Origin of the sequence: Maribacter vaceletii (assembly GCF_003634105.1) — a bacterium.
In the GTDB taxonomy this organism is placed as follows: Bacteria; Bacteroidota; Bacteroidia; order Flavobacteriales; family Flavobacteriaceae; genus Maribacter_B; species Maribacter_B vaceletii.
Genome location: NZ_RBIQ01000007.1, coordinates 403,701 through 461,371, shown reverse-complemented (window position 1 = coordinate 461,371; position 57,671 = coordinate 403,701). Strand labels below are relative to the sequence as shown.

The following is a 57,671-nucleotide window of genomic DNA, read 5'->3' as shown; positions in this document are numbered from 1 at the left end:
GTTGCCGTTCCTTTTCTAAAGGCGTTAAATTCAATATAACTAGAGCTGTTTTTTTGTATTTTAAAAATCCCTAAACTTAGCCAAACACTTGGTCTTGTTTTCTGATTAAAATCTTTAATATAAATGCCATTGGCATGCTTTACATTTACATGTGTTGCCATATGGCTCCCAGCAGGATAATAAATGAAATGCTCGTAATACCCAGTTTTTGGAACATTGGTTTTAAATTTTACTGAAGCAGGGTCGTTGTTTTTGCGGTAGTCATAACTTAAATAATCTTCTTTCCAAAATGAGGTTTCTCTATCAGCAACTGTTTTAGTAACCCATTTACCTTTAATTATAATATGTTGAGTTTGGCTATTATCTATAACTATATCATTTTCCTCTGGTTGAATGTCTAAATAGTTAGACCCATCCCCTAAAAAAGTATTGAATTTCCAAATTCCAGAAAGTGATATTTGTTCTTCACCATCATTTGTTACATTCGTTGTTTGTGAAGAGCAACTTGCTGTAATTATAAGTATAAAAACAAAGCTAAAATAGCTTCTGTTTTTAGACCAAAACCATGATATATATTTAGCCATTTGCATAACTATTCTATTTTAAATTTTGCCTCTTTTTTAAAATATCCCAAACCATAACTAGCGGTAATAGTTTCTCCTTTTTTTAATTTGATAGTCTGATTTTGGAAAATCATTTTGTTTCGTTTTAAAACAATATCAGCCACTAGATACTTAGAGAAAGGGCCTTGTTCTGTACATTTTATGTAAAATGTTTGCCCTTTGGATGTTTGTAACTTTATACGAACACTATCTTGCTCTTCTTCACTAAAATTGATTGGAGCTTGTAGTTGTAATTTTACTTTGTTCAATGCTGTTTTGATAAATTTTATATTGGTATTATCATTAGCTAAATATGCCAAACTAGCATTAAAAGCTGTGTTGAATTGTACCCAGCCTTCTGTCCATCCTATATTTCCAAGTTCTGGATGGTTAGGGTAGTGCTCTGCTTTAGGAGAACCATCAAAAACAAAAGGTACAGGAGCTAATAATCCTATTCCGCCTTCAATATCATTATACCATCCTAAATCTACTCCTTCAATCTCTCTAGGGCCATCAAAAGAAAAATGCCTCCCTGTTGGATTTCTTCCAAAGGAGTTATCTAAATGAGACCAAGCTATTCTATTTAACTCTTTTTTTAATAGAGTATCTTTCATAACACTTTTAGCGGCTAAAGCAGCTGCAGGAAACCCTAAAACATTCCCAGTTTCATTCCAACCAATTGGAGCCCACTCTTTATTATCTGTGTATTTTCTAAAGTCCCACATATTATTAGAACGAGCAACCATTACTTTTATCCATTGGGTTACTTTTTTCTGAAGTCCTTTTGGAGCTTTATTTGGATATTGGTTGTAGAAATATGCAAAAGCACGCATGGTAATATGTTCGGACATACGCTGCCCTTTTGTAGTAATTGGGTCTTTCCAATCTAAATTTTCAATCATCCACTGCATCTGTGTAAATGCTGCATCGAAATATTTTTGAGCGTCTTTAGGAGATTTTCTTTTTACCACCTCATACATCATTAAATTTGGGATAACGGAATGTCCTGGTGGTAATTCTCCTTTGTTAGTTCCCATCTTAGTTTTTAAAGCGAAAAGGTTATGTCCTTCACTTTTGTCATATTTAGTTGTTGAGGTTTCTCTAACATCTTCTTTGTCCCATACGTTTGTAAGGTACTCGTAAACAACATCGTAATTTTGTTGTGGTAACCATTCTTTTAAATAGGGATAGGCATATAGAAAATGAGCCAATTCTGCTTTTTGATGCTCGTGTTCTAGCTTTTGAGAAATTTTCACATCGACATCCCAATGTATTATTTTTACAATATCAGGAGCACTATCCTTGTATTTTTCTAAAGCTCCCCAAAGACCATTATATTCCTTGCTGAATGAAGAGTTATCTACATAGTTAATCTTTTTTTCTAACCTTTTATATGCTTCTGGGTTAGATAAGTATTGCGCTATTAATCCCTGTAAAGCCCAATTAAAAAAATCTCCATCGCGATATGCCCAAGATAGTTTACTTATTTTTTTGGTAGTACCTACATAATGTCTTGCACCAGCCATAAAATCAACTGCATTCTGATAGGACACACGTTCTAGCCAATATGGGCCAATACGAAATGGGTAAGATTCAAATTTGTTGACAATAATTATGTATTCATCTTTAGAATTAGGATTAAAAGAAGTGAAATCTCCAACATGGTTTTTAATTTTTCCTTTGTAAGCATCTTTCTGTGTTGTTGTATTTTTAATAACAAAAGAAGTATTGTCTTTTACATTTGGAGCAGTAAAGCGTTTTGGTTGCCCTAAATTATATCCACTTTGATTTATTAAAATCTCTTTGAGTTTAGTTAAGTCTGCTTTGTAAGCAATACCATAAATTTCAAATTCTTTAACTACAATTTTATCCGAAGAATTTACAGAAAAACGAATATGGTCTGTAAGCATAGGCTTTTTAAGTATAATACTTATGGACTCATTGCTCTTAAAATCTTTTTTAACAAACTCTCGCCAACGTCCATTCATATAAGTTTGTAAAGCATAAGAAGTAGGGGGAGTGTTAGGGCTATAATCTAACTGAATATCAATTTTTGTTACTTCAGTGTTTCCTGGAAGTTCAACACTTACCCATTTTTCAATATTTTGGGAATCACTTACCCAAGCAGTTTCTAAATTACCATCATTTACAAATTTTTCATTTGTTTTATCAATGGTGTTGTTAGATGTAGCGGTACCAGTAGTAGATAGATTATTTTGAGCATAAGCTGTAGAAATACACCCCAGGGAAAATATACCTAAAACTATATTTAGGAAGTTAGTTGCTGTTTTTTTTCTACTTTTTGCGAACATAATTTTTTAATAATGTTTTTTTACAAATGGATGATCTATCTTTTCTGTAGGTGTTCTAAAAACCCAAGGTTTCCATAATTCATATCTTTTTTGCCATTCTTCTAAAGTGCGAGTTGGATATTTAGAAGAAGCTCCTCCAGCTCTAAATTCAGAAGAAACGCCTTTGTCTTTTATTACAGTTCTCCATTCATTTAAAGAGGCAAGCATTTTCTCTTTTACAGGAGCGTATTCTTTATCGTTTGCTAGATTGTTTATCTCATGCGGATCATTTTCAATATCAAACAGTTCAAATTCTGGTTTCGATGGTGCAAAAAATTGAGCTTGTACATCATTTAATTTTCCTTGTATATTTAGGATGTTCATTTCTGCTAGCATAGGATACATATCTTCTTTGTAGCCGCTGTATTGCAACCAAGCACGTTCCGGCATTAAGTTATGAATGAGTTTGTATTTTTTAGATCTAACTGTACGCATTGCATCATGGGTAGAGCCCATACGACTACGAGCAGCGAAAATGTATTCTCTATTGTTTGCCGCATCTTCAAAAAGGTTTTCACCTTGCAATCTATGAGGTGATTTTGCGCCTGCTATATCAAGAATAGTTTTTGTAATATCTATAGTTTGAACTAAGTTTTTATTAATTTGATTTGATTTTACTTTTCCTGGCCATTTGATAATAAGAGGTACCTGTAACCCTGGGTCGTACAAGAATTGTTTTCCCCTTATGTGGCATCTTCCATTATCGCCTATTAGAAATATCAAAGTGTTGTCTGATAACCCCTCTTTTTCTATTCTAGAAAGGATGTCACCAATTTCTCTATCACAAATTTGCATTTGTTCTAAACCATTAGCCCAATCGCGTCTGGCCATTGGAGTATCTGCATAATAAGGAGGTAATTCAATATCTTTTGGGTCTATAGGGTTAATAGAATCTCTTTCCCATTTTCTATGCGTTCCCTGTAAAGTAATTTGAGCAAAAAATGGTTGGTCTTTTTTTCTTTTTTTCCAGTCATTTCCCATAAAACCAAGGTCAGCTTTAAAGTTGCAATCTGTTTTATTAGATGCCATTAATGCGGTATAATATCCTGCTTCTTTTAATAATAGAGGCATAGGTTTTATACCGTATGGTAATGGTTTTTTGTCTTCTTTAAAGGTTCTATGTTCTTCGCCACCTATATAATCTTGATGAAAGCCTGTCATCATTGCAGATCTAGAAGCAGAGCATACTGGAGCGGTACAAAATGCGTTGGTATACATTACACCTTCAGATGCTAGTCTATCTGTTACAGGAGTTTCTATACCTTTTGTTCCATAGCAGCCTAAGTCTGGACTCCAGTCTTCTAACATTATCCAAACAATATTAGGACGTTCTTTGGGTGTGTTTTCTTTTTTAGTTTCCGAACAACTAAAAGCGAATACTAAACTAATTCCAAGGAATGTTTTTTTGAGTATATCCATTATATTACTTTACTATTTTTATTGACTTTGATATTCCATTTACATTGATAACAGCAATGCTGATACAATTTTTTGGTACTATTAATAATCCTGGGTTTACACAGGATAATTCCATTTTGTTGCCGTTACTTAGAGTAAGTTCATATCCTGTTGTTTTTTCTTGTACTTTTAAGCGAACAGCTTTATGTTTATTGCCATTAATTACACCTAGTATTTTGGGTGGTTCTGGTAAAAGACCTCCATCTGGAGTAATTTCAAATTCTGATGACCAAGGACTATAGTCTTGAGCTAAAATTCTTCGAATTTTTGCATAGTATTTTTTTCCATTTTTTAGGTTCCTTACTCTGATTGCACCCATAACTGGAGCAGAAATTGTTTTTGTATACTTACCAGAACTTGTTCCGTATTTAATTTCTAGACCTTTATCACCTTCTTTACTAGTTACACCAACCATAAAGCTGTTAGGAAGTGGTAACACTTTACGAACTTCAGGATTTTTTGCTTTAGGATAGGAGGGAAGCGGTAATTCTTTGCCAGTTGTAGTATCAAATTTGTTTTCGGCTACCGTATACCCATTATTAGAAAGTAGTGAAATAACCAATATTTTTCCTGAGTCGGAATTAAATGTGATATCTTTTATAATGGCGGAATCCCCTGGAACAATAGTGTCTAAGTCATAAATGTTACCCTCTATAGTTTCTCCTTTGTCGTTTTGTAATTCATAACTCCAATGATACCCACGTAAGGTAAAAGAAGGTATTTCTTCTTTACTTCTAGGTTCAAGAGTAATGGTTGCTTTTTTATTTTTTATAGTTGCATTAATGGCATGTACTGGCCAATGCATTTTAGACATTTGAAAATAGAATGTTTTAGGATTACGCCAAACATCTACCAATCCCCAATCTCTATTCTGACTAGCAGGATTACTCTTGTGCCAGTAACTACGATAGTCGTTAAAAGTCCAATGAGAACCACCAATAACATAAGGTTCTTTGCCTAAACGTTCCCATAGTGCAGAATAATCTTGCGTATGGTTTAATGATTCGCTTCTTGTCTCGCCATATTCGCTATAAAAAATTGGGAGATTCGGAATAGATTTATGTTGTGCTAATACAGCTTTTATTTTGGTACTATCATCTCTATATTTATTCATAAAAATGATATCTACACTATTAGATTCTACTCCTTTAAAACCTCCTTGAGAGGTCTTCTGAAAACCTTGATCATGAATATTAGCATAAAAACGTGTTGGGTCTATTTCTTTTACAAAAGGACGCATAGCAGTAACATAACTACTTGCTTCGCCTCTCAACTCGTTTCCTGGAGACCAACCAACTATGGAAGGATGGTTCCAATCGCGTTCCATCATTTCTCTAATGGTTGTTCCTGGGAAGTTTTTTGGAGCATTTTTAGCATCATTTTCAGAATTCATTGGAGTTCTGTACACTGTTTGCCACATAGGTATTTCTGCCCATAGTAATAAACCACGTTCATCTGCATAGTCTAACAATTCGGGAGAACTAGGAGCATGCATTAGTCTAGAGAAATTGGCGCCGGAGCGTTTCATCATGTCAATATCAGAACGCACTAAATGTTTAGGTTCTGTGTTGCCATATGCTCTATGGTCATGTACTCTATTATAGCCCATCATACGAACCTTTTCGCCGTTTAGGTAAAAACCGTCTGGCTTTATATCTATTTTTCGAATCCCAAAACGATTATGAATAGTATCCATAGGTTTTTCGGAGATGCTTAAAACAGTTTTTAAATTGTATAGTTGTGGGTCATCAAAATGCCAAGGTCTTGTTTGTTTAGAATTTAAAGTAATAATTTCGCTGAAATTTGTAGTTTCTTTTCCTTTTAACCATCCTGTTAAAACAAACCCTGTATCCTTTAATTCTTTTAGAATACCATTGATTTTAATTTCTTTATTGGAGTCTGATTTATTCTCAATAGTAACTATCAATTTTATTTGAGAAGTTCCTGTAACAACATCTAATACAGGTTCTATTTTCTGTCTAATTATACGAACTTCTTCTTTAGTAAAAAGATGAACGTCTCGATTAATTCCTCCCCATTGAAACCAAGCGCCAACTACATGTTCGTTATTTGCTTTTACTTTAAGTTCTCCTTTTTCTCCTGGTTTTGCATGCTTTGTTATATCAAATTCAAAAGGTGTATATCCGCCAGTATGTTGCCCTAGATAAGTATCGTTATACCAAACATCTGCAATGTCATAAACAGCATCAAACTTTAAATAAATTCGTTTGTTGCTCCAATCTTTAGGAATAGAAATAGTCTTTTTATACCAAGCATCGCCTATATAATCTGCGTATTCTGTAAAGGTGTTCCAACTTGCAGGAACAGGAAGCGTATTCCAACGGTTATTTTTATATTCCGTAGAATCCGCGAAAGACCAATTCCCATTTAATAAGAGATGATTCTCATTATTGATTTTTTGCCCTGTTACAGAAAGGACTGTAAATAAGAATATGTATATAGAAATTATTCTCATTTTTTTAGTTTTGTTTTACCTCCATATGGGTAATATTGATTTTCCGTACGGTCGTTTTTAAAAATGGAATCTATTTTTTGAATTAGTTCAGGGTATTTAGCTGCTATGTTTTTGGTTTCAGAAATGTCAGTATTCATATCATATAATTCTATAGTAGAATTTACACCGTAACGAACCCCTTTTAAATGGTTAATACGTATAGATTGTCGAAATCCTTTTTCACTTGTTTCCCAGTTTAAGTATTTTCGATTAACTTTTTTCGTAGTATTTAATAATACGGGAAGGATAGAAATTCCGTTCGATTGTTTGGGAGTTTCAATATTTGCTATTTCTGCCAGTGTTGGCATAAAATCTTGAAAACCTGCTACCAGATTATTTGTAGAATTACTATTAATTTTTCCTTTCCAATAAGCAATCATAGGTACGCGGATACCTCCTTCATATAAATCTCTTTTATACCCTTTAAGCGCACCATTACTATTGAAAAATTCGTGGTCGTGGCCTTCTCCTTCATGATGAGGCCCATTATCGCTTGTGAAGATTACTAGGGTGTTTTCTAATTGACCCATAGCATCCAATTTTTTAAGTAAACGACCAACCTGCTTATCTAATAAATTAATTTTTGCAGCGTGTAAGCGTTCTGCAGCTGGCCAGCCTTTATCCATATAAAGGGTGTTGTTTCCTATGACTTTTTCATGCCCATGAGGAGCTCTAAAAGACATGAATAAAAATAAGGGCTTGTCTTTATTATATTGTTTGTCTAAATAATCTAGCGCTAGGTTTGTCCTGTAATCATCGTGACTATCCCATTTTGTATAATCGAAGTTTATAGAATCTTGCATGCCATTTATATATTCCATAGGGCCATCAAAATTACTTTGGTCGTATTTGTGGCTCCATTGTTCTTGTACCGCATATTGAAATCCTCTTCCATGCGCCCAAGAACTAACATCATCTGGTAATCCTAAATGCCATTTTCCTATAAAAGCAGTTTGGTAGCCGTTATCTCCTAACATCTCTGCAAGCGTAAGGTCTTCTTTTTGTAAAGAAACCCTCCTAGAAGAACCATCTGGGTAATACCCTTTATTGGCTCTTATAGTATTTGTAGACGATTTTTTTCCGGTCATTAATACAGCTCTTGAAGGAGAGCATACCGCGCTGCCAGCATAAAAATTAGTAAATCGCATTCCTTCTCTAGCCAGACTATCTAAAACAGGCGTCTCTAGTATTTTTTGCCCATAAGAACCTAATTCTCCATAACCCAAATCATCAGCAAGTAAGAAAAGAATATTTGGTTTTTTAATTATTTCAGTAACGGTTGTTTCTTTTGATTTATGTACTTTTTTAGACTTCTCTCCGCAAGATTGCAAAGAAATTACCATTAAGCATAGAATATAGATGTATGTTTTTTGCATAATCTAGTTTCTTTTAAATTGAATTGCGGCTCCTCCTTTAGGAGCTAAGGTTATCTCTATTTTAGAATTTTTATGTACTACTTGTGTTTCTTTTTTAAATGGTACGGCAGTATTCCATTGTCTTAAGTTTGCCTCTTTGTTTAATCCTTCTAGATTAATTCTTTTAGCACCTATATCATCTGTAAAAATGGTTGCTGTATAATCTCCTTCTTCTAGAAAACTACAATCTATAATAAGTTTTTCTTGCTCTCTTGCATGTAATACACCAACATACCAATCTTGCTTATCTCTTCTTGCGATGGCCGCCAATTCTCCTATTTTACTTTCTGGTAGTACCAAAGTTTCATCCCAAACGGAAGGAACTTCTTTAATAAAGTTTATAGCTGGTTGTACAGATTCGTTTTTTAGTAGAAATTGCGTATTCTCTGCAATACAATTAAATGGAGAATAAAATGCTACTAAGGTTCCTAATTGGTGCGCCCATGTTGTTTCCCCTGGCTCTGTAAACCCAATAGGAGTGTAATCTGCATGACCAGTTACATATCTTGTAAATGGTAAGGCAGCGTTGTGTGATGCTGGTAAAGGCCCTTCTTTCATATGGTTTACTTCTAAACCTCTAATACCTTCCCTAGTTACTTCATTAGGGTAGGTTCTGTATTCTCCTGAGCTTTGTTGGCAGCCATGAAAGTTAACCATTAACTGTCGTTTAGCAGTATTTTTTAAAAGGGCTTCATCAAAAGCAATTAAGGATTTACTCTGGCCATTCATAAAATCTACTTTTACACCAACAGCTCCTACTTGCTTTACACTATCTAAAAAATGACGCATAACAGCATAATCATTTTCTGGAAAGTTTATTTCTTTGGAATGCTTCCAAAGAAAAATACCAACGTCTTTTGTTTTAGCAAAATCGCATAATTCTTTTACGCTTTTCCACTTGTTATCCCATCTTTCCCAGCCTTCATCGACCATGGAATACTCAAAATTGAGAGCTTCGGCATCTTCTACCATTTCTCTTTCTTCTTTGTAATTAACGTATTTTCCAGACCACCAATGCCAAACCGATTTTCCTGGTTTAATCCAGCTTGTATTTGTAAATATACTTGGGTCTGGTGCAGGGTTTAAAGCGGCAACCATAGTATTGTTTGCTAATGCATTTAAATCATCTGCTAACAAAATACAACGCCATGCAGAGGTTACTTGGTTTTCTACAACAAAACCAGTTTCTTCTTCTGTAAAGTTTGCTTTAAAAGTATTATTTCCGATAGCTTTTAAGCGTAAACCGCTATAATTAAACAAGGCAGATTCTGCTATAAGGGCATAACCCCCATTTGGTAATTCGCAAGTTAAAGTTAGACCTTGTATAGGGCCCATTTTAGAAACTGTTGGCATAGCAGAAATGTCTGTTGATAACCATTCTCCTGCATGCGATTTTAGCTTCCAGTCACTATCTCTTTCAAAGTACCAAACTTTTGTTTTATTAGGTAGTTTAAAAGATGTTATTTCTGTATTTACTGTTTGATGTCCTTCTCCTGGAACTATATAACGATATGCTACACCTTCAGAAGAAACGTTAAACTCTATATTCCAAGTAAAACCATCTTCTTCTTTTAATGTAAAATTGGTCTGATTAGCATTATAAATTGCCTTTTCCTTTATTCCTAATAAAGGAAAACTAGTAGAGATAGTAGAAGCTTCCTTCTTTATTATTTCAGAATTACTCCCTAAAGAACGATTATTTACTACAATGCCCAATAAAGAAGTATCTAGTACTATTTGATTTTCTTTAGTAATTGTATACGCAAGTTGGTTATTGTCAAGGGTAATTATATCAACTTTAACAGCGCCGTTAGTTATTATGAGTTGCTCTTTTTTAGTGGAACAAGAAACAACAGAAATTAGAATACAAACAATAGAAAGTATATTGGCTATTTGTTTAAATGTTATAGTGTTAAAGTTGATTTTAGATAGCTTCATTTTTCTTTAATTTGGTTAACTACATAATATTTCAAAAATGGCTGCAGGAACTTCCTTAGAAGGATGCGCTACTTCTATTGTAAAACCTTTAGTGGTAATACTATCTTTAAATTTAATGGTGTTTATAGTTTGATGGTTATCTTCTGTAGAAGCCAAAACAGTACCGTCTAAATCTTTGATTATATACTTTTGAATACAAAAAGGAATAACAGATTCTGGATGTCCGTACAAAGTAGATTCCATTGGATGGTCATAATCGGTATCTAAAAATAGTTTAATCTCTGAAATGGTTTGTTCTGTGTCCCATTCCACTTTTATACTAGGTTTAGAATCATTAATGTCAGCAACCCATGCATTGGCTCCTATTCCTGGTCTAACATATCCATTACCAAGGTTTGTTATATTAAAAGAGGATAATGCAGGAATAATTTCCATTGCTATGTTTTTTCCTTCTGGTCTACGATGAGGAATCCAGAATTCAAAAGTATCTACTCCAATTCCGTCTGGTGGGGTTTGTTTTCCGTTATTAGAAACTGCTTTGTTAACACCATTAAATACAGATAAGACACCAGAATATCTTTCTTCGCTGGTTAGTATACTAACCTTATCGTTAACTAAAAAGGTTATAAAAGCATATTGTTCCTTAGGAAGTACAACATCAAAAGAAATAGTAATGTATTGCTCTCCTTCAGATAATGTAATTTCTTGAGTTTCTAAAATTACTTCAGGGGTATAGTTATTTGTTTTTTCAGAAGTACGCAATTGTGCGGTAATTGCTGTATTTTCTTCGGCTTTTACGTTAACTTTAAAAGTATATTTTTTATTCGCAGATAAAGGTAAGAGTTGCGCAGAAGCAGTGCTAAGAGGCATCCATTCTCCATTAAACGGAATTTTTGATAATTGTAATTCTGAAGAGGAACTTATAGTTGCTTTATTAAGTAGATTACTTGTTTTCTCTATAGGAATATTTGGAATACTCTGACCAATTTTATTTAATTCGTTTTGCAAATAGTTAATTCTATTCTCTTCAAGAATTTGTGCTGGCAAAATGTTTTTTTCATTACAAACGGCAGCAGCCATACCAACAGCTTGGCCGCATAAACCAGTAGTAGCCATTACTCTTGTAGAACCAAAAGCTACATGCGTAGCACTAATGATTCTACCGGCTAGTAGAAGGTTATCAATGTCTTTACTTACAAAAGAACGATATGGGATTTGATAAATACCTTTAGAATGCCATTGTGTGCAACCTGAAAGTTCACTGTATATGCCATCTGCAGGGTGTAAATCTATGGCCCAACCTCCGTGTGCAATTGCATCATCAAATTGGCACTGATTCAAAACATCTTGCTGTTTCATCATATACAAACCTTCAAAACGACGACTTTCTCTCTTTCCAGGAATTGTACCCACCCATTCTAAAGTATGGTTTTCTACATCATCAAATTCCCCGGAGTTTTTAATATAATCCCAAACACCATAAATTACTTTCCATAGTTCCTGTTTTATTTCTTCGGTGTCATAAATAGTATCGCCTCTTCCTCCATATTCAAACCACCAAAAGCGACATCCTTTATCATCCTTATCAATCGCTTTATACCTTGGAATTTCTGTAATGTCTTTTAAAGCAAAAGCAGGAGGAGTATATTTTACAGGAGTATTTTCTCTTTTACTGTAAAAGTACATAGAGTGCCCTAAAAGCTCTCCGTATGCTTTGTCTGGAGCAAATAATTCTCCAAACTCTTCTCTGGTTTCAGCACCCATTCTAAAAGAAGCACCAGCTTTAAAAGCAACAATTCCATCTCCAGAGGCATCACAAAAAATAGGGGCTTTTATTTTATATTCGGTAGAATTCTGAGAACAAAAAGCTTTAACTGATTCTATTTTTGTATCACTCGTTTTTGTTATATCATAAACACTAGTATTTAGCAAGAGCGTAATGTTTTTTTCTAGCATTACTTTTTCAAGAAGGATAGTATCAAAAATAACAGCATTTCCTTCTTTATTACGATACATGTTTTCTACAAGTATCTCATCCATAACTCCACCTTCACGAGCCCAACGGTTATTGTTTCCCATGTGAGAGGTAGCTCCTAAAATCCATAAACGAACTTCTGAGGAGGCATTACCACCCAATACTGGTCTGTCTTGAATAAGTACTGTTTTTGTTCCTTTTCTAGCTGCTGTAATAGCAGCACATACACCAGCTGTTCCTCCACCAACAATTACAAAATCAGTATTTGTAATAATGGTTTTGTTATCGCGTATCTTTTCTTGGAAATTTTGTATTAACATGTAATAATCTATTATTTTATATTCTATTTAATGGCAGTTGTATTTGCTTTATATTCTCGATTTTTTAATGATGAAGATTCCAAGGAAAAGAACCAAAACGCCCATTCCGCCTACTAATAACGCTCCGTTTTCTGCTATAAAAGAAAGTAATAATATTAGTAATCCTGTTGCAGCAACCCCAATCCCAATTACTTTTGTTCCTTTTTTATTTCCTTCGTTAGACTCTTCTTCCTCTTGCGCTTCTTCTAATTTTGTAATTACAAGTTTTGCATGGTTGTCATGTTGTACTGTACTTGTTTTTTTATTGTATAAATAAAACTCTATAATTGCTAAAGAGAGAATAGGAACTGCAGCTCCTAGTCCCATTTCTTGAGCTCTATCTAAAGTGATGTTTAATATAGTTGGACTTAAAAATTTAAAGAAAGCATTAATTACTAAAGATATTATGGTAACTAATAGCACTGTTTTTCCAGTTTGTCTTTTAGAAAATAATGCCCATAATGGAGGTAAGAACATAGCACCACCTGTTAATGCAGCTAAACTCATTACTACTTCCACAATTCCTCCTAAAAAGGGAACTAGTAATGCAATTCCTATAGTTAATACCCCTAAAATTATAGTAGCTATACGACCCACTTTTACTAGTTGGTCATTACTGGCTTTAGGCTTTAAATGTTTATATATGTCATTTGCTAAAACTCCAGCAGAAATATTTAATGTAGTATTTACAGAGCTAGAAGTGGCAAAAACCATTCCTCCGAGCATTAAACCTAACATTCCAACAGGTAATACTTCTTTACACATTAATAAATAAGCCCCTTCTTCGGCAAGATTCCCTAATTCTGGATTTAATATTCTGTAAATCATTGGAGGTAGCATCCATATTAATGGACTAATAGTATAAAGGCCACCAAAAAGAAGTCCTACTTTTTTTGCGTCTTTAGGTGTTGCTACACTTGTATAGCGTTGTACGTATGCCCAATTACCAGCAATAAAGAATAGATTATACAATCCAAAAGCAATCATAAATAAAGGGGAGTACTCTGTATTTACAAAATCGAAAAAATGTTCTGGCGCTTTAGTTATAAAATTATCTAAGCCTCCTATTTTATCAAAAGATAATGGAACCACAATTAATACAGCAGCTGTTAATACAACAAATTGCAAAACATCGGTAACAATTACAGCCCATAAGCCACCAACTGCGGTGTAAATTAGGATAAGAATTCCTAAAAAGATGATACTTGTGTATATTGGAATCCCTGTTGATACTTCTACAATTTTAGCAACTGGATATAGAAAGGCGCCGGTGCTAAAAATTGAAATTACAAGAAATAGATAGGTGTAAATTTTTTGGGTGCTTTTACCTAATCTATCGGTTATAAATTCGGCAGTGGTTAGGGCTTTGGTTTTTTGCCATTTTGGTGCAATCCAAAAGGCAATAATTATACCTGCAATACACATGGTCCATTGAATAGCAATAGCAACCATACCACTTTTGTATGCAATAGAACCCCATACCACAAAAGTACCAGCAGAAAAGAAACTCATGAATAAAGATAATCCACTCATCCACCAAGGAAGTGCACCACCGGCAGCAAAAAAAGATTTCATGTTTTTGCCAGATTTAGAGAAACTCATTCCGCATACAAAAACTAGTAAGGTGAAAATTATAATTACTCCAATATCAATTTTAGTCATAGTTTTGAGTGGTTTGTAGTTACAATAAAGTGTTATTTTTTTTAGTTTTTAATTAATTCAAAAATTTTATTTCCGAAAACCTTTCCGAAAGGGGGGTTAATTTTCGAAAACGTTTCCGAACATTCGATAAAACAATTAAAATCACCTATTATTTACTTTAATTAATTGTAGGTTGTCGTTGTTTTTTACAATCAATATTCCTTTTTCATTATTTGTTAATGAAATATTTTTTGCATTAGTAATCTCACCAGAAATGTATAATCCAGTTTTAGATGGTTCTATTACTTTATAAAAATTGTTTTTGTCTTTTTGTAAATAGGTGCCAAAACTAGCATCTTGTCTTGGAGTTTCTACTTCAAAACCGTAAGTGTTTCCAAATAAAAGAAAATCTGTAGTTTCATTTTTTTTATTTGCTAATGCACATATACTTTTTACACTACTTTGTTGGGCTCCAAGGGGCATTTTTTTGATATTAAAAGTCCCATTCCCATTATTTTCTATGTAGCTTGTTGCAAAAGTATTTGCCTTATATGTCAAGGCTTCTTTCATTTTTTCTGGCGGATACACTTCTTCTAATCTGGCGGAAGCATACGTATGATAGTTTGGGAATTTTTTTTGAATGAAAGGCATTTGTTGCGAACTGCACTGTCTTCCTCTTAAAGGAAATTTCTCTCCATTTTGATGATAACTTAAGACAATGTCTAAAGAGCCAGAATCATCAAAATCATTACTGAATATTTCAAAAGGAGCTTCTGTAGATGCTTTGTATTTAGAATTTAGTCCCAAATTACCTGCAATAAAATCCATGTCGCCATCTTTGTCAATATCAAGAGATTTTATTGTGTTCCACCAACCAGAACTCTTTGCTAAACCAGTTTTTTCTGTATAATTAATAAATTTTCCATCTACTTGTTTAAATATGGTTATGGGCATCCATTCTCCAACAATTACTAGTTCTTTTTTCTCATCAGAATCTATATTAACCCAATTAGCATCGGTGACCATTCCAATTTGGTTAAGCTCTTTATTTGTAATTAGAGAGAATTTTATTTGGTCTTTTTTTGATTCATTTTTTAAAAGAAAACTACTTCCTGGAAACGGGTATTTATTAGGTGTTTGCCTGCTACCAACAAAAAGGTCTAAATCGCCATCACTATCAAAATCGTAAGGTTTTACAATGCTTCCGCTATGACAAAATGTAGTGTTAAATGGGATGTTTGTTTTATGAAAAACACCATTTTGGTTAAAATAAATACGATCACTGTAATATTTAGACCCTACTTTATGTTCATTACCACCACTAACAACGTACAAGTCTAAATCGCCATCTTTATCTAAGTCTGAAAAAGTAGCATTAACATCTTCATATTCTTTATCATTTATAAAAAGATTGGTTTTTACTATTTTAAATCTGCCTTTTTCATTTTGTGTATATAATGCTCCAGGGAAACCTAAAGCTCCACCTACAAAAAAATCATCTAAACCATCGTTATTAATATCGCCAACAGCTAAGGCAATACTTTCTTCAGACATTTTATGAGGTAATAGACTTTCGCGTTTAAAATCGTCAAAAGTGTTTTGCGGAATGTAATGATTAAGATTTATTTGGCTTGTAATGTCTTGAAATTTAGTTTTTTTTGTTGATTTTGTTTCAATACTATTTATAGCATCTTTATAATTTAATATTATAGTTTGGTTGCTTTTAGTATTTGTTAATAACTGTGATTTACCATTAGGCCAATTAATTTTTAGAGTATCAATAATTGTTTCTTTCCCTACTCCAAAATGTAGTGAATAATCTTTGGAAGATTGAAACCCTCTTGAAGCATATTGCTCTAGAATTTGAGTTCCTTGAGTTGTAATAATACTAACTCTTACACCAATACCATTTATGTTTTTAGAGGAACCTTTTAATTTTATTTTTAAATAGCTTCCAAGTCCTAATTCTCTGCTATTATTTTTGTAAATAAAAGCTTTATCATTCATATTATTAGTGATTAAGTCTAAATCACCATCATTATCTAAGTCGGCATAAGAAGCGCCATTGGTTGCAGTTAATTTTTCTACTGTCCAGTCTCCATTCTTTTTGAGGAATTGCGCATCTCCAAGGTTTTCATAGAAGTAATTATCTTTTTTTCTTGGCGGCATGTTTTTTATAATGTCGGCATCATGCTGTTCTTGAAAAAGGGGGCGTAGTTTTTTGGATATTTTTTTTATTTTCTCTTCAAATTCAATCTCTTTACGTTCTCTGTAATGTATATAATCTACATTTCTAAAGTCTCTTTTTATTCCGTTGGATACAAATAGGTCTTTGTCACCATCATTATCCATATCAAAAAAGAGAGGACCCCAACTCCAATCCGTACTCGCAACGCCTGCCATGGCAGCAACATCTGAAAAGACAGGAATTTTCTTCTTCGTAGAAATGCCGTTATTTATTTGAAGGGTATTATACATATATTGATGGTGAAACCCTTGATCTATTAAGGAATTAAATCGTTCCGGGTTCATGCCACTCATACTAGCTTTTATGCCATAGTTGTCTTCAGAAACCATATCAAGAGAAACGAAATCCAACCAGCCGTCATTATTAAAATCGGCAATATCATTACCCATGGAAAAGTTAGAAATGTGTCCTGTAGCGGTGCTAATAATTTCTTTAAAAGTGCCATTTTTCTGATTGAGGTACATGCGGTCTTTAGATGTGAAATCTTGACTTACTATTACGTCTGGCCATGTATCATTATTTAAGTCACCTATGGCAATTCCTAATCCATATCCGATGCCATCATTTAATAAACCAGCTTCTTTGGAGATATCTTTAAAAATATTATTATTGTTTTGGTATAATCTATCGCTAGTGAGGTCGGATTTTATTTTTTTATAGTGATTAAAATTGTAGTGTACATTAGAATCGACATTATGATTGATTAAAAACATATCTAAATCTCCATCTTTGTCATAGTCGAAAAAAGATGCTTGAGTAGAATAATGTTCTAAATCTAATTTGTATTTATGGGCTTCTTCTATAAAAGTGGGGATTCCGTTTTGGTTATTTCCTTGATTTATATAGAGCTCATTTTTTCTTTTTTCGGAATCTTTGTATAACCCAGATTTACATATGTAAATATCTAGTAAACCGTCATTATTTATATCTATAAAAGTACTTCCGGTTTTAAAGCCAGATACTCCTGTAATACCTGCAATTTTAGAAACATTTTTAAATTCTAATGCACCATTGTTTAAATATAATTCGTTTTTATTTTGGTTAGATACAAAGAAAATATCTGGTAAAGAGTCGCCATTTACATCTCCTACAGATACACCTGCGCCATTGTACATGTAATCATAATTTAAAGCACTCATAAAAGCATTTTCTTTTGGATTGTTAGAAAAAGTTATGTTGCTAATGGAGTCTGGGACTATTTCAAATAGTTTGGAGTTTATTGTTTTGTTATTTTCAGGTTTAGAACATGAAAATAACAAGGTGATAATAACAAATACTAAATATGTTGTTTTTTGATAGTTTATCATTGTATTAAAAATTAGAAAAAGGGAGCTATTCAGCTCCCTTTTAAACTAAAAAACTAACTCGAACTTATAAACTCAATTTTTTTAGTAACCAGGGTTTTGTTCTACAATACCTTCGCTAGCATCTATTTCTGATTGAGGAATAGGCCATAAGTAATGTTTATTTGGATCAAAAACTCTCACCTCTAATTCTCTATAGTCTAAATTTCCAAGTTCAACTCTGGGTTGTGATGGTGCTCCAGGGTAAGTTACAAAACCGTCATCATCGATACTAGGTATGTAGTTAAGAGATCCTATTTTGCTAAACCCATTGGCAGGACTACCAAACACTTCGGTATTCATGACTTTTTCTGCAATTCGCCATCTTTTAATATCAAAAAGTCGTAATCCTTCATCTGCAAATTCTATTTTTCGTTCTCTCCTAATAATTTTTCTTAGCTCTTCTTGATCGGTTGTTGTAATTGCTGGATAAGGAATGCCACTGTTGTTGTAGGCTCTTTCTCTAACTAAATTAATTGCATTTAATACAGAGTTATCTATATTTCCGGCTTCAATTTTAGCTTCTGCATAAGTTAATAAAACTTCTGCATAACGTAATAAATAAACAGGTTGTTCTGATCTTCTTTGAGAGCCATCATTGGCGATTAAGGCAGGTTCATCTGAGAATTTTTTCCAGAAATAGCCTGTAAAAGATGTAAAACGATTTGCTCCACCTGTAGTATATTCTGTGCCATCATATGGGTCTATTATTTTTCTTCCTCCTGGATTAGCGGCATTTGGGTTAAAAACTCGTTCTATATTTACTCCATTTTCTACTTTCCAAACAGCAATACTATCACTATGCTGTTGTATTTCATGATTTGCCCATACCTCACCAGGAATTGCAATTGTAGCTTTTAATCTTGGGTCTCTATTATTAAATGGGTTTTCTGGGTCATAGGTTGGGTCTTCGTCTATTGGTAATCCATTAATAGTCTCATAACTATCTACTATTTGTTGTGCAGGTACTAATTGGCACCATCCACCAAAACGACTTCCTTGTCTTTGCGATATTTCATGAACCCTTGTACCATCAGTATATGATAAATCAAGGATTACTTCGGGAGAGCCAATACCCGATGCAGTAAATAATTCTTCATAGTTAGTATGTAAAGTTGGCGTTGCTTCTGAGTTCATTACTTTTAAAGCAGCACTTTCTGCAAGTAACATGTCTCCATTATATAATGCAATTCTAGCAATCAATGCATTTGCTGCATTTGCAGATGCTCTACCTCTTTCGCCACTAGATTGTACCGCAGGAAGTATACTAGCAGCTTCTTCTAAATTAGTAAGAATATTTGCTACAATTTCTGTTTTAGAAGTTTTTGGAATTGTTAAATCATCTAAAGAAGTAACTATTTCTGTTCTAAAAGGGATATCACCATAAAGTTCTGTTAAGTAACTATAAAACATAGCTCTTAAAAATAAAGCTTCTGCTTTAATTTGTTCAAACCTTTCTGGGTCTGTAACATCTTTAGCTTTATGCATATTAGATAATAGATTGTTGGCACGTTGAACACCAGTATAAAATCTATCCCAAAAGGCATTAACAATTGCTTCTGTTGAGGTTAAACCGCCAGTAGTAGTAGCAACGGTGCCTCCTACATTACCACGATTAAAAGCATAATCGGTAGTATGGTCTAATAATTGAGGAAAGGGTACTGTCCTTACATAGTTTAAACTTTCATAAGTACCAGCAAGTGCAACCTCTAAATGATCTTGTGTTTGAAAAAAAGTAGCATCTGTTGGTGCTCCAGGATCCTCTAGATTTAATACAGTGTCTTCACAGGCTCCTAAAATAAGAGCGCTAAGACATATTGTTATTATATATTTTATTTTTTTCATTTTGTTTATAATTATGGTTCTAAAAAGTTACGTTAAGGCCTAATGAAAACACCTTAGTCACAGGGTAGAATGCACCAGATGAAAATTGAGGGGTTAATGGGTCTATCCCTTCTGGCATATTATCCCATGTAGCTAAATTTTGTCCTGACAAATATATTCTTGCTCTGGAAAGACTTATTTTATCTAAAAAGTCTCTAGATAAATTATAACCTAGTGTAATATTTCTTAATCTTACATATGATGCATCATGCATCCAAGTTTCATTTGTCCTCCAGTTTGGATGCGAACTTGCAGGATGTAAACGAGGATAAGCAGCATTAGTATTTGTTGGTGTCCAATAATCTGCTTGCCATTCCTGGATTTTACCAGCATTAAAGAATGCATAACCAGCATCACCTTGTAATACAATATCTCTTCCTCCAGAGCCTAATAAAGATATAGAAAGATCTATGTTTTTATATTCTGTAAATAGTTCTAATCCCCAATTTTTATTTGCGATATCACTTCCAATAATTGTACGATCATCATTTGTGATTTCTCCATCAGGAACTCCATCAGGGCCAGAAATATCGGCATACTTTATATCACCTGCTTGAATTGCTCCAAATCCTGGAGTAGGTAAGTCAGGGTTTAAAGCTCCACTAGAATCAAAATCACTCTCTTGGTATAATCCTTCTACTTTTAGACCATGAATTGCTCCAATTTCTTCTCCAACTCTATTAATTCTATTTCCTGGAGGTAATTGATCTAAACCACCTAAGTTTTTAATTTCGTTTTTAAAATCAGAATAATTAAAGTTAAATCCATATCTAAAGTTTTCGCCAATCATATCTTGCCAACCTATAGATAAATCGTAACCAGTGTTCCATACTTCTCCGGCATTTTGTGCTGGAGATAATAAGCCTGTAGAACTTGGGATAGTAACATCTAATAAAATATCTTTTGTTTTACGAACATAATACTCTCCCGTTAATGATAATTTACTTTGAAAAAGTTTGGCATCGAAACCAATATTTTGAGTTTCACCAGTTTCCCAACGTAACTCTGGATTTGATAAAGTTTCCTGTGCGCCTCCAGTAATTGGTACGCCACCAATAGTAGGGTTAGCGTTACCCAAACCAAACAATGAAGTATAAACAAAGTTGTTAAGAACGGATTCACCATCTGCATTAGTACCATAAACAAATTGATTTCCTAATTGACCCCATGAAGCTCTAAATTTTAAGAAATTTATAGTTTCACTATCCTGTAGAAAACCTTCTTGTGAAGCTACCCAACCTAAAGAAAAAGAAGGGAATGTTGCCGAACGGAAACCAGGAGCAAAACGAGAAGAAGCATCACGTCTTACATTTGCTTCTAAAAGGTATTTATCTTTATAGGAATAATTTATTCTTCCAAATAAAGATTCTAAACCATTTAAAGTAGAAGACCCGTAGTTTAATTGCGTATCTGCATCTCCATTATCCAATCCTCTAAAATCGTCTAACACATAATTTTTACGACTAGCTCCCCATGTTTCGGATTGAAATTTTAATATTTCGTACCCTGCTAAAGCAGAAACGCTATGATTTCCAAAATCTTTACTATAGTTCATGATAGCATTAAAATTATCTTGGAAAGATGTAAAGGTTTCTTTTTCTAAGCTAGGGGAACTTCTGTTAATAGCCGGTCCACCAGAGAATTCATAATACGTAAACCCTGTTTGAAAATTATCTTGGTCGCGATCTGTATACTGTGGTGCATAGGTTGCAGATATAGAAAAGTTATTAAAAGGTCTATACGTAGCTTTTACTAGCCCTCTAAAATAGTTAGTAATAGTTTGGTCTAAAGCTGTAGAATTTGCATATGCAACTGGGTTACCGCCAGAAAAGCCTTGCCCGTTTGTGCCGTCATCGTTAATCGCAACAAATAAGGGTTGTAACCTATATGCCGACCTAGTAATACTATTAAGTTCTCCTGGTTGTTTTCTATCTTCTCTTCTAAAATTTAAATCAAAAGCTAAATCTATTTTTTCACTTAATTTAAAATCTAAATTAAAACGACCATTATATCTTTTAAAGTTAAAGTTTGGAACATTACCATCTTGATCTGTATATGAAATAGAACTAGACATTTTTGCTTTTTCAGACCCTCCTCTTACAGAGATACTATGGTATTGTTGAATAGCAGCTGACGAGAATAGTAAATCTACCCAGTCTGTATTTGGTAATGCTTCTGTACCAACACCATCTCCATTTCTGTAGGCTTGCAATGTTTCTTCTGGAAAAGCTCCTGGTTGTGCAGAGTTAAATGCTTCCATATACCCCAAAGCATCAAGAAATTGAAGGTTTTGAGCAATACTTTGTACACCAATATAGGTATTATAGGAAGTAGATATTCTGCCTTCCTTACCTCTTTTTGTTGTTACAAGAATAACACCATTAGCAGCTCTTGAGCCATAAATTGCCGCAGCAGAAGCGTCTTTTAAGACCGATATAGACTCAATGTCACTTGGGTCTAAACCATTGATGTCATCTGGGATTCCGTCAATTAAAACTAGTGGATTGTTCTTAGCTCCATTACCTAAAGTACCAACACCTCTAATTCTTAAAGTTGCATTATCTCCTCCAGGTTGTCCACTAGATTGTGTGGCTGTTAAACCAGGAACTAAACCAGCTAATGCTTGAGAAGCCTGTGCTACAGGTTGTCTTGTGATTTCAGCAGCTTTAACTACTTCTACAGATCCTGTTAAATTTACAACCTTTTGTGTGCCGTAACCTACAACCACAACTTCATCTAACTGAGCGGCGTCTTCCTGTAATGCAACATTAAGATTCTCTTGATTAGAAACTACAATAGTTTGACTAACCATACCAATGTAAGAAAAGGATAATGAAGCCCCTTGATTTACGGTAATTTGGTAATTACCATCAAAATCGGATTGGGTTCCATTGGTTGTACCTACTTCTACAACATTAGCTCCAGGAAGTGGTACTCCATCTGAATCTGTAATAGACCCATTTACTATTTTCTCTTGAGACCATAGCATAGCACTACAGCAAAAGAAGAAAATTAAATAGACATGTTTTCTTTTCATAATTTGTCTGTTAATTAATAATGATTTAAGTTAATTTTAAGTTAATTCTTGGGGTAATTTAGTATTAGAAGATGTTAGAAAAGTGTAAGCGAAGATTTTATTTTACCGGAAACGATACCGGAAACGGTTTAAATATTCGGAAACGGTTTCGGAAACAAACTATTTTTAGTATTTAGTGTATTCTTATTAATGTTCATTATATTGTTTATTATTGTAATTTTAAAAGCTATTTTATTGCTTATTATATAATTTGAAAAAGATTTTTTGTTATTGGAAAAGATTGTTTTTTTAAGAAGGTATATTTATTTCCGAAAATTTATTTAAAAACTTAATACTTTAATTATGAAGCACGTTACTATAAAAGATGTAGCAAAAAGATTAAATGTTTCTATCTCATCTGTATCTAGGGCTTTTAATGATAAGTATGATATTAAAAAAGAAACTAAAGAACTTATACTAAAAACGGCAGAGGAAATGGGTTATTTTCCTAATCCTATTGCAAAAAAATTAAGTCAAAATAAAACCTTTAATATTGGTGTTGTTGTACCAGAATTTATAAATGAATATTATTCTGAGATTATAATAGGAATACAAGAAGTGTTTATGGCACATGGTTATCAGGTACTAATTGCTCAATCTGATGAAAAACCTGAAATTGAATTAAAAAATGTAAAAACTTTAATTCATAGTATGGTTGATGGTTTAATAATTGCTCCCACCATGGACAGTGGAAATATGGAGTACTATCTAAAAGAATTAAATGCTGGATATCCCATTGTTTTTATGAGTAGAGTTAAAGAAACATTAGAGGCTTCTAAAGTATATTTTAACAATAAAAAATGGGCTTTTTTTGCTGCAGAACACCTAATAAGACAACGGTATAAAAATATTTATTACCTAGCTGGGTATAAAAGTTTAAATGTTTCTATAGATAGAATAGAGGGGTTTAAAAGAGCTATGAATAAGCATAAAATACCTAAAGAAAATTACAAGGTTATAGAAACAGGATTACTAGCAGAAGAAGGTATGCAGGTTATAGAAGATCTAATTTATAATCATGATTTGCCAGATGCTATTTTTTGTTTTAATGATCGTGTGGCAATGGGTGCAATTGCAAAACTAAAAAGTAATGGTATTAAAGTGCCTGAAGATATAGCTGTAATGGGTTTTACAGAGACTCGTATGGTAGATTTAATAACTCCAAAATTAAGTAGCGTAAAACAACCAACTTTTGATATGGGTAAAAATGCGGCAGAACTTTTATTTAAACAAATAAACAATTCTCTAATGGAACCTCAAACCATTGTTTTAAATGGAGAGCTAACCATTAGAGAATCATCAGTTAGAAATTAATTAAGGTATTAAATATTCAATTCGCCTAAGTACTTGTGCATCTTTTAGTACAGTTGGTTTTAATTTTGAGGTATCTATTTGTATTGAATATCCAAAATCTTTAGAACTTAAAAGCGTTATAGAATTGAGTATAAGTAAAGCTTCAACAGGATTATTTGTGCTATATAAAGCCTCTAAACATATTTGTTCTGGATTATCATTTTTAGTAAGTCCTAAAAACTCTGCAGCTCTAACTTTATTTAAAGCTTGTGGGTCTGTTTTAGCTATGTTTTTAATGGTAGTTTTTAATGCATTTGCTTCTTTACCAAAACTACTGCAAACTATCAGTGCCCAATAACGTTCCCAAGGGTCTTTAGAAGCTAAACTTACTTTTACTTTCTCCTTAATAGAACTAAAATCTTGTAACATTAAATTTGCCGTTGTAATATATTTTTTAATGTCTTTTTTATGCTCTTGCCCCCATTTTACTGGATTTTTTAAAGCATTGTCAATAATATAGTGTTCTGGGTAAAAAGAAAGGTCAGGCATTCCTTCTATCCATGTATTTAAAGAGCTTCTTAGATCTAAAAGGGTGTTTTTGTGTGCTGCATCGTTTGCTAAATTCTTAGTTTCATAAGGGTCATTTTCTACATCAAAAAGCATTTCAGGTGCTTTTGATTTAAAAAATGTGGATTGTACATCGTTTAATTTACCTTCGTTATAAAGTGTTTCCCATTCTTTATATGCTAACTGTTTGTAACGATAGTTATTCATTAATCCATCAAAATTGAAAGGTTGAAAATTACGGATGTATTTATATTTCCCTTTACGCACTGATCGTACTAAATCGTACTTTTCATCAAATCTATCTGCGTATCCAAATGTTGTATGGTCTTGTTTTGTTTCTTCTGGAGTAAGAAAAGGTTTACCGTCTATTTGTTCGGGAATAGACACGTTAGCTAGTTTTAAAACCGTTGGAGCCAAATCTATGAAACTCACAAAGTTTTCAGTAGTGCTTCCAGGTTTTAAATGTGTTAAATGTTTATAGTTTTCAGGAACGCGAACTATCATAGGAACGTGAAGTCCGGTTTCGTATAAATATCCTTTACTTCCTGGTAAAACTCCTCCGTGGTCACCATAGTAAAAAATGAAGGTGTCTTCTAATAATCCATCTTCTTTTAATTCTTTAATCACAGCACCAACTTCTTGGTCCATCTCCTGAATTTTATTTCGATAATGAACATTAGTGTATTGAAATAATTCTGTTTGTGGGTGATTAGGTTGAATGTTAAAACTATCTAATTCACCTTTTGCTAAAGCGGCATCCATATCTTCCTTGGTAAAATGAATTCTAGATTCATGACTTGTACCTATATTAAAAACATGGAAGAATGGTTGGTTTTCACTTCTATTTCTGTAGCTAGCTTTTTTTGAAGAATCATCCCAAACCGTATCACTTTTTACAAAATTATAATCTTCTTTACTGTTGTTAGTTGTGTAATATCCGGCTTGTTTTAGGTACGCAGGAAACATATGTAGGCCATCTGGTAATGGTGCTAACTCGCTTTTTCGATGAAACTGTACTCCAGTTCTTGGAGCATAAGTTCCAGAAATTATTGTAGATCTAGCAACACTACATACTGGAGCATTAGAGAACGCTCTGGTAAACATAACTCCTTGATTGGTTAAAGAGGCAATATTGGGAGTCTCTATTCCATTTTCATCAAACAGTTTTAAATAATGCTTAGAGTTATCTTCAGAAACTATCCATACAATGTTAGGCTGTTTTTCAGGAGTTTTTTCTGCTGTTTTACAGGAAAAAAAAGTGATTACGCTAAGAAAAATAAGGATTGTTTTTTTTATAAATATATTTCTCATAATTATTTAAGATGATTTTTTAATACTTAATTATTTTATTTTCCGGGTAGATTTTTTTCTAGCATCTTGAAGTTTTTTCTCTTCCTTAATTACATTCTCGGGGTGGGGGTCTAACCACCCTGGAGCTATATTTTTACTATCCCAAGTTTTATATTCTTCTTCTAATTCTTTTATGATATTAGGGTTGTTTTCCGCAATATCATGACGCTCATAGGAATCATTTTTTAAATTAAAAAGCATAGTTTTATTCTTATAAGAACTTTTGTAAAGTTTAAAATCCCCTTTTCTAACAGCATATTCAAAACCACCAACAGAGCGCCAAAAAAGAGTGTTGTGTGGCACGGTAGATAGGTTTCCTTTTAAGTAAGGTAATAAACTTTTTCCATCTAATTGTTTTTTGGAAGTAACATTTACTCCTGCAGCTTCTAAAAATGTAGGATATAAATCTAAAGAAATAACATTTTGGTTATACGTCTGTTTTGGCTTTATTTTTTTAGGCCAAGTGATAAAAAAAGGAACTTTTATTCCGCCTTCAAAAAGCATTCCTTTATGACCTCTATTAGGTCTATTGTCTGCATGTTCTTTTCTTCCGCCATTATCACTAAGGAAAACAATTATAGTATTATCCTTTATTCCGTTAGCTATAAGAGCTTTATTTATTTTACCTACACCATTATCTACGGCATTTACCATAGCACCATATATACTTCTGTCACTATACTCAATATGTTTAGTTTGTTCTAAATATTTTTCAATAGCATGATCAGGAGAGTGTGGCGCATTATACGCTAGGTATATAAAAAATGGTTTATCAGATTTTTTGTTTATGTAGTTAATAGCTTCGTTTGTAAAGTCATCTGTTAAATAACTTAATTCTTTCTGCGGTACAGGTTTACCATTTCTAAGGATAGTTTTTAATGGACCATCTGGAATTCCCCAATAATTCATGTTTCCTCCAGAAAATCCAAACCAATAATCAAAACCTTGGTTGGTTGGGTGTAAATCAGGATGGTCACCTACATGCCATTTGCCTATAGCACAAGTTCTATAGCCTTCTTCTTTTAAGGCTTCAGATATCATAACTTCAGACAAAGGTGTTCCTATGCTATTATCATTGTCTGTATCATAGGTCATGTTGCAATCATGACCAAACCTTGCTTGGTACCTTCCCGTAAGTAAACCAGCTCTAGAAGGGCTACAGTAGGGGTGAGATACATAACCATTAGAGAAAATTACGCCACTTTCGGCTAGTTCGTCTAGGTTTGGTGTGGGGATATCTGTGCCGCCATTAAAACCAACATCTGCCCAGCCTTGGTCGTCTGTAAGAATTACGATAATATTAGGTTTCTTGGGTGCTTCTTGAGCACTTGTTTTTGCTCCTATAAATAGAAGAATAGTAATTACTAATGCTAATTTTTTCATTTTTTTAGTAGTTTGGTTTTTTACTCTAATTGTACCTTATCAGAACTTTCTAATTGACTGTCAATAGTATATCTATAAACTTTAGGAGCATCTGTTCCTCTTGCATTTGTAATTTGTTTTTTCCATTCTTTTCTAAGTTCTTCTAATATAGAATTATGCTGCTCCTTGCTTACTAAATTATGAAGTTCACTTGGGTCATTTTTTAGATTGTATAGTTCTTCGTAGACAGGCTTTTCTCCTTGTAAAGAAGACTCTATATAGTCTCTGTAAATAGCAATATCTGAATCATGAACAGCGTAAAGCATATGTTTTTCTTTAATACCTAAATCTTTAGCTACTTGTATTTTTTTATTAGCAGAGAAGGTATTGTTTTTGTAATATCTTATGTATTTCCATTCTTTGTTTTGAACCGATTCACATCTAGGGTTTCCAAATTGTGTAGACCATAGGTTTTCGGTATAAACATAATTTCTGACAGATGCTTTTTCTCCAGAAACTATTTTTGATATGTCTTTTCCTTGCATAGCTTTTGGTATGGAAGCTCCTGCAAAACTTAACATAGTTGGTGCAATGTCTATGCTTTGCACTAGGGCATCATTTTTAACACCTCTACTCTTCTTTTTTAATTTAGGGTTGTAAACAACAAGAGGAACATGCGTAGTAATTTCATAACACAATGCTTTTCCTCCTAAACCTTGTTGTCCCATATATAATCCATGATCAGAGGTAAATACTATAATAGTATTTTTTTCAATTTTTAGAGCTTTTAGGTTCTTTCTTAAGTTACCAACTAATCTATCTATACCAGTCATAGCTTGCATTTGCCTTATATATCTTTCTTTAGTGCCTTCTGGGGTGTCAGAGAAGCTATATCCAACCTGTCTGTCTTCTACTCTATGAATACTAGAAGGTAATTTTGGTGTTTTAATATCTGCTTTAGCAATGTAATTAGCTGGTAATGGTATGTCTAAATCTCTATATAGGGATTTATATATTTCATCATCTGTTTCTTTTTGTTCCATGGTGCGAGTACTAGCACTATGAGGTAAATTAAAGTTAATAGAAAGCATAAAAGGTTTATCTCTTGGGCGTTTTTCTAAAAATTGTACTGCACCTTCAAATTTTTGTTCATTTACATCTAAAAATTTAGTAACCCCTTCATCTATTATTTCTACTTGCGTGTCAAATTCTGCATTTTTAAAGATAGGGTGGTGTTTTTTAGGGTAAAAAGTTAAGTGCCCATGACCTGCATACCAAAAGTCAAAGCTTTTTTCCATTAATCCGCTTTGGTAACCTCCTTTGCCAACAGGGGCATGATTTTTACCAATCCATCCAGTATAATATCCTGCATTTTTAAATTGCATTGGGTAAGATTCTTTCCATGCTTCATTAGAAACACTAGTTCCAGAGTTGAAATTAACACCATGTTTTCTTTCATACTGACCAAGTAAAATAGACACCCTACTAGGAGTGCAAATGGCACTAGTAATATGAGCATTTGTAAATAGAACACCATCATTTGTTAATTTGTCTAAGTTGGGTGTTTTTACAATTGTATTTCCAGTTACTCCCATGTATCCATAAGGTTGATCGTCTGTAAGTATAAAAATAATATTTGGACGATCTTGTGCTTGTATAGAAAAAATAGATAAGCTGTATAGGATAAGTGGAAGTATGAATCTAAGTGATTTTTTCATGATATATGTTCTTATTTTTTTAGGGTTGTAATTCTTCTAATTGTATGTTTCTGTACGTTATTTCAGCTCCTTCTGCTTGTAGTGCTATTTGCCCTTTAGATAAAGGTTTTTTGTCTTTGTCAACAAAGTTTTTTATTTCATTAATTAAATTACCGTTTACATAAAAACGAGCAGATTTGGAACCTCTAACTTCTAGTCTTACTGTGTTCCAACCTTCTATTTCATGGTCTTCATATTTTATATTTTGAAGAAAAGCAGTGTCGCCACTAGAATCTAATTTTTTTTCGACACCATTTTTTTCTATTACAATAACTGCGGGGCCTTTAATCACCCATAAATCTCCCGTATCATGCTCTTGTATTTGACACTCTAAACTACTTGGCCAAACTACTTTTTCTCCTTGGATATGAAAAAGTATACCTGCATCTCTTTTGTCTTCTAATCTGGGTTTAAATTTACGCTCGCCCCACTTATATTGTAATTCTAAATTGTAATGGCTGTATTCTTTTCTAGTAGTAATTATCCCAAAAGGGGCTTTGTTTCCTTTCCAAGTATATAAAACTTCTATTCTGTTGTTCTTTACTGTAAAAAGTTTGTTGTTCTCAGGGTTTGGCTTTTCTGAAGTAGTATATGTTGTATTTATTTCTCCTTTTGGAAAAGGGTTAATACTATGTTGTGCAAATGTATTAGATACCGTTATACTCAAGAATACTATGAGAAAAACTATTTTCTTAACTATAGGAATGCTGTTTTTTAGTAACATATCTTGACTATTTATAATTGTTTCTATAAATATATAAGATAGTTAAGAAAGTAGACGGCTATAAAACCAAAGGAGCTATAATTAAAAACATTTGTTGTGTTTAAAACTTTAAAAGAAGAAAAAAAGGGTAAAGTTTATCATTTATAAGAGACGGTGTTTGTTATTTAGGTTTTTCTTCGGAATTAAAGAATTGCAAAGTATCTATTACATGTTCTGTCCAATAAGGCCATTCGTGTTTTCCGGGAAATTCTTCGTAAATATGTGCAATATTTTCTTCCTCTAATTGTTGGTGTAATTTACGATTGTGCTCTATTAATATATCTTCTTTTCCGCAATCGAATCTAAATTTTGGAAGTTTGTTTTTAGATTCTATAATAGTTTTAAAGACAGATGGAATTTCTTTTTTTAAAGCATCATATTCATGTAAAGGTTCTTCTACAAAAAGAGACATCTGCTCAAAAGATGTTATAGAAGAGTGCCCAGAAACGGCTTTAAATTTGGGTGCGTGTTTAATCCCAAGATTAAGAGCTCCAAAACCACCCATAGATAATCCTCCTATGTAGAGGTTAGAGTTTTTACTGGTTGCATCTATGTTTTCTAGTATAGCATTAGGAACATCTTCTACAATCCATTTTTCAAAATTTCTTTGGTTATGCGGTAAGTAAGCAGAGCCATCACCCCAAAGTCCGTCAGAGGGCATTGCAATTATCATAGGTTTTAATGTTCCTTTTTGCATCATTTCCCAAGCGGTAATATGTACTCCCGTTTTCTGAGACCATATCCAAGCACTGCCATACACTCCATGTAATAATAGGACTATTGGTAAATCTTTTGCGTTTTTAACAGGAGGAACAAAGAGGCAAATATCCCCGCGACCTTTTAAGTTTTTTGTTTTAACCGTAATGAACCTAAGGTTGTTACTTTCAAATTCTGGATCAGATATTTCAGTAGTTCTAAACATTTTCTAAATGATTATTAAAAAACAATTACTCCTTTTGCATTTTTTCCAGAAAGCATATCGTCAAAAGCTTGTTGTAAATCATCTATAGGATATGTTCTGGTAATCATTTCATCTAATTTAATCTCCTTATTCTTATAATGATTTAGTATTTTAGGAAAATCGGTTTGCGGATTACATTTCCCATATAAAGGATTAATGTATTTTTTATCCCATTCAAACAAAGACATATCAATTAAAACTTCTTCTTCTATTCCGCTAACTTGTATTGCAGTTCCTGCGTTTCTTACCATTGCTAAAGGGGCAGCGCCTAATGCAGGTATGGCTGTACACTCAAAAGCATAATCGGCACCTCTTCCATTAGTCATTTCTTTAACTTTCTCCGCTGCTTTTAAAAGACCTTTGTCATCTTTGTCTGCTAAAATAGTATGCGTTGCGCCAAACTCAACCGCCATATCTAATCTAGTTTGGTTAATATCTATCGCAATAATTTTGTCTGCATTACAAACTTTTATTCCTTGAATTACATTGAGCCCAACGCCACCTGTACCTAAAACAACCGCAGAAGAGTTAGGTTCTACTTTGGCTGTATTCACGGCAGAACCAAAACCAGTCATTACGCCACAGCTAACTATACTTGCTGCGCTAAAAGACATGTTAGGGATTGTGTTTTTTACAACCGCAGATTCTTTTACTAGGGTATATTCAGAAATAGTTCCAATATTAAAGGAGCGTTCAATAGGGTTGTTATTCCAAGTGGTTCCTTCTATATGCGCATGCCCTTCGGTATATCCATTTCCGCCAGCCACAACAGGGGAGTTGTTCTCACAAATATGTTCGTTTTCATTTTCGCATTGAAAACAAGTGCCGCAAGGGGTTGCCCAATTTAAAATCACAGAGTCGCCAATAGCAACACTTTTTACATTAGTACCTATAGCTGTAACAATACCAGCTCCTTCATGTCCCATAACAATGGGTTTTCCCCAGTTTAGCGAATCGTGGTCTGTATGGCAAAGCCCTGCGGCTTTAATTTGCACTACTACTTCGTTCTGTTCTGGGGTTTGTACTGTTATTTCTTCAATAGAGAAAGAGCCATCGCCTTTGGCAATTGCCGCTTTACATTTAATAGCCATGTTTTTTATTTTTAAAAATATAAATCTACTAGATTTAAAGGTTTATGAATTTATCTAAATAAACCGATTTAATACCCTATTTTAACATAAAATTCGTGTTTTTTATTTTTTTGTTGTAATATGAGCAATATTATACTAAAATTAGATTTGATTTGAAGGCGCAATTAGAAAAAATATCTAGCTCTCCCAGAAGTTCTTTTAAAGTTTTTACGTATTCAGATTCTATGTTTAATGCTCCTTGGCATTTTCATCCCGAATATGAACTAACTTATATTGAACAAAGTAGTGGTATGCGGTATGTAGGAGACAGTGTATTAGAGTTTGAAAAAGGGGATTTAGTTCTTTTGGGTTCTAATTTGCCGCATTGCTGGAAAAATACCACTGTAAATGAAACGACTTCTAAATCTATAGTAGTGCAATGGAAAGAAGATGTAATTGGAGAAGGGTGGCTTGCTAAAACCGAATTTTCAGATATTAGTAAGCTTTTAGTATTAGCTTCTCGTGGTGTAAAATTTAATAATAGGGTTACTAAAAAAATAGTTCCCATACTCCAGAAAATGGAAAAACAAACTCCTTTTGAAAATATTATTTCATTACTTCAAATATTAAATACGCTTGCACATTCTAAAAATAAAATTACTTTATCTGGGAATAATTTTGCTCCTAAGCTAAATATTAAGGTCAATGAGAGAATTAATGTAATTCATAATTTTATCATGGAGAATTACCAAAGACAAATTACATTAAAAGAAATTTCTGGTGTAGTTTCTATGAGTGAAGAATCTTTTTGTAGGTTTTTTAAAAAAACATTTAATAAATCATTCTTTACGTTTCTTAATGAGTATAAAATAAAATTGGCTTGTCAACTTTTAATAGATTCTAATAAACAAGTTGCAGAAATTGCTTTCTTATCCGGCTATGAAAGTTTGCCTTTTTTTTACAGACAGTTTAATAAATTCATTAAATGTACACCTCTGGTTTACCAACAAAAATATGCAAGAGCATTTACAAATTAAGTTTTTGTCTAGTTGTTAACCCTCCTTTTTAGTAGGTTTGAACCATTTGTTATACTTATTGGAACATGTGTAGTTTCAGTTGTTGTTTTAAAATAGGAATTTAGCAAAGCACTAATCATGGATTAAAACAACATAATGAAAAAACATTTTTTAGTATTAATTGCTCTTACATTATTAATAGTTTCTTGCAAGACTGAGAATAAAGATGCAAAGAAAGATTTAACTACTGTTACAGATAGTATTCCAAAATATGAACCAAATTGGGAATCTATAAAAAAGAATTATAAAGACCCTGCTTGGTTTAATAAACAGAAGTTTGGAATTTTTATCCATTGGGGAGCATATTCTGTTCCTGCTTTTGGGTCAGAATGGTACCCAAGACAAATGTATATGGATACTGCAACCTTTACCGCACAATTAAAATTACAAACAAAAGGACCAAATGCTACTTTTTTACACCATAAAAAAAAGTGGGGTGACCAGAAAGATTTTGGATACAAAGATTTTATTCCAATGTTTAAGGCAGAAAAATTTGATGCTAAAAATTGGATAGATTTATTTAAAAAATCTGGAGCAAAGTATGTGGTTCCAGTTGCAGATCATCATGATGGTTTTGCAATGTATAAATCTAATACTACAAGATGGAACTCTGTAGATATGGGTCCTAAAAGAGATGTTTTGGGAGAGCTTTTTAAAGAAGGTAGAGCACAAGGGCTAATCATGGGGGCTTCTTCTCATTACGCATTTAACTGGTCTTTCTATAATAAAAAAGATAAGTTTGATACTACGGATCCAGAATATGCAGATTTATATTCCCCAAAAGGAAAAGATATTAATGAACCTGTTTCAGAAGAATTTAAGAAACAATGGATGGATCGTACGGTAGACTTAATTGATAATTACCAACCAGATATTCTTTGGTTCGATTTTTATTTAGATATTCCAGATTATGCATCTGTTAGACCTAAAATTGCTGCTTATTATTATAATAAAGGAATAGAATGGGGTAAAGAAGTAGTGTTGCAAGACAAGAACTTTAGCCATGAAGCGTTTCCGGAAGGAACTGTGGTTTATGATTTAGAAAGAGGGAAATTACCTGGTATTAGAAAATTACCTTGGCAGACCGATACTTCTATAGGGAAAAACTCATGGAGTCATGTTACAGATTGGAAGTCTAAAACAGCAAACCAAATAGTAGATGATTTAGTAGATATTGTTTCTAAAAACGGAAATTTGCTTTTAAATGTAGGTCCAAAAGCAGATGGAACTATTCCGGAGGATCAAGCTAAGATTTTATTGCAAATTGGAGAGTGGTTGCAGGTAAATGGAGAAGCAATTTATGATACCAAGTATTGGAATACTTTTGGAGAAGGGCCTACAGAGGTTAAAAAAGGACACCATTCTGAAGGAAAAAATAAAGACTTTACAGGGCAAGACATTAGATTTACTAAAAAAGGAAATAAATTATATGCTATAATGATGGCGTGGCCTAAAAAAGGAGAAGTTACTATAGAATCTTTAGGAGAAAATAGTGAATATGCTAAGGGAATAAAAATAGAAAATGTAACCCTATTAGGGTCTAAAAAAGATATAGTGTATAAGCAAACCAAAAAAGGATTATCTATAACCAATTTGGGAGATAAGTCTGGTGAGTTTGCGCATACTTTAGAAATTACTTTGAGTGAGTAATAATAGTTGATTAGAGTTAGTTTTATTTAGTTTTCGGACGCACCTTTTCGGTGCGTTCTTTTTCGTTTTTAAGAGATAGTTATTTATTTTTAGAGAAAATCATTATTTAAAAAATTTAGTATAGATGGATTTAAAGTTGAAAGACAAAGTAGTCGTAATATCTGGAGCCGCAGGTTCTAAAGGCAGTATCGGAGAAACTATCTTGCAAAATCTTGCAAATGAAGGAGCAATACCAGCGGTAATTGATAGAAATGCAAGAGGATTTGAATACGTAAAGGAGCTTCAAGAAAAAGGAATAGATGCTATTTTCTGTCAAACGGATGTTACTAATCCAGAGGAAATAAAAAATGCTTTTGATGTTATTATAAAAAAATACGATAGAATTGATGTTGTAATTAACAATGTTGGTGTAAATGATGGTGTAGGTTTAGATGCTTCTTATGACGAATTCATGAATTCCTTGAAGCTAAATATGGTAAGTTATTTTCTTGTTGTAAAACATGCATTACCGTTTCTAAAGAAGTCTAAAGGGAATATATTAAATATTGGTTCCAAAGTTGGCTTAACAGGTCAAGGAGGTACTTCTGGTTATGCTGCATCTAAAGGCGGTGTACTTGGTTTAACAAGAGAATGGGCTGTAGATTTAATAAAAGATGGTATAAGAGTTAATGCTATAATAATAGCAGAAAGTTGGACACCTGCTTATGATGCTTGGATTAAGACTTTAGAGAATGGAGAAGAAAAATTAAAATCTATAGTTAAGAAAATTCCTTTAGAAAATAGAATGACAACACCACAAGAAATTGCAGATACTTGCTTGTTTACAATTTCTGAAAAAGCATCGCATACCACAGGGCAGTTTATTGCAGTAGATGGTGGTTATGTTAATTTAGATAGATCTTTATTAACAGAATAACTTTTAAAAAATCAACCAACCTTTAATTCTAATATATTATGAGTACTAAAAAAGCTCCAATAGTAAGTAAGGAACTATTATTTCCTTTTATAATTATAACATCTTTATTTGCCCTATGGGGAATAGCAAATGACCTAACTAACCCTATGGTTTCTGCATTTAAAAAGGTGATGCCAGAACTATCTAATATGGAAGCTTCTTTAGTACAGTTTGCTTTTTATTTTGGTTACTTCTTTATGGCCTTGCCTGCGGCTTTATTTATTAGAAAATACAGTTATAAATCTGGTATTATATTAGGACTCTCTTTATATGCAATTGGTGCGTTTTTGTTTTATCCAGCAGCAGCAAATGAAACATTCACCTATTTCTTAATTTCTTTATGGGTTATTACTTGTGGATTAGCATTTTTAGAAACAACTTCAAATCCCTTAATTTTAGCATTAGGTGATAAAGAAACTGCTACGCAACGATTAAACTTGGCTCAAGCATTTAACCCAATAGGTTCTCTATCTGGGATGATTATAGCACAAGTATTTGTGATTAGCGCGTTACGTTCTGATGATTATACTGAAGAGGCTTATAAAGCCTTAACCTCAGAAGAATTGGCAGCCGTTAGAGAAAATGACTTAGGCATAATTAGCGTGCCATATATAGGTTTGGGGATTTTGGTTTTAGTTATTATGGCAATTATAATATTTACGAAAATGCCAAAAACAGCAGATGAGGATAAAATGTCACTTTCGGAATCTTTTAAAAAATTATTTGCTAATAGTAATTATAAATTTGGAGTTGTTGCTCAGGCATTTTATGTAGGTGCTCAAATTATGTGTTGGACTTATATTTTTCAATATGTTGATAATATAAATGAAACGTTTGACATGGAGCTTACCGCAACTTATTTTAATGTAGCAGCTATGATTTCTTTTCTAATCGGTCGTTGGATAGGAACAGCATTGATGAGAACTATTAATCCTTCTAAAATGTTAATGCTATTTGGAATAGGTGGTGTTGTATGTTGTGCAGGTGCTGTGTTATTATCAGGAATGGCAGGTTTAGTTTCTTTGGTTGCTGTATCTGTTTTTATGTCCATAATGTTCCCAACAATTTACGGTATTGCGTTAAAAGATATGGGAGACGAAGCTAAAATAGGATCAGCTGGTTTAGTTATGGCAATTGTAGGAGGTGCGTTAATGCCTGTTTTACAAGGTAGTATTTTAGATTGGGGTGGTTCTGGTTTTTCTGATGTAAAAATTTTAGGGTTTATTCCTGAAGTTAACTTTTCTTTCATTTTACCGCTGGTATGTTTGGCAGTTGTAGCATTCTATGGATATAGTACTTTTAAAAAACAAACTAATTAAGATATAAATGACAACAAAAAGATTTTGTCTTTCCTGTGATTTAAAGGATGACCCTCAATTAATTGCAGAGTATAAAGAATACCATGCAGCAGGTAATGCGTGGCCAGAGATTACAAAAAGTATTAAGGATGCAGGTATTATAGATATGCAAATTTACCTAACAGGTAATCGTATGTTTATGATTATGGAAGTTGATGAAACTTTTGATCCTAACAAAAAGGCAGAGATGGATGCTAATAATCCTAAAGTACAAGAGTGGGAACAACTTATGTGGAACTACCAACAAGAACTTCCGTGGGCAAAAAAAGGTGAAAAATGGATTGAAATGGAAAAGGTATTTCAGTTGTAATTATACGCTATAATTAGTAATAAAAAGCACTTATATTAAGACTGTTCTTAATGTAAGTGCTTTTTATATTTAAAGTGTATAGTAAATTTAAAGTCTATTCTATTAGTTTGTTAAGTTATTATTGAGTGTTATTTTCTATTGTTTGTATTCCCGTTAACTATATTTAGAAGATACAATTTTAACAAAAATTCTATTTTATGAATAAACTAATTATTGGAGTACTTCTATGTTTTATGTATTTACCTTTTTATGCACAAGTGCAGGTAGATGTTAATCTAAATGTAAAACATACTGTTGGAAATATTTCAGAATTTGACCGATCTAAGTTTATTACCATTCACGCTAACCAAGTTGAAAATGAGTGGGATGGTGACAATTTTGTAACGGACCTTCGGGATGATTTTCTAAATGGATATGATGTTTATCTTGGAAGAAACACAGGAAGTATAACTTGGAATTTAAATAATATTGGTGAAGATCCTATTAGATCAGGGTTTGCCGATCCAAATGAAATTGTAACGAAAGGCTCAAACACCAGAAACAATTATGCATCTAAGACAGATTTACATAGTTATGAAAGCAGAAAGGCGAATCATGTTATGGCTGCGCAATTGCATCCATTTTGGACTGGAGAAAGTCAAAGAGCTACAAGTGTTACAGGTTGGGAATTAGCTAATGCTACTGCAACCGGGGAATACATGGGTCGTTTTTTTAACGAATTTCATGGAGGTAATGGTGAGCCAATACCTAAATGGATAGAAGTTATAAATGAACCTGCTTATGAAGAACTTGGCGGGAAAAGTAATTTTACTAATTCGTTACAAGAAGTAGCTGATTTTCATGTAGAAGTAGCTGATGCTATTAGAGTACAGAATCCTAATCTAAAAATAGGAGGGTACACAGTGGCTTTTCCAGATTTTGAAACCGGAGATTTTCAAAGATGGATAAATAGAGATAAACTCTTTATTGATGTAGCTGGTGAAAAAATGGATTTTTGGTCTTGGCACTTATATGATTTTCCTGTTTTTGGCGGAAAAAAAGATTTAAGATCAGGTAGTAATTTGGAAGCTACTTTTGATATGCACGATCAATATAGTCTTATTAAGCTTGGAGAAACAAAACCTTATGTAATATCGGAGTATGGTTCTCAAACTCACGATTTAAGAAACGAGCAATGGAGTCCATACAGAGATTGGTTGTTTATGGCTGCTCAAAATGGACAAATGATGTCTTATATGGAAAGACCTAATGATATTGCTATTGCAATTCCGTTTACAATTGTTAAGGCAGAATGGGGTTATAATTCTACCACAGGGATACCATATGTATCAAGATTAATGAGAAAGGCCAATGAACCAGCGAGTTATACTGGAGAATGGGTGTATACAGAAAGAGTAAAGTTTTATGATTTATGGAAAAACGTTAAGGGCACAAGGATAGACACAAAAGCAACAGATTTAGATATCCAGGTTGATGCCTACATAGATGGGAACAAAGGTTATGTAATACTCAATAATTTAGAGTTTTCGGCAGCTACTATAGATTTGAACGTCTTTGATAATTATAATGTTGCTATAACAAGTATTTTAAAAAGACATTTAACACTGTCGGGTAATATTCCGGTTTTAGAGGAGGAAAGCGTAATAACTGCAATTTCAAGTGTAGAATTGGGGTCTCAGTCTACCATGATTTTAGAATATACTTTTGATAATGATATTATAATTGATGAAACTTCAGATGAAGTAAAATATTTTGCAGATAGTTATTTACAACCAATACAAGCAAACCAAGCGGTAACCTTTAATATTAATGGAGTAGCAAAGCCTACAACATATGGCGAAGCTGTTTTAAGAGTTAGTATAGGTCGTGATCACGGTAGTGTTTTAAAGCCTGTTGTAACAGTTAATAATGTAGACATAACTGTGCCAGAGGATTGGCGTGGCTATGATCAAGCACAAAAAAATAGATTTTTTGGGACACTAGAAATCCCTGTTGCTTATGATGTTTTAAATACAAACAATGTTATTTCGGTTGCATTTCCGGATGCTGGAGGGCATGTAAGTAGTGTAGCTATGCAAGTATTTAATTTTAGTTCTAATATTAGAGAATTTACACCTGAAAAATTACCTACAAACAATTATACTATAAAAGCAATAGATGCTACTTGTAATAATCAAGACAATGGTATGCTAAGTATTAGTACTATTGTGGGGCAGAATTATAATGCAGTTGTGTCTAGTGCAGGCTATAATGAGAGTTTTAATTTTTCTAATAATTTAAGCGTAGAGAATTTAAAAGTAGGAAGCTATACTATTGTAATTACATTACCATCGTTTCCAGATTATAAAATGGAATTCTCTGTTCAAATAAGAGAACCAGAATCTTTAACTGTTTCTTCTAAGCTTACCGTAGATAAAAATGCCGTTTTTTTAAATTTAAAAGGTGGCGTCAAATATTTTGTTGCGTTAAATGGTAAAGAAATACAAACAGGTGCTAATGAAATTGAATTAGCATTGGAAGAAGGAATAAATAAATTGAAAGTAACAACAGATAAAAATTGTCAGGGTGTTTATGAGGAAACTATTTTTATAGATAAATCCTATTCTATTTATCCTAACCCAGTAAAAGAAGAACTTTCTATAGTAGTAACAGAAAAATTGAGAAATTCATCTGCTTATGTATATGATATTACTGGTAAGCTAATATTAAGAAAAGAAATAGATAGCACAGAGAATAGCATATTGGTAAATGGACTAGGAAAAGGAGTTTATATTATTGTTTTTAAAAGGAACAAAGAAAAAGTTGGGGCTTCAAAATTTGTAGTAGAATAAAAGTAAAAGAAATGAAAAATATCAGAATATTAAGAAGAATACAAGTATTATTAGGGTTCTTGATAATTACATCTTGTGGAGGAAATAAAGATTCAGGGGAAAAAGAAGAGGTTATTCTAGATCCAACAAAAGCAGTTTTAGTGTATCCAGATAATAATGAAGAATGTACAGGTGGAACCGCAATATCTGATACCGAATCTAAATTAAATTTTGATTGGAATAAAGCCGATAATACGTCATCGTATACGCTGTTTGTTAAAAATTTAGATGCGAATAGTGTTGAAGAGTTCAATGCTAGCTCTGATGCTGTTGAAGTTACTTTAGAAAGAGGAGTGCCTTATTCTTGGTATGTAGTATCTAAATCTAATAAAACAACAGTCTCTGCTACAAGTGAAACATGGAAGTTTTATTTAGCTGGTTTAGGTACTCAGAATTATGCCCCTTTTCCTGCAGATTTAACAAATCCAGAAAATGAAACAGAAGTAACAACACTATCCATAGATTTAGAATGGATTGGCAGTGATGTGGATAATGATATTAAAGAATATGATGTGTATCTAGATACTAATGCAAATCCTACTACTAAAGTAGGGACAACGGCAACTGCGAATATAGAAGGATATGCTTTAAAGGCCAGTAAAACGTATTATTGGAAGGTTGTAACACATGATTTAAATGGTAATACTTCTACTTCTCAGGTGTATAGTTTTGTAACGAATTAAATTAAATCTTATATAGTAAAAACATAAAAGCCAGTGACTATTCACTGGCTTTTATGTTTTACTACGTTTTTGTATAAAATTTTACCACTTAATTTTTTCAGGATTTTTTACACTAGATGTAAATGGTATAAGGTAAAATGAATAGGAGTAAGCTCCAGGTTTATTCCTATATTCTTCATGTGCTTGCGCTCTATGTGACCAAGTGTTGTCACCCCCAACTCCTTGTTGTGATAAATCTATGTTCACAGAATAAACATCGCGGTCATTTAATTCATTTAAGAAGTTTGCTTCTTGCAAGTTATCTGTGCTAAAAGATTGTACACTAAAATTTAAAGGTTGTTCTCCTTTTACTAAAATACCCCTATTAGAAGAATTTGCTAAGCTAAACCATTGGGTTTCGGTATGGTTACCATACTCTTCTGGATAAGCGTATTTGTAATTGATAACTTCAGGTTTTCCTGAATACAAACCTATATGAGATGCGTAATTTCTATCCGAATAATTGGCATGTGGGCCTTTGCCTAAATACATAAGTTTTCCATAGTTTTTAGCAATATCAAAAGTCATACCAATACGTGGTGCATTTGGTGCATTTGCTCCAATAATTGTATGGTAATCTACCTTTACTTCACCACTTCCTAAAATAGTATATATAAGGGTAACAGAAGCTTTTGGTTTAGCAATATTTCCTTTTACAGTAACTACCACTTTTCCTTTTTCGGGAGTATCATAATTAATATTTTCAATACTTAAATTATCTCCGGCATGCATCCAATCTAATTCGGATTCTAATTTCATGGCTTTCCTATATGCTTCATCATTTTCTGTTTCAGCTCTCCAGAAATTTAACTTTAATGGCGTTTTCATAATAGTAACGCCTTTTGCTTTATAGGTTGAAATATAACCAGTTGATTTATCAACTTCTAGGGTGATTAATTTGTTGGTAATTGTAAGTCTGCTATTGTCTTCATTTACAACCAAAGCATTATTGCTTTTTAAAATTGCAGGCTCTGGTGACTTATAATCTAAGCTAAACTGCTCTTCAAAAACAACAAAACCTGTATTAGCCCATAACGTGTTTTTATTTAGTTTACCAACAATGTTTATATGGTAAACACTACCAGATTTAATTTTAGGCTTTTTAAAGTTGATGTTTAAATAACTAGACTGAAAAGGTTTAGTATGTAATGATGCTAAATCACCTTTTTGAATTACTTTTCCATTTTCAGTTACATTCCAAGATATATTATATTGCGATAAATCTATGGCATGATGACGATTTAAAATATTAAAGTTACCATTTAAGACATCTTTAGTAGAAATAACCACAGGCTGGTTTACTTTTCTACATTCAAAAATTTCTGGTTTTGGAGTTCTGTCTGAGGCAATAATACCATTTAAACAGAAACTACCATCGTTTGGAGTATCGCCATAAGAACCACCATATGCGTAGTATTCTTTTCCGTTTTCATCTTTTTTTAATAAACCTTGGTCAATCCAGTCCCAGATGTACCCTCCTAAAGCTCGGTCATTGTTATAAATAACGTCCCAGTATTTTTTCATGTTGCCAACGGAATTTCCCATGGCATGTGCATACTCACACATTAATACTGGCGTTTTTTTAAATTCAGCAGTATCGTCAATTAAATCTTGTAATTCTTGTGGTTGTGGATACATTCTACTAATCATATCAACCCATGGTTTATCTGATGGGTTTCCTTTACCAGGGTGAAAGAAATTCTTTTTATAATCAGGATGTGATGGCATACCTTGGGCACCTTCATAATGTATATAACGTGTAGGGTCAAAATCTTTAATCCAACCAGCCATGGCAGCATGGTTTGGCCCAGTACCGGATTCATTGCCTAAACTCCACATAATAATACTTGGGTGGTTTTTATCACGTTCTACCATTCTAACAGCACGTTCTAAATAGGCATTACTCCATTCGGGCACATTAGAAAGTTGCCCACGGAGACCGTGCGTTTCTAAATTTGCCTCGTCCATTACATAAATACCATATGTATCACATAAATCATAGAAGTAAGGATCGTTAGGATAGTGGGATGTTCTAACCGAATTGAAGTTAAACTGTTTAAGAAGTTTAACATCCTCTTCCATATCTTTGCGTGTAACCATTTTTCCGTTAATATGGTCATGGTCATGGCGGTTAACACCAATCATTTTAACTGCGTTGCCATTTACAAGAAAACGTCCTCTCTCATCAATCAAGACTTCTCTAAATCCAACTTTAGTACTAGTATATTGAATATTATTTCCTTTATTATCCTTTACAGTAAAAATCAAAGTGTATAAATAAGGGTCATCAGAGGACCATTTTTTTGGTGCTTTTATTTCGGTTTCAATTAAACCAAAATATACATTATCGCGTTGAGGGTAATTTTCGCCTAATATTTTGCTAAAATTAGTAGTTACTGCATCACCTACCTTGTTTCCATTGGCATCTAGCAATTCGGTAATTAGTTGCCAATCGTCTACAGTTGTTTTTAAATTGGTGCTGCCAAACTCACCTACTTTTGCAACATATTTATCTTTAATGTTCGCAATTATTTCGGGTCTTATTTGTAGTAAGGCATTTTCGTAATTTTCATCGAAATCTGTTCTAACCGCAAAGTCAGATAGTCGCACTTTTGGGTATGCTTGTAAATATACTTCACGTTCTATACCACTCATACGCCAGTGGTCTTGTGCTTCCAAATAACTACCATCGCACCAACGGTATACTTTTACAGCAACTTTATTTTCACCTTGCTTTAGGTGTTTGGTAATATCAAACTCGGCAGGTAATCTAGTATCTTCACTATATCCAACAAATTCGCCATTTACCCAAACATAATAAGCAGATGAAACGCCACCAAAATGAAGAATAACATCTTGATTTGCCCAATTTTCATCTATATTAAATGTTTTTATATAATGCCCAACAGGATTGTCATGATGGTTAATGTTAGGGAAATCGTTGAAAAATGGATATGTAGAGTTTGTATAAATAGGTTTTCCATAGCCTCTCATTTCCCAGTTTGAAGGAACATCAATAGTATCCCATTTAGAAGCATCGAAATCAAAATTTTGAAAATTTTCCGAAGCATCAGCAGGTTTTGCAACCCACATAAAATTCCAATCACCATTTAAAGATTTAAAAGAGCTAGAAGTAGTTCTTTTTCCTTCTATAGCTTGAGTTTTTGAATCGAAATTATAGAATGTTGCTTTAGACGGTAATCTATTAATTTGATTGACAGACGGGTTTTTCCAATCGTTTTTTTGTTGCCCAAAAATTAGGACGGTATTCCCAATTAAAACCAATAGGGCTATTAATTTTTTCATTAGAATAATTTAAGGATTGTTACTCGATAATCGAGATTTAAATACTCCGAGGCTTGCCTCGAAATCAAAATTAGTTTCCTAATAAATACCTCGTGGGCTTGCCCCGAGGTAGTTTACTTAGTCATTCCAGTGCTCGTCTATCACTTTTTGAATATGCGGATAGTTAGCATCTGTTTCGTTTAAATCTTTTCGCAGCTTAAGTAATTCTGTTTTTAATTCTGCTATAATCTCTTTGTTTGCAGGGTCGTTATATGCATTATTCATTTCTTTAGGGTCTTTCTTTAAATCGTAGAATTCCCAAGCAGCAGGGGTGTGGTTCGCGTAGTCATTACCCCAACTTGCTTTATTGTATTCTGCATCTGGATTATCGGTATCTACCCAATATTTGCCATAAAAGAAAATTAGCTTATAATCTTTAGTTCTTACACCAAAATGTGCAGGATTTTGGTGTCTATGCGCTAAATGCATCCAATACCTGTAGTAGGTAGATTTTTGCCAATCTGCAGGTTCTTTTCCTGTTTCTAAAATAGTTTTAAAGCTTTTTCCTTGCATGTAGTCTGGAGTTTTTCCGCCAGCTAATTCTATCATGGTAGGAGCAAAGTCTGTATTATTTATAATAGCATCTGTTCTTGTTCCTCCGGTAATTGATTTTGGATAGCGAACAAAGAAAGGCATTCGCATAGCTTCATCATACATCCATCTTTTATCAATATAATCATGTTCACCAAGCATAAACCCTTGATCACCTGTATACACAATAATTGTTTCTTCCAAAAGGTTTTCTTTTTCTAGATAATCTAATAATCGTTTTACATTATCATCGACACCTTTTACACAACGAAGGTATTTTTTAAGATAATCTTGGTAAACTTTACTAGTATACGTTTTTTCATCAGGAGTAAGCTCAAATTTTACATGCTGCTCAGACTTTATATCTCTTGCGTTTCCATATTTTCTATGTAAAGTAGTGTCATTCCAATAAATATTGTGCGCTTGGTTACGTATTAAATTTCTATGGGAAACAGAGGATCCAATAATACGTGTTAAAGAATCGTTTTTTCCTCTAGTAGCAATAGATCCATTATTTTTATTATCATATAAACTTTCTGGCTCTGGAATAAAAGTATCTGCTAAATACTCTTCATATCTTGTTGCATACTCAAAGTCATCATGTGGCGCTTTAAAATGATGCATTAGAAAGAATGGCTTGCTAGGGTCTCTTTTAGTCTGCAGCCAATCTAATGTAATATCAGTAATCATATCTGAGGAATGCCCTTTTGTTTTAACTACATTTTCTGGCCATGGCTTATCTCCTCGGATTCTAAAATCTGGATTAAAATATTTTCCTTGTACTGGTAACACTTGATAAAAGTCAAAAGAAGCAGGTTCTTCATGTAAATGCCATTTACCTACAATAGCTGTTTGGTAACCTAGCTTTTTCATTTCTTGCGGTAAGTATTGTTTTTCAATAGGAAGTATTCCTTCTAAATCTAAAACGCCGCTAGTTTGCGCTCGTTGACCAGAGAGTATTGCAGCTCTACTAGGAACACAAATAGCGTTATTTACAAAACAATTTTCAAAAATAATACCTTCATTTGCAATTTTATCTAAAGTTGGAGTAGGATTTAAGCTGGCGAGTCTACTTCCATAAATACCAAAACCTTGTGTGGTATGGTCATCTGCCATTATGTAAATAATATTTGGTTTTTTTACAGGCTCTTCCTTTTTCTCATTACAAGAGAATAAAAAGAAAACAAGTACATAGACTGCTAATACAAGCAATTTTTTACATAGTGCTAACATAGAGGGTAATTTTAGTTTTAAGTTTATTTGTAAAGTAAAAATACTTAATCTACTATTTTTAAACGATTAGATTCGTTCTTTTGGGTGCCACATATGGTTATATATACATGTAATAGCATATTTTGCACTAGACAAAAACTTAAGTTCACAAATATTAATTCCCTAAACTTATACTTGGGGCATTTTCTTTTTCTTTAAAAGATTCTAAATCTTCTTCTTTTATAGAAGTTTTCCAAGCATAAACATGTTCTAAATTTTTCATTTTTAAGAAAGTGTTTAAAGAGTTTTTAGATGCTTGAGTATTGTAAATATTTAGACTGTTAAGACTATTGAGATTTTCTAGAAAAGAAATCCCTTTGTCTGAGATAGCATTATTATTTAGGCTTAATTTTTGTAAATTTTTAAACCCCGAAATTTGAGTTAGGTGTTTATCTGTAATTCCATTATCGTCTGCATAAAACCAAAGAATATTATCTTTTATGTTAGATAAAGATTCTATTTTTTTAGCTATTTCTTCTGGAGTACTATTTTTTGTGCTTTTAGGAGGTAAAACTACTTCATACAAACTAGATTCAAACACAAGTTCTCTTAGAGTAAAACCTTGCGCTGTAACTGTACTTATAACTTCTTCGTTTATTGTGGAAACAGTTGGTAGTTTAGTTGCTCCTTTTTGTCCCTCAATTGGAATATCTAGCATATTAGAAGCAATATGAGTAATATTTTCTGGAGTTTCTATTGATGTAACCTTAGAAGAGTAGCTAGCATTGGCATTATCTATCCAATAGGTTAATATTGCTATTTCTTCTTCTGTTAATGGAGTTTTGCCTTCTGGAGGCATAAAATCATCATTGTGTGGATCAAGGAGAACTCTTTTTATCATTTCAGATTTTGCTGAATTTCCAACAATCAAGGCATCACCATTTTTACCACCTTTAGAAATAGAGGTGCTATCTATTAATGACAACCCACCTTTTTTCTTGCTAGAGTTATGACAACTTGTACATTTATTGTCTAGAATAGGTTCTACCAAATAATCATACACAACAGCATCTTCTACTTTTGTAATAGCAACTAGTTCTTTTTTCTCTTCTTTTCCAAAAGGTAAATATTTTACTAAATAATCACTACCATGGGTTAGATTGCCACCATAATGTCCTGTGATACTTAAAAGAATAACAAGTAATGTAAGAGTTGCAATATTACTTTTAAAATTACTACCAGTTGGGAGTTTAATTTTATCAATGCGTATAAGCCAAGCAACAAAAGCAACAATTGTGGTTGCTATACCAAACCAAAAATGACTGTCTACAGCGCTTTCTTCATAATCTCCGCTTAAGGAAAGCATGTAACCAAGAATACAAGATATAGTAGCTGTAATTGCACCCATTAAAAGGGCTAAAGGTATACCAGCTAATAGGGCGTTATTTTTTTTCCACTTACTAAATACTTCTAGTAAAAAAGCAAAAAATAAAAAGCCTATTGGCATATGTACAATAAGGGGGTGAAATCTTCCTAAGAATAAAACTATATCTGGTGCTTGATCCATAAAATAAACTGTAATATTTTTTTAAACGCGCTCTAATTTATACGGCGCAGAATGGTTGGCATTCCACTGGCATATGTATACATTTTTGTCTTCATCAATACATACGTCATGGCCATGTAAAATTGGTTTTTCTTCTATCTGGAAAGATTTTTGTAGTTCGCCATCTTTGTAAGTTGGCTCTGTTCCTCCAGGGTTAGAGACTACTTTGTCCCCTTCCATAATGGTTACAAAACCTGTATGGTCTCTCCAATTGGTTTTATCAGTTTTTGGTTGCGACCAACAAACGCCAGCATATAGATTATCATCATCAAAAACCGCTCTACATACCTGCATGTTTGGCATATTTATGGTTTTAATATACTTGCCATCTAAGGTGAAATATTTAAAACAATTTTGCGAACGTGATGTGCAAACTACCATTGGGTTGCCTTTTTCTCTGTAGTCTATGGCTACACCATGTGCACTTACTAATCTATAGTTAGGGTCTGGATTATCACTGCCACCCCAATGACGAATGTATCTTCCATGTAAATCGTACTGAATAATTCTGCTTTGTCCATAACCGTCTGCCACATAAATATCACCATTAGGGCCAATAGCGGTTTCGGTTGGACAAAAGTGTTCTCCTGGTTTGTATACACCAATAGTTACTGGGTGACCAATATCAAAAATGACTTTACCATCAACTGTAGTTTTAGCAATACGACCGTTGTGTTTTACCATTTTGTTGTTCTTTCCTAATGCCCAACCAGAATCTGCTATATACAACATGTCTTCTCCTCCTTCGTCATGTATTGTTAAACCATGACCACCTTGGTAGGCAGTTCCCCAATAGTCTAATAATTTACCAGATTTATCAAAAATTAAAATATTATTTTGTGGGTGATCTCCAATCATTATTAATCTTCCTTTACTATCCATTACCATTTCATGGCAATTAAGTAAAGGGATTCTAGTAGAACTTATCTGAGCCCAATTTTTAGTTAACTTATATTTATAATCTCCATGCCCAAGAATAGTATTTGTTTCATTAAGTAAATGATTTACACTTTCTTTTTTTGTAATAATGGTGGCTCCAAAAGCAGATGAAGAGGAAGCCAAAGCGGCACCTGCTAAACCTGTTTTTTTAATAAAATTTCTTCTTGTAGACATTATTGGTTGGTTTAGGTTAATAAATCTTTTACAATATTTCCATGGACATCGGTAAGTCGGTAACGTCTTCCTTGGTGTTTAAAAGTAAGTCGCTCATGGTCTACACCTAATAAGTGTAGTAATGTTGCATGAAAATCGTGTACATGTACTGGGTCTTTTACAACGTTATAACTAAAATCATCTGTTTCTCCATAAGTAAATCCTGGTTTTACACCTGCACCAGCCATCCACATAGTAAATGCTTTTGGGTGATGGTCACGACCATAGTTATCTTTAGTTAATTGTCCTTGAGAATAAACAGTTCTTCCAAATTCTCCTCCCCAAATTACTAAAGTATCATCTAACATTCCGCGTTGTTTTAAATCTTTAATTAAAGCGGCTGTTCCTTGATCTGTTTTTTTAGATTGATTTTTTACACCTCCTGGGCATGCAATATGTTGGTCCCAACCTTGATGGTACAGTTGTACAAATTTCACTCCTTTTTCTAAAAGTTTTCTTGCCATTAAACAATTTGCAGCATAGGTTCCTGGGTCTCTACTATCTTTTCCATACATATCAAAAATATGGTCTGGTTCATCAGATAAATCGGCTACTTCAGGAACAGATGTTTGCATTTTAAATGCCATTTCATACTGAGCCATTCTTGCCTGTATCTCAGGATCACCGTAGTCATCATTTTGAATATCATTTAAATGGTTTAAATAATCTAACATATGCCTTCTATCATGACCATCATAATTTTCGGGGTCACTTAAATAGAGTACCGGGTCTTTTCCTGATCTAAATTGAACACCCTGATGTTCTGTTGGTAAAAATCCATTACCCCATAAACTAGCCTTTAAAGGTTGTCCTTTTCCATTTTTAGAAACAAGCGTAATGAATGTTGGTAAGTTTTCATTGTCTGAACCTAAACCATAACTTAACCAAGAGCCAATAGATGGTCTTCCAGGTAATTGGTGTCCTGTTTGCATAAAGGTAATAGCAGGAGTGTGGTTTATTTGGTCGGTTTGCATTCCTTTTACAAAGCATAAGTCATCTACTACTTCCGATAAATAGGGCATAGCATCACTAACCCAAGCTCTAGACTCCCCATATTGTTTAAAATTAAAAGAAGAAGGGGCAACGGGTAATGTACTTTGGCTTCCACTCATTCCAGTAAGTCTTTGACCTCCAATAATAGATTCTGGTAACTCTTTACCAAACATATCGGTTAGCTTTGGTTTATAATCAAATAAATCTATTTGAGAAGGACCTCCGCTTTGGAATAAATAAATAATTCTCTTTGCTTTAGGAAGATGATGTGGTAAGCCTAACCTGTTTTTATTATAGTTTTTTAATATTTGCTCCTGTGCGCTTTCATTACTTATATTGGCAAGTAATTTTTCTGACCCTAATAAACTACTTAATGCCATAGCACCAATACCCAAAGACGTTTTCTTTAAAAAATGTCTTCTATTTAATTGTTTTTCAATTTCTTGAAAATCTTTGTTGTTGGAAGTTAGTTTGCTATGTTCGTGATTATTACACATAATATTTTATTTTAGAATGCAAGTTATCTTTTGGTGATACTGGCATCAGAATTCATAATTGTACTAGCTACTACAGCATTGGCTGCAACTATTGCCACATCATCCTCAGATGTAATTCTGTGCTCTCCAAGACTTATCCAGCCTTTAGCTTTGGCTTTATTAGCTCTAAATTTTTCTAACTCTTCTTTTTGTAGTGCTATTAATACCTCTAATTCTTTAGGTTTTATGCTTCTGCCTGTTAATTTCCTAAAAGTGGTAGATATTCCTTTTTTTACAGTATCATAATCTGCCATTTTTTTTCCTAAAACTCTAGAAGCTTCAATAAAAGTAGGGTCATTTAATAATACTAAAGCCTGTAATGGTGTATTAGTTTCTTGTCTTCTTGTGGTGCATAAATCTCTAGTAGGGGCATCAAACGTAGCAAGAGTAGGGTGCGGTACTGTTCGTTTCCATATGGTATAAAGACTTCTTCTGTATAAATCTTCGCCAGTTCCTACATTATATTTGTCTCCGTTTACAAGCCATAATCCTGGCGGTTGGTATGGGCTAACACTTTTTCCTCCAATTTTTTTACTTAATAATCCAGATGCAAATAATGCATTATCCCTAAGCATTTCTCCAGATAAACGTTTTGCAGGACCCCTTGCTAAGAGCCTATTTTCTTTATCCATATTTAATAGCTTTTCACTAACAATACTACTTTGTTGGTAGGTGTTAGATAGCATTATTAGTTTGTGTAATGCTTTTACATCCCAACCAGATTCTATAAATGTAACCGCAAGCCAATCTAATAATTTTGGATGGCTAGGTAGCTCTCCTTGGTTGCCAAAATCTTCGGAGGTTTTTACAAGTCCGTTTCCAAAAATATTTTGCCAATATCTGTTTACAGTAACTCTTGCCGTTAGTGGGTTGTCTTTATGCATAATCCATTTAGATAAACCAATTCTGTTTTTTGGTAAACTATCTGGGAAAGCAAATATTTTTTCTGGAACACCTGGAAAAACAGAGTCCGTAGGAGAGTCATATTGCCCTCTATCTAAGACATAAGCTTGTCTTGGTTTTTCCATTTCTTTCATTACCATTATTTCCTTAACGGGTTCTAAACTATCTACATAGGTAGCTCTAGCTTTAGCTAGTTCTTGCATAGATTTTTTGTAGTTAGAAGATTTGTTAGCTAAATAGTATTTTTTAAAAAGATCTTTTTCTTTTTTTGAAATAGTATTGTTTGACATAGCTATCATTTCATTTAACCCTTTTTTATTAGCAATTTGCATTACTTCTAGTTGGGTTAACTCACGATTAAAAACCATTAAATCATCTACCGCACCGTTTCTTAAACCTTTACCTCTCCAGATAGCACCAATTCTTAAACCTGGTTCAGTTTTTCCTTTATAAATTCCTATAGATTGATTTTTGAAAATAATATCCTTATATAGATTATCTACCTTGACCTCTGTTTCTAGTTTTTCTCCATTTAAATATATAGAAACACCTTTGGCTTTACTTGATCCATCATATGACATTGTTAGTTGTATCCATTTATTTTTTGGGACATTTATAAGCGATTGTGTAACAATAGCATTTTCTGGCCAAACATGAGCTAAAAGAGCTTCAATCTTATTGTCTTTTATATTTAAATGGTAACCTCTATAGCTATGTAATTCTGGACCTTGCATTTTATGAAAAATAACCCCATTTTCTAAATCTTCTGGTACAAATACTTGGATTCCGATACTAAACGCTTCACTTCGATTAAAAATCCCTATTTTGTCTAAATCTAACCAAGTGTCTCCATCCATAGATAAACCATCTCCAGATGCACCTTTTTGAAAAATGAATTTTTGATTGTCAGCATATTGCTGGCGCATCCTTATATTTTGCTTTGTTTTTTGTGGTATTTTGTTTTTTATCTTTTTACCATTAAAATCAAAATAAGCAACTAAGCCAGAAGGATTATTTTTAGTATTTATTGTTTTGTAGTTTTCTTTAGAAATCCAGTCATTAACTTTTTCTTCTTCGGTTTTTGCTATGTTTTTTGTATTCTTTTCTTTATCGTTAACTAATGTTTCTAAATAAGCTAAAACATCTTCTTGTTCTTTAGTGGGTAATAGCATATTTGGTACAGGTGTTGCTAAATCCCATGGTATTAATCCTGTTTCATTTATATTATTAAAGAAACTAAACATCTCAAAATGGTCTTTTTGAGAAATTGGATCATACTTGTGGTCATGACATTTAGCACAAGCAACAGTTAATCCTAAAAATGCCTGACTAACAGTAGCGGTGCGATCTGCTACATATTCTACACGAAATTCTTCATCTATAATACCGCCTTCTAAATTTTGTGGGTGCAACCTATTAAAAGTGGTAGCTAATTTTTGCTCTCTTGTTGCATTAGGAAGCATATCTCCTGCCATTTGCCATAAGACAAATTTGTCATAAGGCATGTTCTCATTAAAGGATTTTATAACCCAGTCCTTCCAAGGAGAAACATCTCTAAACCAGTCTACACTATACCCGTGAGTATCTGCGTATCTAGATAAATCCATCCAATCTAAAGCTCTTTGTTCTCCATAATGAGGAGAGGCTATAAGGCGATCTATTTGTTTTTCATATGCATTAGGGGAATCATCTTTAATAAAAGCTTCTAACTCTTCTATCGTTGGAGGCAGTCCTGTTAAATCTAATGAAGCTCTACGGAGTAATAACTCTTTGTCTACCTTAGGAGCTTGTTCTAAACCATTTAGTGCTAATTCTTCTAAAACAAAATTATCTATAGGATTTGCAGCTTGCTCTGTGTTTTTAACTTTAGGGACTTCATATTTTACCGGTTTAATAAAAGCCCAGTGTTTTTTATATTCTGCACCATCTTCTATCCATTTAATTAACACCGCTTTTTCATAATCTGTTAGTGTTAAATGGGACCCAGGTTCTGGCATAATTAACTTAGGGTCATCGGTTATTATACGATGAAAAAATTCACTCTTTTTTAGGTTTCCAGGTGTAATTGCTACTTTTCCAGGGTTTTCTGGTAATTCTGCATAAGCAAATTCTGCTTCATGAAGTTGTAAACCAGCTTTTATGTCCCCTTTATCTGGACCATGGCATAAATAACATTTATCCGATAGTATGGGTTTTACATGTTGGTTAAAATCTACCTCTTTTGGTAAATTATCATAAGCATTAGCTACACTTTCTGGTAATTCTGGTCCGCCACAGGAAGTGAAAATTATGGTAACTAAAAAAAAGAATTTGGCAAAATTTATCATAAAATGACATTTATCATATAAAAAAACAAAGTTATATTTTGTAAAATCATAATTCTTGCTTAAATCAGTCAAAAATTTGTACATTTCCGACCTGTATAGTGTTTTTGTGTCCTTTATTTACACTATAAACTATTCAAAATAAGTCTTTAGAATAGTTTATCATAAGAATTATTAAGATGAATTTATTAGAAACATTAAAGCTCAATTTACTACATACTGGTTATGCAGAGTTAGATGATAAATGGGATTATGAGAATGTTATAAGCACCTTTGTAAGGTTATTTTTAGTAACAAAAGGTTCAGCTGAAATGGAACATTCTGGTTCTTTTTTTACTTTAAAACCTGGGAAAATGTATTTGATACCAAGTTTTACTTATAATAATTATAGATGTAGAGATTACCATGAGCAGTACTATACTGGTTTTTTTGAGGAAACATCTCCTGGGGTTTCCATTTTTAACTTAAATGAATTCGTTTATGAGGTAGACGCAAGTAAATTAGATGAGCAATATTTTAAAAGATTATTGGAATTACATCCTAATATGAGTGTTGAAAACTCGGATCCAAAGTTATTTATGAATGGTGGATTAATTAAAATGGGAGATAGCTTGGAAAATAATTTAAAACTTAAATTAGAAACAAAGTCTATTTTAGAAATATTGCTTTCTAAATTTATTACAAACGAGATTAAGAATGAGCTTAAAACTAGTACAGGAGATTTAAATAAAGTTTTAGTTTACATTTCTAAAAACCTTTCTAAGGAGATAAGTGTAGACCAACTTGCAACTTTTTGTAATTTAAATACAGATTATTTTTCAAGAAGTTTTAAAAGTATATATGGCGTTAGACCAAACCGTTTTATACAATTAAAACGTGTAGAGAGAGCTCAGTTCTTATTACTTTCTTCTCAAAAACCATTAAAACAAATTGCAGAAGAAGTTGGTTTATATGATGGAGCATATTTATCAAAAACATTTAAGAAACTAACAGGGGTTACACCGGCTGCTTTTAGAAAACAAAAATTAAGTAATTAGTTATGTACTCTATACTACAACCCTTAAAGGTTAATTTACTGCATGTTGGCTTTGCTGCGCTAGATAGTAAATGGAATTTCACAAATGTTATTAGTCCGTTTTCCAGATTATATTTAATAACAAGTGGTGAGGCCTATATTTACCATAATAATATTGAGTTTAAGTTAAAACCCGGCTATTTATATTTAATTCCTAGCTATACTTATAGTAGTTATAAGTGTAATTTAAATCATGAACAATACTATATAAGTTTTTTTGAAGAGACTAGTAAAGGTGTTTCTGTGTATAATTTAGTAAATTTTAAATATCAAGTACTGGCAAATGATTTAGATATTGAATGTTTTAAAAGGTTACTTAAAATAAATCCGAACAGTAGTATAGTAAATAGTGACCCTAAAACGTATACAAAAAATTCTATTCTAGAGAGTTTTAATAATACAAATAAATTTTTATCTACATCTAAATTGATGGAGACCAAAGCTTTGATTAAGTATTTCCTATCAAAGTTTATTGATAATGAAGTAGAGTCTAAAAAAAATATCAAACGTAATTTAATGGAGGTTCTAAATTATATATCCGAAAATTTGCATGAACCTATATCTGTAGAAAGTTTAGCTAAACACTGTAATTTAAGTAAAGATTATTTTTCTAGAACTTTTAAAAAACAATACTCTATGGGGCCTAGCCAATATATACAATTACGAAGAATAGAAAGAGCCCAGTTGTTGTTGTTAACAACAAAGGACTCTTTTCTTGATATTTCTTTAAGAGTTGGGTTCTATAATTACTCTTATTTTTTAAAAATTTTCAAAAAAATTGTAGGGAAAACACCTAGTGATTTTAGAAAAAAACAAATAAGTATTTGATCTATAGTTTTTTATATATATCTTCTATATTTAAAGGGTCATTTAGTTCTTTTTGCATAACAATTAGTTCCTTAAATAAAGTGTCTACCTTTTCTTTATAGGAAGCTTCATCTGCTAGGTTTGTTATTTCTTCTGGATCCTTCTCTAGGTCATAAAGTAAAACCTTTTCTATTTTGGGGTATATTATAAGCTTAAAACCATCCTTGCGGATCATACGTTGTAAGTCTACATAGCCATTATATATTGCATTGTAATTACTTTTAGATTGTTTTCCTGTAACCAAATCCATAATACTATTAAAGAAAACATAGTCGGGTTTTTTTACACCACCTAAATCTATAGCTGTAGCCATTGCATCTTGTAAGTAAATATCTGCATCTATTTTTTTGTTTTTAGGAACATTTGGACCTGTTATCATAAATGGAGCTCTAATACTATGGTCAAACTGTGATTGTTTTCCAATTAATCCATGTCTTCCTGCTGCTAAACCATGATCCGCAGTAAAAATAATATAGGTGTTATCCATTTTACCAGTAGCTTCTAAACGGTCTAAAATTTTACCTATTTGTACATCTAAATGTGTAATTAATGCATAATACTCTTGAATGTGTGTTTTTGTTGCATATTCTGTTCTTGGGAATGGCGCTAAAGCTTCATCTCTTAAATTATGACCGCAACCCATATCATCTTTATAAGTATATTCTGGCATCCAACTCTCAGGTATACTAATATTATCTAAAGGGTATTTGTCTAAAAACTCTTGTGGAGCCTGTCTTGGATCATGTGGAGCATTGAAGGCTAGATACATAAAGAAAGGGTTGTCTTTCTTTTCGGCTTTATCAATAAAAGAAATAGCGTCATCTTTTAAAACTTCACTCCAGTGTTTACCTCCTTTCCAGAAGCCTCCAAATTTTTTATCTGTAGGAGACCATGACGTATCATTTTTACTTAATGGTCTATTATATCCTACAGGCATTACACTAGCAGGTTTAATGTTTGTGCCTTTTATTTCTTTAAAAGTTTTTACCATATCATCATGTTCCCATGCATCTCCTGGCATTCCGGGTCTAATATGTACTACATTCTGAAAAACACTATCTGCTTTAGCATCTACATGCCATTTTCCTGTCATGTATGTGTCATAACCAGCACCTTCCATTAGTTTTCCCCAAGTTTTTTCTAATCCCTTGTTTTTTGGCCATCCTTGGCGAAAACTATTTACATCCCAGACACTTCTTCCAGAAATCATCATTGCCCTAGAAGCTGCACATATTGCTCCATTCCATGCGCCCATATTGTAGGCATGTGTAAAAGTTGTTCCTTGGTGTACTAAACGGTCTAAATTTGGGGTCATAATTTCTTTATTTCCTAAAGAATTTAGTGCAGAATACGTCATATCATCAGCAAAGATGAAAACAACATTTGGTTTAGATTTTTCTTTAGGTTTTTGTTCGCTTTTACAGCTTAAGAAACCTATAGTTAGAAGTAGTAAAATTATTTTTTTCATAAGATAAATTTTTCTCGGATGCTATTAAATTTTTTCGATAAGAGTGTAATAGGCTGATATCTCTTCTCCTTTTTCATTAGTAAAGTAGCTCTCTAATTTACTGCTCCCAGAAGTAATTTTTCCTTCTAAAATAACAAAAGGTTTATTAGGGTCTACGGTAGCATTTATGGTGGTATCACCAATAGTTATTCTTGCTCCTTTAGCATTAATTGCTTTTCCTGGAGGAAGTGTATTGCTATACTTTCCACCATCTATTCCTGGAGTAGATGCGTTTATTGCTAAATTAGATTCTGGTGGATATCTATAAAGTTTAAATCTGTAATTTCCTGCTTCTTTTACATTAATACTGTAAAATCCTTTTGGAAAGTTTTTTGCTTCTCTTATTTGCTCTTGATTCCATGGAATAGGGTCTTTAGTATGTATATCATGAACTGTAATTAAAACAGGGTTAGCTGCTTTATCTCCAAGAGGAATCTCTGCATAACGTACATCTGGTAGTACGGTTTCCCACCATTGGTTGTAGAATTTTTTCATTTTTTCTACTCTTTCTGGGTGTTCTTCTGCAATATCATTTTTTTGTCCTGGATCTTTTAATGTATGATATAATTCTTTTCCGTTAATTAATCTCCAATCTCTAGACATTACACAACTGTTTCTGTTTTTTTCTGGCAATTGATTTCTTTGAGTGTCTACAACTAACATACGGTCTGTAGCTTTTGTTTTTCCTTGCAATACTCCAGCAATACTTGTGCCATCTAGTGGTTTTTTTTCTGAAAAAGGAATACCAGAA

At 33.0% G+C, this 57,671-nt stretch carries 35 protein-coding genes (2 of these 35 cut by a window edge); 10 read left to right on the top strand and 25 right to left on the bottom strand.

The genetic code is table 11. The features are described 5' to 3' along the window. The 11 genes from CLV91_RS02040 to CLV91_RS01990 all read right to left on the bottom strand — a co-directional run. Positions 1-584, bottom strand: partial view of a glycoside hydrolase family 2 TIM barrel-domain containing protein gene (locus tag CLV91_RS02040; protein ID WP_170146683.1) — the 5' end (the start) only. The gene continues 2,464 nt to the left of window position 1, outside the view; the window shows 584 of its 3,048 coding nt (coding positions 1-584); it begins with the start codon at positions 582-584; its stop codon lies off the left edge, out of view. 8 nt (positions 585-592) lie between these two features. Next, positions 593-2,914, bottom strand: a complete 2,322-nt coding sequence (locus CLV91_RS02035) for a discoidin domain-containing protein (RefSeq protein WP_121063467.1) — start codon at positions 2,912-2,914, stop codon at positions 593-595. 6 nt (positions 2,915-2,920) lie between these two features. Then, positions 2,921-4,372 carry a sulfatase family protein gene (locus CLV91_RS02030; RefSeq protein ID WP_121063465.1) on the bottom strand — a complete coding sequence of 484 codons (1,452 nt, stop codon included), beginning with the start codon at positions 4,370-4,372 and terminating at the stop codon, positions 2,921-2,923. 4 nt (positions 4,373-4,376) lie between these two features. Next, on the bottom strand, positions 4,377-6,887 hold the full coding sequence (locus tag CLV91_RS02025; RefSeq protein ID WP_121063463.1) for a glycoside hydrolase family 2 protein: 2,511 nt from the start codon (positions 6,885-6,887) through the stop codon (positions 4,377-4,379). Beyond that, entirely contained in the window at positions 6,884-8,302 is a 1,419-nt protein-coding gene (locus CLV91_RS02020) for a sulfatase-like hydrolase/transferase (protein ID WP_121063460.1), read from the bottom strand. The genes CLV91_RS02025 and CLV91_RS02020 overlap by 4 nt, the downstream gene beginning before the upstream one ends. A gap of 3 nt (positions 8,303-8,305) precedes the next feature. Continuing rightward, positions 8,306-10,279 (bottom strand): glycoside hydrolase family 97 protein, encoded by a 1,974-nt coding sequence (locus CLV91_RS02015; protein WP_121063458.1) that lies wholly within the window; start codon positions 10,277-10,279, stop codon positions 8,306-8,308. Positions 10,280-10,294: 15 nt separating this feature from the next. Continuing rightward, complete coding sequence (locus CLV91_RS02010; RefSeq protein ID WP_121063456.1) at positions 10,295-12,574, bottom strand: FAD-dependent oxidoreductase; 2,280 nt, start codon at positions 12,572-12,574, stop codon at positions 10,295-10,297. A gap of 48 nt (positions 12,575-12,622) precedes the next feature. Next, positions 12,623-14,275 (bottom strand): sodium:solute symporter family protein, encoded by a 1,653-nt coding sequence (locus CLV91_RS02005; protein WP_121063454.1) that lies wholly within the window; start codon positions 14,273-14,275, stop codon positions 12,623-12,625. Positions 14,276-14,416: 141 nt separating this feature from the next. Next, entirely contained in the window at positions 14,417-17,809 is a 3,393-nt protein-coding gene (locus CLV91_RS02000; RefSeq protein WP_121063452.1) for a CRTAC1 family protein, read from the bottom strand. Positions 17,810-17,890: 81 nt separating this feature from the next. Beyond that, on the bottom strand, positions 17,891-19,690 hold the full coding sequence (locus tag CLV91_RS01995; RefSeq protein ID WP_121063450.1) for a RagB/SusD family nutrient uptake outer membrane protein: 1,800 nt from the start codon (positions 19,688-19,690) through the stop codon (positions 17,891-17,893). Between the two features lie 19 nt (positions 19,691-19,709). Continuing rightward, positions 19,710-22,766, bottom strand: a complete 3,057-nt coding sequence (locus tag CLV91_RS01990) for a SusC/RagA family TonB-linked outer membrane protein (RefSeq protein WP_121063448.1) — start codon at positions 22,764-22,766, stop codon at positions 19,710-19,712. A gap of 342 nt (positions 22,767-23,108) precedes the next feature. Between CLV91_RS01990 and CLV91_RS01985 the strand changes: the two genes are divergently transcribed. Continuing rightward, positions 23,109-24,119 (top strand): LacI family DNA-binding transcriptional regulator, encoded by a 1,011-nt coding sequence (locus CLV91_RS01985; protein ID WP_121063446.1) that lies wholly within the window; start codon positions 23,109-23,111, stop codon positions 24,117-24,119. On the opposite strand, the gene CLV91_RS01980 is transcribed toward CLV91_RS01985, so the two are convergent. The 6 genes from CLV91_RS01980 to CLV91_RS01955 form a co-directional block, all read right to left on the bottom strand. Next, positions 24,120-25,976: a sulfatase family protein gene (locus CLV91_RS01980; RefSeq protein WP_121063444.1), complete on the bottom strand. Its 1,857-nt coding sequence runs from the start codon at positions 25,974-25,976 to the stop codon at positions 24,120-24,122. Between the two features lie 30 nt (positions 25,977-26,006). After that, positions 26,007-27,398, bottom strand: coding sequence for a sulfatase-like hydrolase/transferase (locus CLV91_RS01975; protein ID WP_121063442.1), 1,392 nt, complete (start codon positions 27,396-27,398; stop codon positions 26,007-26,009). A 20-nt stretch (positions 27,399-27,418) separates the two neighbouring features. Next, the gene (locus tag CLV91_RS01970) at positions 27,419-29,095 is read right to left on the bottom strand and encodes a sulfatase-like hydrolase/transferase (RefSeq protein ID WP_121063440.1); all 1,677 of its coding nucleotides are present in this window, start codon (positions 29,093-29,095) and stop codon (positions 27,419-27,421) included. Between the two features lie 19 nt (positions 29,096-29,114). Next, on the bottom strand, positions 29,115-29,858 hold the full coding sequence (locus tag CLV91_RS01965; RefSeq protein WP_121063439.1) for a 3-keto-disaccharide hydrolase: 744 nt from the start codon (positions 29,856-29,858) through the stop codon (positions 29,115-29,117). Between the two features lie 160 nt (positions 29,859-30,018). Further along, positions 30,019-30,819, bottom strand: coding sequence for an alpha/beta hydrolase (locus tag CLV91_RS01960; RefSeq protein ID WP_121063438.1), 801 nt, complete (start codon positions 30,817-30,819; stop codon positions 30,019-30,021). 14 nt (positions 30,820-30,833) lie between these two features. After that, a complete protein-coding gene (locus CLV91_RS01955) occupies positions 30,834-31,949 on the bottom strand; it encodes a Zn-dependent alcohol dehydrogenase (RefSeq protein WP_121063436.1) in 1,116 nt (371 codons plus the stop codon). Positions 31,950-32,101: 152 nt separating this feature from the next. Between CLV91_RS01955 and CLV91_RS01950 the strand changes: the two genes are divergently transcribed. The 7 genes from CLV91_RS01950 to CLV91_RS01920 all read left to right on the top strand — a co-directional run bounded on the left by CLV91_RS01950 (position 32,102) and on the right by CLV91_RS01920 (position 40,830). Further along, the gene (locus CLV91_RS01950; protein ID WP_211333182.1) at positions 32,102-32,965 is read left to right on the top strand and encodes an AraC family transcriptional regulator; all 864 of its coding nucleotides are present in this window, start codon (positions 32,102-32,104) and stop codon (positions 32,963-32,965) included. A gap of 135 nt (positions 32,966-33,100) precedes the next feature. After that, the gene (locus tag CLV91_RS01945; RefSeq protein WP_121063434.1) at positions 33,101-34,654 is read left to right on the top strand and encodes an alpha-L-fucosidase; all 1,554 of its coding nucleotides are present in this window, start codon (positions 33,101-33,103) and stop codon (positions 34,652-34,654) included. A 124-nt stretch (positions 34,655-34,778) separates the two neighbouring features. Next, complete coding sequence (locus CLV91_RS01940) at positions 34,779-35,570, top strand: SDR family oxidoreductase (RefSeq protein WP_121063432.1); 792 nt, start codon at positions 34,779-34,781, stop codon at positions 35,568-35,570. 38 nt (positions 35,571-35,608) lie between these two features. Further along, positions 35,609-36,928 carry an L-fucose:H+ symporter permease gene (gene fucP, locus CLV91_RS01935; RefSeq protein WP_121063430.1) on the top strand — a complete coding sequence of 440 codons (1,320 nt, stop codon included), beginning with the start codon at positions 35,609-35,611 and terminating at the stop codon, positions 36,926-36,928. Positions 36,929-36,935: 7 nt separating this feature from the next. Next, complete coding sequence (locus tag CLV91_RS01930) at positions 36,936-37,277, top strand: L-rhamnose mutarotase (RefSeq protein ID WP_121063428.1); 342 nt, start codon at positions 36,936-36,938, stop codon at positions 37,275-37,277. Between the two features lie 197 nt (positions 37,278-37,474). Then, positions 37,475-40,108, top strand: coding sequence for a T9SS type A sorting domain-containing protein (locus CLV91_RS01925; RefSeq protein ID WP_121063426.1), 2,634 nt, complete (start codon positions 37,475-37,477; stop codon positions 40,106-40,108). Positions 40,109-40,119: 11 nt separating this feature from the next. Next, positions 40,120-40,830, top strand: coding sequence for a hypothetical protein (locus CLV91_RS01920; RefSeq protein WP_121063424.1), 711 nt, complete (start codon positions 40,120-40,122; stop codon positions 40,828-40,830). A gap of 81 nt (positions 40,831-40,911) precedes the next feature. On the opposite strand, the gene CLV91_RS01915 is transcribed toward CLV91_RS01920, so the two are convergent. The 6 genes from CLV91_RS01915 to CLV91_RS01890 all read right to left on the bottom strand — a co-directional run bounded on the left by CLV91_RS01915 (position 40,912) and on the right by CLV91_RS01890 (position 53,474). Further along, positions 40,912-44,175, bottom strand: coding sequence for a glycoside hydrolase family 2 TIM barrel-domain containing protein (locus CLV91_RS01915; protein ID WP_121063422.1), 3,264 nt, complete (start codon positions 44,173-44,175; stop codon positions 40,912-40,914). A gap of 117 nt (positions 44,176-44,292) precedes the next feature. Beyond that, positions 44,293-45,978, bottom strand: coding sequence for a sulfatase family protein (locus CLV91_RS01910; protein WP_121063420.1), 1,686 nt, complete (start codon positions 45,976-45,978; stop codon positions 44,293-44,295). A gap of 154 nt (positions 45,979-46,132) precedes the next feature. Continuing rightward, entirely contained in the window at positions 46,133-47,524 is a 1,392-nt protein-coding gene (locus tag CLV91_RS01905) for a c-type cytochrome domain-containing protein (protein WP_121063418.1), read from the bottom strand. Positions 47,525-47,545: 21 nt separating this feature from the next. Next, positions 47,546-48,676, bottom strand: coding sequence for a twin-arginine translocation signal domain-containing protein (locus tag CLV91_RS01900; protein ID WP_211333181.1), 1,131 nt, complete (start codon positions 48,674-48,676; stop codon positions 47,546-47,548). An 11-nt stretch (positions 48,677-48,687) separates the two neighbouring features. Beyond that, positions 48,688-50,205, bottom strand: a complete 1,518-nt coding sequence (locus CLV91_RS01895; RefSeq protein WP_121063416.1) for a DUF1501 domain-containing protein — start codon at positions 50,203-50,205, stop codon at positions 48,688-48,690. A gap of 23 nt (positions 50,206-50,228) precedes the next feature. Further along, positions 50,229-53,474, bottom strand: coding sequence for a DUF1553 domain-containing protein (locus CLV91_RS01890; RefSeq protein ID WP_121063414.1), 3,246 nt, complete (start codon positions 53,472-53,474; stop codon positions 50,229-50,231). A gap of 176 nt (positions 53,475-53,650) precedes the next feature. On the opposite strand from CLV91_RS01890, the gene CLV91_RS01885 reads away from it, so the two are divergent. Both CLV91_RS01885 and CLV91_RS01880 read left to right on the top strand, forming a co-directional pair. After that, complete coding sequence (locus CLV91_RS01885) at positions 53,651-54,508, top strand: helix-turn-helix domain-containing protein (protein ID WP_121063412.1); 858 nt, start codon at positions 53,651-53,653, stop codon at positions 54,506-54,508. Positions 54,509-54,510: 2 nt separating this feature from the next. Next, complete coding sequence (locus tag CLV91_RS01880; RefSeq protein WP_121063410.1) at positions 54,511-55,374, top strand: helix-turn-helix domain-containing protein; 864 nt, start codon at positions 54,511-54,513, stop codon at positions 55,372-55,374. Position 55,375: 1 nt separating this feature from the next. Here the strand turns inward: CLV91_RS01880 and CLV91_RS01875 are convergent, their stop codons facing one another. Continuing rightward, entirely contained in the window at positions 55,376-56,881 is a 1,506-nt protein-coding gene (locus tag CLV91_RS01875; RefSeq protein ID WP_121063408.1) for a sulfatase-like hydrolase/transferase, read from the bottom strand. A gap of 24 nt (positions 56,882-56,905) precedes the next feature. Further along, positions 56,906-57,671: the 3' portion of an arylsulfatase gene (locus tag CLV91_RS01870; RefSeq protein WP_121063406.1), read on the bottom strand. The gene runs 1,046 nt beyond the window's last position; the window shows 766 of its 1,812 coding nt (coding positions 1,047-1,812); its start codon lies off the right edge, out of view; it ends in the stop codon at positions 56,906-56,908.

What these genes read in the sequence shown, in the direction of transcription:
- CLV91_RS01960 (WP_121063438.1), bottom strand. Translation starts at nt 30,819, where the DNA reads ATGTTTAGAACTACTGAAATATCTGATCCAGAATTTGAAAGTAACAAC.
- CLV91_RS01900 (WP_211333181.1), bottom strand. Translation starts at nt 48,676, where the DNA reads ATGTCTACAAGAAGAAATTTTATTAAAAAAACAGGTTTAGCAGGTGCC.
- CLV91_RS02005 (WP_121063454.1), bottom strand. Translation starts at nt 14,275, where the DNA reads ATGACTAAAATTGATATTGGAGTAATTATAATTTTCACCTTACTAGTT.
- CLV91_RS01970 (WP_121063440.1), bottom strand. Translation starts at nt 29,095, where the DNA reads ATGAAAAAATCACTTAGATTCATACTTCCACTTATCCTATACAGCTTA.
- CLV91_RS01890 (WP_121063414.1), bottom strand. Translation starts at nt 53,474, where the DNA reads ATGATAAATTTTGCCAAATTCTTTTTTTTAGTTACCATAATTTTCACT.
- CLV91_RS01880 (WP_121063410.1), top strand. Translation starts at nt 54,511, where the DNA reads ATGTACTCTATACTACAACCCTTAAAGGTTAATTTACTGCATGTTGGC.
- CLV91_RS02015 (WP_121063458.1), bottom strand. Translation starts at nt 10,279, where the DNA reads ATGAAGCTATCTAAAATCAACTTTAACACTATAACATTTAAACAAATA.
- CLV91_RS01895 (WP_121063416.1), bottom strand. Translation starts at nt 50,205, where the DNA reads ATGTGTAATAATCACGAACATAGCAAACTAACTTCCAACAACAAAGAT.
- CLV91_RS02000 (WP_121063452.1), bottom strand. Translation starts at nt 17,809, where the DNA reads ATGATAAACTATCAAAAAACAACATATTTAGTATTTGTTATTATCACC.
- CLV91_RS01990 (WP_121063448.1), bottom strand. Translation starts at nt 22,766, where the DNA reads ATGAAAAGAAAACATGTCTATTTAATTTTCTTCTTTTGCTGTAGTGCT.
- CLV91_RS01940 (WP_121063432.1), top strand. Translation starts at nt 34,779, where the DNA reads ATGGATTTAAAGTTGAAAGACAAAGTAGTCGTAATATCTGGAGCCGCA.
- CLV91_RS01995 (WP_121063450.1), bottom strand. Translation starts at nt 19,690, where the DNA reads ATGAAAAAAATAAAATATATAATAACAATATGTCTTAGCGCTCTTATT.
- CLV91_RS02025 (WP_121063463.1), bottom strand. Translation starts at nt 6,887, where the DNA reads ATGAGAATAATTTCTATATACATATTCTTATTTACAGTCCTTTCTGTA.
- CLV91_RS02035 (WP_121063467.1), bottom strand. Translation starts at nt 2,914, where the DNA reads ATGTTCGCAAAAAGTAGAAAAAAAACAGCAACTAACTTCCTAAATATA.
- CLV91_RS01930 (WP_121063428.1), top strand. Translation starts at nt 36,936, where the DNA reads ATGACAACAAAAAGATTTTGTCTTTCCTGTGATTTAAAGGATGACCCT.
- fucP (WP_121063430.1), top strand. Translation starts at nt 35,609, where the DNA reads ATGAGTACTAAAAAAGCTCCAATAGTAAGTAAGGAACTATTATTTCCT.
- CLV91_RS01885 (WP_121063412.1), top strand. Translation starts at nt 53,651, where the DNA reads ATGAATTTATTAGAAACATTAAAGCTCAATTTACTACATACTGGTTAT.
- CLV91_RS01955 (WP_121063436.1), bottom strand. Translation starts at nt 31,949, where the DNA reads ATGGCTATTAAATGTAAAGCGGCAATTGCCAAAGGCGATGGCTCTTTC.
- CLV91_RS02010 (WP_121063456.1), bottom strand. Translation starts at nt 12,574, where the DNA reads ATGTTAATACAAAATTTCCAAGAAAAGATACGCGATAACAAAACCATT.
- CLV91_RS01910 (WP_121063420.1), bottom strand. Translation starts at nt 45,978, where the DNA reads ATGTTAGCACTATGTAAAAAATTGCTTGTATTAGCAGTCTATGTACTT.
- CLV91_RS02030 (WP_121063465.1), bottom strand. Translation starts at nt 4,372, where the DNA reads ATGGATATACTCAAAAAAACATTCCTTGGAATTAGTTTAGTATTCGCT.
- CLV91_RS01925 (WP_121063426.1), top strand. Translation starts at nt 37,475, where the DNA reads ATGAATAAACTAATTATTGGAGTACTTCTATGTTTTATGTATTTACCT.
- CLV91_RS01980 (WP_121063444.1), bottom strand. Translation starts at nt 25,976, where the DNA reads ATGAGAAATATATTTATAAAAAAAACAATCCTTATTTTTCTTAGCGTA.
- CLV91_RS01915 (WP_121063422.1), bottom strand. Translation starts at nt 44,175, where the DNA reads ATGAAAAAATTAATAGCCCTATTGGTTTTAATTGGGAATACCGTCCTA.
- CLV91_RS01875 (WP_121063408.1), bottom strand. Translation starts at nt 56,881, where the DNA reads ATGAAAAAAATAATTTTACTACTTCTAACTATAGGTTTCTTAAGCTGT.
- CLV91_RS01965 (WP_121063439.1), bottom strand. Translation starts at nt 29,858, where the DNA reads ATGTTACTAAAAAACAGCATTCCTATAGTTAAGAAAATAGTTTTTCTC.
- CLV91_RS01945 (WP_121063434.1), top strand. Translation starts at nt 33,101, where the DNA reads ATGAAAAAACATTTTTTAGTATTAATTGCTCTTACATTATTAATAGTT.
- CLV91_RS01905 (WP_121063418.1), bottom strand. Translation starts at nt 47,524, where the DNA reads ATGGATCAAGCACCAGATATAGTTTTATTCTTAGGAAGATTTCACCCC.
- CLV91_RS01975 (WP_121063442.1), bottom strand. Translation starts at nt 27,398, where the DNA reads ATGAAAAAATTAGCATTAGTAATTACTATTCTTCTATTTATAGGAGCA.
- CLV91_RS02020 (WP_121063460.1), bottom strand. Translation starts at nt 8,302, where the DNA reads ATGCAAAAAACATACATCTATATTCTATGCTTAATGGTAATTTCTTTG.
- CLV91_RS01920 (WP_121063424.1), top strand. Translation starts at nt 40,120, where the DNA reads ATGAAAAATATCAGAATATTAAGAAGAATACAAGTATTATTAGGGTTC.
- CLV91_RS01985 (WP_121063446.1), top strand. Translation starts at nt 23,109, where the DNA reads ATGAAGCACGTTACTATAAAAGATGTAGCAAAAAGATTAAATGTTTCT.